This window comes from Pseudomonas sp. H1_G08, from assembly GCF_054681355.1.
On the sequence record NZ_CP162822.1, the window covers coordinates 1,882,977 to 1,939,714 of the forward strand.

Annotated in this window: 52 protein-coding genes, 1 tRNA gene and 1 pseudogene (1 of these 54 only partly in view); 32 read left to right on the forward strand and 22 right to left on the reverse strand. The window is 58.3% G+C overall.

What is annotated here, in order from left to right:
* Positions 1–176 precede the first annotated feature (176 nt).
* The gene (locus tag AB4N85_RS08635) at positions 177–1,556 is read right to left on the reverse strand and encodes a UDP-glucose dehydrogenase family protein (RefSeq protein WP_252867602.1); all 1,380 of its coding nucleotides are present in this window, start codon (positions 1,554–1,556) and stop codon (positions 177–179) included.
* Positions 1,557–1,797: 241 nt separating this feature from the next.
* Here AB4N85_RS08635 and AB4N85_RS08640 point away from each other — a divergent pair, with 241 nt between their 5' ends.
* The gene (locus AB4N85_RS08640) at positions 1,798–2,736 is read left to right on the forward strand and encodes a site-specific integrase (RefSeq protein ID WP_305965242.1); all 939 of its coding nucleotides are present in this window, start codon (positions 1,798–1,800) and stop codon (positions 2,734–2,736) included.
* 6 nt (positions 2,737–2,742) lie between these two features.
* Here AB4N85_RS08640 and AB4N85_RS08645 read toward each other — a convergent pair whose 3' ends face one another.
* From AB4N85_RS08645 to AB4N85_RS08665, 5 genes are all read right to left on the reverse strand, one after another.
* Entirely contained in the window at positions 2,743–3,291 is a 549-nt protein-coding gene (locus AB4N85_RS08645) for a PqiC family protein (RefSeq protein ID WP_095180019.1), read from the reverse strand.
* Positions 3,292–3,308: 17 nt separating this feature from the next.
* Complete coding sequence (locus AB4N85_RS08650; RefSeq protein ID WP_252876296.1) at positions 3,309–4,964, reverse strand: PqiB family protein; 1,656 nt, start codon at positions 4,962–4,964, stop codon at positions 3,309–3,311.
* A 244-nt stretch (positions 4,965–5,208) separates the two neighbouring features.
* Positions 5,209–6,510, reverse strand: coding sequence for an NAD(P)/FAD-dependent oxidoreductase (locus AB4N85_RS08655; RefSeq protein ID WP_252867603.1), 1,302 nt, complete (start codon positions 6,508–6,510; stop codon positions 5,209–5,211).
* Positions 6,507–7,595 carry a polyamine ABC transporter substrate-binding protein gene (locus tag AB4N85_RS08660; RefSeq protein ID WP_252867604.1) on the reverse strand — a complete coding sequence of 363 codons (1,089 nt, stop codon included), beginning with the start codon at positions 7,593–7,595 and terminating at the stop codon, positions 6,507–6,509. The genes AB4N85_RS08655 and AB4N85_RS08660 overlap by 4 nt, the downstream gene beginning before the upstream one ends.
* A gap of 177 nt (positions 7,596–7,772) precedes the next feature.
* On the reverse strand, positions 7,773–9,131 hold the full coding sequence (locus AB4N85_RS08665) for a glutamine synthetase family protein (protein ID WP_016774729.1): 1,359 nt from the start codon (positions 9,129–9,131) through the stop codon (positions 7,773–7,775).
* A gap of 162 nt (positions 9,132–9,293) precedes the next feature.
* Here AB4N85_RS08665 and AB4N85_RS08670 point away from each other — a divergent pair, with 162 nt between their 5' ends.
* The 5 genes from AB4N85_RS08670 to AB4N85_RS08690 all read left to right on the forward strand — a co-directional run bounded on the left by AB4N85_RS08670 (position 9,294) and on the right by AB4N85_RS08690 (position 14,820).
* Entirely contained in the window at positions 9,294–10,190 is an 897-nt protein-coding gene (locus AB4N85_RS08670) for a helix-turn-helix domain-containing protein (RefSeq protein ID WP_252867605.1), read from the forward strand.
* 81 nt (positions 10,191–10,271) lie between these two features.
* Positions 10,272–10,781 carry a sigma-70 family RNA polymerase sigma factor gene (locus AB4N85_RS08675; RefSeq protein ID WP_056786013.1) on the forward strand — a complete coding sequence of 170 codons (510 nt, stop codon included), beginning with the start codon at positions 10,272–10,274 and terminating at the stop codon, positions 10,779–10,781.
* Entirely contained in the window at positions 10,781–11,731 is a 951-nt protein-coding gene (locus tag AB4N85_RS08680) for a FecR domain-containing protein (RefSeq protein WP_252867606.1), read from the forward strand. The genes AB4N85_RS08675 and AB4N85_RS08680 overlap by 1 nt, the downstream gene beginning before the upstream one ends.
* A gap of 67 nt (positions 11,732–11,798) precedes the next feature.
* A complete protein-coding gene (locus AB4N85_RS08685; protein ID WP_252867607.1) occupies positions 11,799–14,201 on the forward strand; it encodes a TonB-dependent receptor in 2,403 nt (800 codons plus the stop codon).
* Positions 14,202–14,304: 103 nt separating this feature from the next.
* Entirely contained in the window at positions 14,305–14,820 is a 516-nt protein-coding gene (locus AB4N85_RS08690; protein WP_252867608.1) for a cupin domain-containing protein, read from the forward strand.
* 191 nt (positions 14,821–15,011) lie between these two features.
* Here AB4N85_RS08690 and AB4N85_RS08695 read toward each other — a convergent pair whose 3' ends face one another.
* From AB4N85_RS08695 to AB4N85_RS08710, 4 genes are all read right to left on the reverse strand, one after another.
* Positions 15,012–17,333, reverse strand: coding sequence for a hypothetical protein (locus AB4N85_RS08695; RefSeq protein ID WP_252867609.1), 2,322 nt, complete (start codon positions 17,331–17,333; stop codon positions 15,012–15,014).
* 25 nt (positions 17,334–17,358) lie between these two features.
* Positions 17,359–17,433: transfer RNA gene (locus AB4N85_RS08700), tRNA-Lys, on the reverse strand.
* A 224-nt stretch (positions 17,434–17,657) separates the two neighbouring features.
* Positions 17,658–18,371 carry a nuclease domain-containing protein gene (locus AB4N85_RS08705; RefSeq protein ID WP_150635243.1) on the reverse strand — a complete coding sequence of 238 codons (714 nt, stop codon included), beginning with the start codon at positions 18,369–18,371 and terminating at the stop codon, positions 17,658–17,660.
* Positions 18,265–18,522: a DUF2357 domain-containing protein gene (locus tag AB4N85_RS08710; protein ID WP_191636956.1), complete on the reverse strand. Its 258-nt coding sequence runs from the start codon at positions 18,520–18,522 to the stop codon at positions 18,265–18,267. Before AB4N85_RS08710 ends, AB4N85_RS08705 begins: the two co-directional genes overlap by 107 nt.
* 221 nt (positions 18,523–18,743) lie before the next feature.
* Here AB4N85_RS08710 and AB4N85_RS08715 point away from each other — a divergent pair, with 221 nt between their 5' ends.
* Positions 18,744–19,085, forward strand: coding sequence for a helix-turn-helix domain-containing protein (locus AB4N85_RS08715; protein ID WP_159894614.1), 342 nt, complete (start codon positions 18,744–18,746; stop codon positions 19,083–19,085).
* A 126-nt stretch (positions 19,086–19,211) separates the two neighbouring features.
* A complete protein-coding gene (locus tag AB4N85_RS08720) occupies positions 19,212–20,324 on the forward strand; it encodes a hypothetical protein (RefSeq protein ID WP_252867610.1) in 1,113 nt (370 codons plus the stop codon).
* A 120-nt stretch (positions 20,325–20,444) separates the two neighbouring features.
* Here AB4N85_RS08720 and AB4N85_RS08725 read toward each other — a convergent pair whose 3' ends face one another.
* Positions 20,445–21,071: a dTMP kinase gene (locus tag AB4N85_RS08725; RefSeq protein ID WP_252867611.1), complete on the reverse strand. Its 627-nt coding sequence runs from the start codon at positions 21,069–21,071 to the stop codon at positions 20,445–20,447.
* 104 nt (positions 21,072–21,175) lie between these two features.
* Between AB4N85_RS08725 and AB4N85_RS08730 the strand changes: the two genes are divergently transcribed.
* The 10 genes from AB4N85_RS08730 (at position 21,176) to AB4N85_RS08775 (ending at position 29,026) form a co-directional block, all read left to right on the forward strand.
* A complete protein-coding gene (locus AB4N85_RS08730; protein WP_252867612.1) occupies positions 21,176–22,237 on the forward strand; it encodes an SDR family oxidoreductase in 1,062 nt (353 codons plus the stop codon).
* Between the two features lie 373 nt (positions 22,238–22,610).
* Entirely contained in the window at positions 22,611–23,126 is a 516-nt protein-coding gene (locus AB4N85_RS08735) for an HvfX family Cu-binding RiPP maturation protein (protein WP_024012969.1), read from the forward strand.
* Positions 23,127–23,187: 61 nt separating this feature from the next.
* Complete coding sequence (locus AB4N85_RS08740; RefSeq protein ID WP_252867614.1) at positions 23,188–23,607, forward strand: organic hydroperoxide resistance protein; 420 nt, start codon at positions 23,188–23,190, stop codon at positions 23,605–23,607.
* A gap of 111 nt (positions 23,608–23,718) precedes the next feature.
* Positions 23,719–24,603, forward strand: coding sequence for an HvfB family MNIO-type RiPP peptide maturase (locus tag AB4N85_RS08745; RefSeq protein WP_252867615.1), 885 nt, complete (start codon positions 23,719–23,721; stop codon positions 24,601–24,603).
* Positions 24,596–25,387, forward strand: coding sequence for an HvfC family RiPP maturation protein (locus AB4N85_RS08750; RefSeq protein ID WP_460067740.1), 792 nt, complete (start codon positions 24,596–24,598; stop codon positions 25,385–25,387). Before AB4N85_RS08745 ends, AB4N85_RS08750 begins: the two co-directional genes overlap by 8 nt.
* 252 nt (positions 25,388–25,639) lie before the next feature.
* Positions 25,640–26,107: an HvfA family oxazolone/thioamide-modified RiPP metallophore gene (locus AB4N85_RS08755; protein ID WP_041480354.1), complete on the forward strand. Its 468-nt coding sequence runs from the start codon at positions 25,640–25,642 to the stop codon at positions 26,105–26,107.
* 210 nt (positions 26,108–26,317) lie between these two features.
* On the forward strand, positions 26,318–26,533 hold the full coding sequence (locus tag AB4N85_RS08760) for a tautomerase family protein (RefSeq protein ID WP_024012974.1): 216 nt from the start codon (positions 26,318–26,320) through the stop codon (positions 26,531–26,533).
* On the forward strand, positions 26,530–27,186 hold the full coding sequence (locus tag AB4N85_RS08765) for a DsbA family oxidoreductase (RefSeq protein ID WP_150742177.1): 657 nt from the start codon (positions 26,530–26,532) through the stop codon (positions 27,184–27,186). The genes AB4N85_RS08760 and AB4N85_RS08765 overlap by 4 nt, the downstream gene beginning before the upstream one ends.
* 97 nt (positions 27,187–27,283) lie before the next feature.
* Positions 27,284–28,312, forward strand: coding sequence for a D-cysteine desulfhydrase family protein (locus AB4N85_RS08770; protein ID WP_252867617.1), 1,029 nt, complete (start codon positions 27,284–27,286; stop codon positions 28,310–28,312).
* Positions 28,313–28,396: 84 nt separating this feature from the next.
* A complete protein-coding gene (locus AB4N85_RS08775) occupies positions 28,397–29,026 on the forward strand; it encodes a cysteine hydrolase family protein (protein WP_252867618.1) in 630 nt (209 codons plus the stop codon).
* Between the two features lie 81 nt (positions 29,027–29,107).
* On the opposite strand, the gene AB4N85_RS08780 is transcribed toward AB4N85_RS08775, so the two are convergent.
* Positions 29,108–29,929: an outer membrane protein OmpK gene (locus AB4N85_RS08780; protein ID WP_252867619.1), complete on the reverse strand. Its 822-nt coding sequence runs from the start codon at positions 29,927–29,929 to the stop codon at positions 29,108–29,110.
* A gap of 667 nt (positions 29,930–30,596) precedes the next feature.
* Between AB4N85_RS08780 and AB4N85_RS08785 the strand changes: the two genes are divergently transcribed.
* The 5 genes from AB4N85_RS08785 to AB4N85_RS08805 all read left to right on the forward strand — a co-directional run bounded on the left by AB4N85_RS08785 (position 30,597) and on the right by AB4N85_RS08805 (position 35,917).
* On the forward strand, positions 30,597–31,619 hold the full coding sequence (locus AB4N85_RS08785; protein WP_252867620.1) for an ABC transporter substrate-binding protein: 1,023 nt from the start codon (positions 30,597–30,599) through the stop codon (positions 31,617–31,619).
* 75 nt (positions 31,620–31,694) lie between these two features.
* Complete coding sequence (locus tag AB4N85_RS08790) at positions 31,695–32,720, forward strand: aromatic ring-hydroxylating dioxygenase subunit alpha (RefSeq protein ID WP_133337697.1); 1,026 nt, start codon at positions 31,695–31,697, stop codon at positions 32,718–32,720.
* 60 nt (positions 32,721–32,780) lie between these two features.
* Complete coding sequence (locus AB4N85_RS08795) at positions 32,781–33,623, forward strand: ABC transporter ATP-binding protein (RefSeq protein ID WP_252867621.1); 843 nt, start codon at positions 32,781–32,783, stop codon at positions 33,621–33,623.
* 19 nt (positions 33,624–33,642) lie between these two features.
* The gene (locus tag AB4N85_RS08800; protein WP_252867622.1) at positions 33,643–34,446 is read left to right on the forward strand and encodes an ABC transporter permease; all 804 of its coding nucleotides are present in this window, start codon (positions 33,643–33,645) and stop codon (positions 34,444–34,446) included.
* 40 nt (positions 34,447–34,486) lie between these two features.
* Positions 34,487–35,917 carry an amidohydrolase family protein gene (locus AB4N85_RS08805; protein WP_252867623.1) on the forward strand — a complete coding sequence of 477 codons (1,431 nt, stop codon included), beginning with the start codon at positions 34,487–34,489 and terminating at the stop codon, positions 35,915–35,917.
* A gap of 154 nt (positions 35,918–36,071) precedes the next feature.
* Here AB4N85_RS08805 and AB4N85_RS08810 read toward each other — a convergent pair whose 3' ends face one another.
* Positions 36,072–36,953, reverse strand: coding sequence for a LysR family transcriptional regulator (locus tag AB4N85_RS08810; protein ID WP_252867624.1), 882 nt, complete (start codon positions 36,951–36,953; stop codon positions 36,072–36,074).
* A 108-nt stretch (positions 36,954–37,061) separates the two neighbouring features.
* Between AB4N85_RS08810 and AB4N85_RS08815 the strand changes: the two genes are divergently transcribed.
* The gene (locus tag AB4N85_RS08815) at positions 37,062–38,063 is read left to right on the forward strand and encodes a zinc-dependent alcohol dehydrogenase family protein (RefSeq protein WP_460067748.1); all 1,002 of its coding nucleotides are present in this window, start codon (positions 37,062–37,064) and stop codon (positions 38,061–38,063) included.
* 45 nt (positions 38,064–38,108) lie between these two features.
* Positions 38,109–38,249 (forward strand): annotated as a pseudogene (locus tag AB4N85_RS08820) (cysteine hydrolase); the annotation flags it as partial.
* A 46-nt stretch (positions 38,250–38,295) separates the two neighbouring features.
* Here the strand turns inward: AB4N85_RS08820 and AB4N85_RS08825 are convergent.
* The 5 genes from AB4N85_RS08825 to AB4N85_RS08845 form a co-directional block, all read right to left on the reverse strand.
* The gene (locus tag AB4N85_RS08825; protein WP_125916275.1) at positions 38,296–40,296 is read right to left on the reverse strand and encodes an amidohydrolase; all 2,001 of its coding nucleotides are present in this window, start codon (positions 40,294–40,296) and stop codon (positions 38,296–38,298) included.
* Positions 40,297–40,491: 195 nt separating this feature from the next.
* Complete coding sequence (locus AB4N85_RS08830) at positions 40,492–41,184, reverse strand: hydrolase (RefSeq protein ID WP_071172469.1); 693 nt, start codon at positions 41,182–41,184, stop codon at positions 40,492–40,494.
* A gap of 233 nt (positions 41,185–41,417) precedes the next feature.
* Positions 41,418–41,996 carry a nuclear transport factor 2 family protein gene (locus AB4N85_RS08835; protein WP_252867626.1) on the reverse strand — a complete coding sequence of 193 codons (579 nt, stop codon included), beginning with the start codon at positions 41,994–41,996 and terminating at the stop codon, positions 41,418–41,420.
* A gap of 298 nt (positions 41,997–42,294) precedes the next feature.
* Complete coding sequence (locus AB4N85_RS08840; protein ID WP_071172470.1) at positions 42,295–44,007, reverse strand: sigma-54-dependent Fis family transcriptional regulator; 1,713 nt, start codon at positions 44,005–44,007, stop codon at positions 42,295–42,297.
* 380 nt (positions 44,008–44,387) lie between these two features.
* Positions 44,388–45,038: a hydrolase gene (locus AB4N85_RS08845; protein WP_206420272.1), complete on the reverse strand. Its 651-nt coding sequence runs from the start codon at positions 45,036–45,038 to the stop codon at positions 44,388–44,390.
* 503 nt (positions 45,039–45,541) lie between these two features.
* On the opposite strand from AB4N85_RS08845, the gene AB4N85_RS08850 reads away from it, so the two are divergent.
* The 6 genes from AB4N85_RS08850 (at position 45,542) to AB4N85_RS08875 (ending at position 52,694) form a co-directional block, all read left to right on the forward strand.
* A complete protein-coding gene (locus tag AB4N85_RS08850) occupies positions 45,542–46,438 on the forward strand; it encodes a LysR family transcriptional regulator (protein WP_016774759.1) in 897 nt (298 codons plus the stop codon).
* Positions 46,439–46,761: 323 nt separating this feature from the next.
* The gene (locus AB4N85_RS08855; protein ID WP_206422152.1) at positions 46,762–47,502 is read left to right on the forward strand and encodes an SDR family NAD(P)-dependent oxidoreductase; all 741 of its coding nucleotides are present in this window, start codon (positions 46,762–46,764) and stop codon (positions 47,500–47,502) included.
* 95 nt (positions 47,503–47,597) lie between these two features.
* Entirely contained in the window at positions 47,598–48,491 is an 894-nt protein-coding gene (locus AB4N85_RS08860; RefSeq protein WP_122706226.1) for a LysR family transcriptional regulator, read from the forward strand.
* Between the two features lie 205 nt (positions 48,492–48,696).
* Complete coding sequence (locus AB4N85_RS08865; RefSeq protein ID WP_051600722.1) at positions 48,697–49,215, forward strand: sigma-70 family RNA polymerase sigma factor; 519 nt, start codon at positions 48,697–48,699, stop codon at positions 49,213–49,215.
* The gene (locus AB4N85_RS08870) at positions 49,202–50,182 is read left to right on the forward strand and encodes a FecR domain-containing protein (RefSeq protein WP_252867627.1); all 981 of its coding nucleotides are present in this window, start codon (positions 49,202–49,204) and stop codon (positions 50,180–50,182) included. Before AB4N85_RS08865 ends, AB4N85_RS08870 begins: the two co-directional genes overlap by 14 nt.
* Before the next feature lie 121 nt (positions 50,183–50,303).
* Positions 50,304–52,694, forward strand: a complete 2,391-nt coding sequence (locus AB4N85_RS08875; RefSeq protein ID WP_252867628.1) for a TonB-dependent siderophore receptor — start codon at positions 50,304–50,306, stop codon at positions 52,692–52,694.
* A gap of 71 nt (positions 52,695–52,765) precedes the next feature.
* Here AB4N85_RS08875 and AB4N85_RS08880 read toward each other — a convergent pair whose 3' ends face one another.
* Positions 52,766–53,146, reverse strand: a complete 381-nt coding sequence (locus AB4N85_RS08880; RefSeq protein ID WP_122507382.1) for a hypothetical protein — start codon at positions 53,144–53,146, stop codon at positions 52,766–52,768.
* Positions 53,147–53,556: 410 nt separating this feature from the next.
* Here AB4N85_RS08880 and AB4N85_RS08885 point away from each other — a divergent pair, with 410 nt between their 5' ends.
* Positions 53,557–54,042, forward strand: a complete 486-nt coding sequence (locus AB4N85_RS08885; protein ID WP_252867629.1) for a DUF6130 family protein — start codon at positions 53,557–53,559, stop codon at positions 54,040–54,042.
* 58 nt (positions 54,043–54,100) lie between these two features.
* Here AB4N85_RS08885 and AB4N85_RS08890 read toward each other — a convergent pair whose 3' ends face one another.
* From AB4N85_RS08890 to AB4N85_RS08900, 3 genes are all read right to left on the reverse strand, one after another.
* Complete coding sequence (locus AB4N85_RS08890) at positions 54,101–55,555, reverse strand: TrkH family potassium uptake protein (protein ID WP_252867630.1); 1,455 nt, start codon at positions 55,553–55,555, stop codon at positions 54,101–54,103.
* A 284-nt stretch (positions 55,556–55,839) separates the two neighbouring features.
* Positions 55,840–56,130, reverse strand: coding sequence for a hypothetical protein (locus AB4N85_RS08895; RefSeq protein WP_122706234.1), 291 nt, complete (start codon positions 56,128–56,130; stop codon positions 55,840–55,842).
* On the reverse strand, positions 56,127–56,738 hold the 3' portion of the coding sequence (locus tag AB4N85_RS08900) for an NAD(P)H-dependent oxidoreductase (protein WP_252867631.1). 207 nt of this gene lie beyond the right edge of the window; the window shows 612 of its 819 coding nt (coding positions 208–819); its start codon lies off the right edge, out of view; it ends in the stop codon at positions 56,127–56,129. Before AB4N85_RS08900 ends, AB4N85_RS08895 begins: the two co-directional genes overlap by 4 nt.

Sequence of the window (56,738 nt, forward strand, 5' to 3'; positions counted from 1 at the left end):
GCCACCGGTCAACCCCCATCGCCCCATGCACATTGTCCCTGTGGGAGCTGGCTTGCCAGCGATTGCGGTGTGTCAGGCAACATTTGAATCGGCTGATATTCCGTCATCGCTGGCAAGCCAGTTCCCACAGGGTCTGTGTGCAGTCCACTGCCATCACTGGCCACCAGCGAGCCAGTTCAGGCTACATCAGACGCTGCCGGCCACTGCCGCAAGGTGATCGGCAACTTGCAAGACTCACCGCGCCCCATCGGGAAATACTGAAAGCCATTGCGCGCCAGGCGCTCGGCGTCGTACAGGTTGCGGCCGTCAAAGATCACCGGGCTGTTGAGGCGCTGTTTGATCAGCTCGAAATCCGGGGCCTTGAACTGTTGCCATTCGGTGCAGATGATCAACGCATCGGCGCCGGCCAGTACCGATTCCGGCGTGCCCATCAGCATCAGTTTTGATTCGTTTGGATAGAGATTCTGGGTTTCCACCATGGCTTCTGGATCAAACGCGCGCACGCTGGCCCCGGCAGCCCATAAATCTTCTAGCAGAACCCGGCTCGGCGCGTCGCGCATGTCGTCGGTGTTGGGTTTGAACGCCAGGCCCCACAGGGCAAAGGTCTTGCCGCGCAAATCGCCCCGGTAGAACGCGTTGATGCGCTCGAACAGCTTGTGCTTCTGGCGCTGGTTGATCGCCTCCACCGCTTGCAGCAAGTCGCTGGAACAGTGCGCTTGTTCGGCACTGTGAATCAACGCGCGCATGTCTTTGGGAAAACACGAACCGCCGTAGCCGCAACCCGGGTAGATAAAGTGATAGCCAATCCGCGTATCGGCACCGATGCCCTGGCGCACTGATTCGATGTCCGCGCCGAGGTGCTCGGCGAGTTCGGCGATCTGGTTGATGAAGCTGATCTTGGTCGCCAGCATGCAGTTGGCGGCGTATTTGGTCAGCTCGGCACTGCGCAAGTCCATGAACAGGATGCGGTCATGGTTGCGGTTGAACGGCGCGTACAGATCGCGCATCACATCGCGCACTTCAGTGCCTTCGCAACCAATGACGATGCGATCCGGTCGCCGGCAATCAGCAACCGCTGAACCTTCCTTCAGAAATTCCGGGTTGGAGACAATATCGAATTGCAGCAGGCGGCCAATCCTGATCAGGGCCTTTTCGATGTGGCTGCGCAAAGCGTCGCCCGTGCCCACCGGCACCGTGGACTTTTCCACCACGATCAATGGCTGCTCGCGATGCCGGGCAATCGCGTCGCCAACCGACAGGACGTAGCGCAGATCCGCCGAACCATCCTCGCGTGACGGCGTGCCCACCGCGATGAACGCCACACGCCCATGCAACACCGCGAGTCGCTCATCAGTGGTGAATTGCAGGCGTTTCGAATCCAGGCCTTCACGCACCAGACTGGCCAGCCCCGGCTCGTAAATACTGACGTGCCCCTGGCCCAACTGCTCGATCTTCTGCGCGTCGACATCCATGCACACGACCTCGTGACCGACCTCGGCCAGCACCGCCGTCTGCACCAGACCGACATAACCACTGCCAAACACCGTGATCTTCATGCCGCACTCCTGCTCGCAGTTCCCTGCACTGAACATAAGAGCGCGATGTTTCAGTTCGCCTACTGCTGAAGAACCAGCAAACAGACCGTTCGGGGAATGCCCGATTGACTTTTACCGCCTCGAACGGCAGGTTGTCGGCCTTTCGCGGTAACCCTTGTCATCGAGTCATGCCGTTTTTTGCGTTTCATTTCATGCATTTATTGTTTTTGTTGAATCGTTTTTTATTTCAAGGCCGTTTCGTTTGAGTGATTTGTCGAGTACCCAACCTGCACCGTCCAACAACAATCCGCTGACCGTTTACCTGGCGCGACTGGCACCTTCCAGCCAGTTGACCATGCGTTATGTGCTGCAAGACGCCGCTGACCGCCTCGGTTTCGAGGACGTCGATATCGAAGAAATCCCCTGGCACGGCCTGCAACCGGAAGACGTGGTGGCGCTGGTCGCCGCTTTGCGTGCCGATGGTTATGCACCGAACACCTCGTCGCTGTACGTGAACGCCGTACGCGGGGTGATGAACGAGGCGTGGCGCATGAGCCTGATCAGCCAGGATCACCTGTTGAAGATGCGGTCGGTCAAGGGTATAGCCGGCACACGGCTGTCCCAGGGGCGCAACCTCAAGCGCACGCTGATTCATGAACTGATGGAAGTCTGCGCTGCCGACCCGCGCCCGCAGGGCCTGCGTGATGCGGCGGTGATTGCGCTGCTGTACGGCACCGGCATGCGCAAGTCGGAATCGGTGGATCTGGATCTGAGCCAGGTCGACTTTCACGAACGCAGCCTGACGGTGACCGGCAAGGGCAACAAACAGTTGATCAAGTACGCGCCGGCCTGGGCCTTTGCCAAGCTCGACGCCTGGCTGGAACTGCGTCGTTCACAGCTCAAGGAAGGCGAGAGCGACGATGCGTTTCTGTTCAACCGTATTCGCCGGGGCAGCCACATCACCCGCGAGCGCATCACCAAACACGCGATTTACTACATTGCCCGCCAGCGCGGTACGCAGGTCGGGGTGAAAATCATGCCCCATGACTTCCGTCGTTCATTCATCACCCGGGTGATCGAAGAGCACGACCTGTCGATCGCACAGAAACTGGCGCATCACAGCAATATCCAGACGACTGCCAACTACGATGTGCGCGATGACAACGAGCGGCGGCGGGCGGTGGATCGCTTCGATTTGTAAACGGTGTCAGGTCTGCGGCGGGCAGCGCGAGCCGCTGGCACCCTGCGCGATGTGCGCAGCGAGGCGTTTGATGTTGTTCTGTTGCGCGGTTACCAGTTCGTCGATGCTCGGCCCTGAAGGCGTCTGCAACACCGAGCGACAGCTCAGCAGGGCCGCGTCCGCCGCACCTAATGGGCGCACTCGCCATTTCACGTCGATCAAGGCGTACTGACCGGGAATCGAATCGAAGCGCTGCACGTCGATTCGCACGGAAGCGCGCTGCTGGCCGACGCCGCCGCTCAATTGATCGACCAGCGCACCGCGCAACTCATCGGCAAGGGTGGCGCTCCACCAATCGGTATCCAGGATGGCCACGCCGCTGTTGCCTTGGCGAATCACGATCTGCGCGCGATCGACCTGCGGCGGCACACTGATGCTTTCGATGGCGATGTCGGCGCCGTTGCGGCTGGCACCCGGTTGCGCCGGGGTCAGCGTATGGAAGCTGATCGGGTCGCTACGGCACGCGGCCAGCAGCACGAGCGCAGCGAGCAGGGAGATCTTCAACGGTAAAACCATGGATGCAGCTCCTGTGCTCAATTGCGTGGCGGTCCTTTGAGGTCCAGCGGCGCGGCGTTGTCGGGGCGTCCGCGAATCAGCGACTCAGGGTGGCGACCGAGGTAATCCGACAGCTCTCGCAACGAGCGCGACATGCGCCCGAGTTCGTCGAGGGTTTCGGTCAACTGCTCACGTTGCGGTGAATCCTCGGCCAGGGTCGAATTGGCGGACTGCAAGGTCTTGCTGACGTCGGCGAGGGTGCTCTGTACACCCGGCAGAGTCCTGGCGTTGAACTGCTTCAGGCCCTTGCGCAGCTCGACCAGATTGCCGTCGAGGTTGCTGGCGATGCGTTCAACCGGCAATGCGTTGATCTTGTTGACCATCGCCTCGAGTTTTTCCTGCAATTGCTCGAGGCTGCCAGGGACGGTCGGAATGGTCACCGGCCGTGCCGTAGGGTCAAAAGCGACTTTCGGCGCTTTGGGGTAGAAATCCAGGGAGATATACAACTGACCGGTGAGCAGGTTGCCGTTGCGGGCCTGGGCGCGAAGGCCGTTTTCGATGAACGTGCCGATCAGGCGCGCGCCGGTGGCCTCATCGTTTTCGTCGCCATGGTAAGCCTTGAGCATTTTCGTGTGAGCGCGGCCCAGACGCTGCGGATAGATGACGATGCCGACATTCACCGGGAAGGTGCGCTTGACCTCGTCGAAGTCGAGATTGACTGCCACCACCCGGCCGATTTCAACTCCGAGGAACTCCACCGGCGCGTCAACCTTGAGCCCGCGCAAGGCTTGATCGAAGCGCAGCGCCAGATATTGTGCCTTGCCGTTTGGCGGGGCGAGGGCGGTGGCCTGGTCGGCGAACAGTTCGAAACCCTTGTCTTCACTGGCTGGCGAATCGTTGGGACTGTAATCCGGAGCGCGGAAAGCGATGCCGCCCACCAGCAGGGTCGACAGCGACTCGGTTTTCACCGCAAAGCCGTTGGCACCGACATTGATGTCGATGCCGCTGGCGTTCCAGAAACGGGTGTTTTCGGTGACGTAGGCGTCATTTGGCGAATGCACGAAGACTTCGATGTTGACCCCTTTGCCGTCCTGGTCCAAGGCATAGGACACCACTTGGCCAACCGGGATCTTGCGGTAATAGACGGGGGAGCCGATGTCCAGCGAGCCGAGGTCGGCGGTGTGCAGGGTGAAGCGCTTGCCCGGTTCGCCGTAGGTGATCGGCGGCGGGTTCTCCAGACCCTTGAAGTTTTTTGAGCGGGTATTGGCCTGGCCAATGTCGGCACCGATGTAGTCGCCCGACAGCAATGTGTCGATGCCCGATACCCCGCCGGCGCCGATGCGCGGACGTACCACCCAGAATTGCGAGTCCTCGCGGGTGAAGGCTTCGGCCTGCTTGGCGAGTTTGATCGTGGCGTTGACGTGTTTATGGTCGTTGGCCAGTTCAACATCGGAGACATGGCCGATGACTACGTTGCGGTACCTGACTTCGGTCTTGTTGGCGGTCAGGCCATCGCCGGTCTTGAAGGTGACGGTGATCGTCGGGCCTTCCTGGAGGATGTTGTGAATCACCAGCGAAATGCCCACCAGCACCGCCACGATCGGCACGATCCATACCAGCGAGATACCGAATCGGCGGGTTTTGATCGGCGCCTGACCGGGTGCTCGCGGCTCGTCGCTGGCTGACGACTTCATCCATGTCCTCCTCAATTAATCGGGCACTGAGCGTCAGGAACGCAAAAGCACTTCATCAATATAGAAGTGCTTGGCGATAGAGCAAATGTGTATAGCTGGCGTGGGACGCGATTGCAGTCCAGGAGCTGCCGAAGGTTGCGACCTGATCGTTCCCATGCTCTGCGTGGGAATGCAGCCCGGGACGCTCTGCGTCCCAAGATCGCAGCCTTCGGCAGCTCCTACAGGGGCCAGAGTCGTGGCGGGCTCAGCCGAGCATTTCGCGCAGGCGATACCAGAACATGCCCAGCGCCAACAACGGCGAACGCAACGCCGGGCCGCCGGGGAAGGTCATGTGCGGCACGCTGCTGAACACGTCCATGCCCTGGCTATGCCCGGCGTGAATGGCTTCGCCCAGCAATTTCGCGCACCAATGGGTGACGTTGAGGCCATGGCCGGAATAGCCCTGCGCGTAAAACACGTTCGGGTGCTGTTTGAGCCGGCCAACCTGGGGGAAACGATTGGCGGTAATACCGATCTTCCCGCCCCATTGGTAGTCGATGCGCACGTCGGCCAGTTGCGGGAACACCTTGAGCATTTTCGGTCGCATGTAGGCGGCGATATCCGCCGGATCGCGCCCGGAGTAATGACAAGCACCGCCGAACAGCAGACGTCGATCCGCCGAGAGACGGTAATAATCGAGCCCGACTTTCTGATCGCACAGCGCCAGGTTCTGCGGGATCAACTGCGCGGCGCGAGTTTCGCCCAGCGGCTCGGTGGCGATGATGTAACTGCCGGCGGGCAGCACTTTGCCGCTGAGTTTCGGCTCGAGGTCATCCAGATGCGCGTTGCAGCCAAGCACCAGGCTGCCGGCGCGTACTGAACCGGTGGCGCAGCGCACCTCGACGGTCGGGCCATGGAGGATTTCCAGGACCGGACTCTGCTCGAAGATCCGCACGCCCAGCGACGCGGCGAGACGCGCTTCGCCCTGAACCAGATCAAGCGGATGCAAATGGCCCGAACCCATGTCGATCAATCCGCCGGCGTACACACCGGCGTCGACCACTTGCTGCCGGATCTGTTCCGGCCCGACCAGCCTGGTTTCGTGGGCATAGTCGAGTTCGGCGAGGCTGTCCTGTTCCTGCTTGAACGCGGCGAATTGCGCGGCGGTGTTGGCCAGTTCGCAAAAGCCCCAGCGCAGATCACAGGCGATGGCGTTTTCAGTGATGCGCTGGCGCACCAGCTCCACCGAATCGATGCCGGCGCGCTGCAGATAGCGCACGCCGTCCTGGCCAACGTAGCGAGCGAACCCCTCGACTTCATGGCCGATACCGCGAATCAGCTGACCGCCATTGCGCCCGCTGGCGCCCCAGCCGATACGTCGCGCCTCGAGCAACACCACCGACAGACCGCGCTGCGCGAGCTCAATCGCGGTATTGACGCCAGTGAAGCCGCCACCGATTACGCAGACATCAGCAAGCAAATCACCATCCAGCGCAGGGTAGGGCGTGCTCGCCCGCGCAGAAGCGGCGTAATAAGAGCCGGTGTGTTGTGCGCTGTGCTGATTCATTTGTTCGACTTCACTTTGCTCCACGACCGGGTCATCAGACGCATGATCGCCTGGGGCGGGGTCGAGGAAATGTAGAGTTTGTCGAGCACCGACTGCGGCGGGTAAACCTCAGGATTGTTGACCAAGTCCTGATCCATGAACGGCTTGGCCGCAGGGTTCGGGTTGGCGTAGCCGACGGTGGCGCTGACCTTGGCGATTACTTGCGGATCGAGCAGGTAATTGATGAAGGCGTGCGCCTCTTTGGCGTTGCTCGCGTCGGCCGGAATCGCCAGCAGATCAAACCACAGGTTGGCGCCTTCCTTGGGGATGGCGTAAGCGATATTCACACCGTTCTTGGCTTCCTTGGCGCGGTTGGCCGCCTGGAAGACATCGCCGGAGTAACCGAACGCGACGCAGATGTCGCCATTGGCCAGGTCCGACACGTACTTGGAAGAATGGAAATAGGTGATGTACGGGCGGATGCTCAGGAGCTTGGCTTCAGCCTTTTTGTAGTCTTCAGGGTTTTCACTGCGCGGGTCCATGCCCATGTAGTTGAGGATGGCGGGGAAGACTTCGTCGGCGGAATCCATCATCGACACACCGCACTGGCTCAGCTTCTTCAGATTCTCCGGTTCAAACAACACGGCCCAGGAATCGATGTGGTCGATGCCGAGCACTTGCTTGACCTTGTCGACGTTGTAACCGATGCCGTTGGTGCCCCACAGGTAAGGCACCGAGTGCGCATTTCCGGGATCATTTTTCTCTAGCAATTCAAGCAGTTTCGGGTCCAAGTTCTTCCAGTTTGGTAACTGTGAACGGTCGAGCTTCATAAACGCGCCGGCCTTTACCTGACGGGCGAGGAAGTGGTTGGACGGCACCACCACGTCGTATCCGGTGCGACCGGCGAGGAGTTTGCCTTCAAGGGTTTCGTTGGAGTCGAAGACGTCGTAGATCACCTTGATCCCGGTCTTGCTCTGGAAGTCGGCGAGGGTGGTTTCGCCGATGTAGTCGGTCCAGTTGTAGACACTGACTTGGGGCTCGGCGTGGGCTGCTGCACTGAACAGCACGCTCAGTGCGACCGGGAATACGGATTTCAATAGACGCATATCGACACCTCTTCTTGTAATGATCGTTCCCACGATCTGCGTGGGGATGCCGCAACGGACGCTCCGCGTTCGGCTTTGGATGGGACGCAGAGCGTCCCGGGATGCATTCCCACGCGGGAGCGTGGGAACGATCAAATTCTCAGGCGCTGCACAACTCCCACAGGGACAGCTGCGCGTTCAGACGCTGAGCAGCAGGAACTCACGCTCCCAGGAGCTGATCACGCGCTTGAAGTTTTCATGCTCGGCGCGTTTGACCGCGACATAACCGCGGACGAACTTGCTGCCCAGGTACTCGGCGACCTTCGGGCACTCTTCCATCTGCGTCAGGGCTTCTTCGATGGTGATGGGCAGGCGCAGATTGCGCCGTTCGTAGGCCCGGCCTTCGACCGCCGCGCTCGGCTCGATCTTCTCGACCATGCCGATGTAGCCGCACAGCAGGCTTGCGGCAATCGCCAGATACGGGTTGGCGTCGGCGCCGGGCAAGCGGTTTTCCACGCGCATCGATTCCGGCCCCGATGTCGGCACTCGCAGGCCGACCGTGCGGTTCTCTTCGCCCCATTCGACGTTGACCGGCGCCGAGGTGTCCGGCAGGAAGCGGCGGAACGAATTGACGTTCGGTGCGAACATCGGCAGGACTTTCGGGATGTATTTCTGCAAGCCACCGATGTGATGACGGAACAGCTCGCTCATGTTGCCCTCGGCATCGGCGAAGATCGGCTGGCCCGTCGCGATCTCGACCACGCTCTGGTGCAGGTGCATGGCGCTGCCAGGCTCGTCGCCGATCGGCTTGGCCATGAACGTCGCAGTGACATTGTGCTTGAGCGCCGCCTCGCGCAGGGTGCGCTTGAACACGGTGATCTGGTCGGCCAGATCCAGCGCATCGCCATGACGGAAGTTGATTTCCATCTGCGCCGGGCCGTCTTCGTGGATAAGCGTGTCGAGATCCAGGCCTTGCAGTTCGCACCAGTCGTAGACGTCTTCGAACAACGGATCGAATTCGTTGGCGGCATCGATCGAGAATGACTGGCGACCGCTTTCCGCACGGCCCGACCGGCCAAGCGGTGCCTTGAGCGGCAGGTCCGGATCTTCACAACGCTGGGTCAGGTAGAACTCCATTTCCGGCGCGACAATCGGCTTCCAGCCCTTGTCGGTGTAGAGCTGCAGGACTTTCTTCAGCACGTTGCGCGGCGACAGTTCGATCGGATTGCCAAACTTGTCGAAGGTGTCGTGGATGACGATGGCGGTCGGCTCGATGGCCCACGGAATGACATACACGGCATCGGAAACCGGCTTGCAGACCATGTCGATGTCGGCCGGATCGAGCAGGTCGTAGTAGATGTCGTCGTCGACAAAATCCCCGGTTACCGTTTGCAGCAGCACGCTCTCCGGCAGGCGCATGCCGCGCTCATGCAGGAACTTGTTGGTCGGTGCAATCTTGCCGCGGGCGATGCCGGTCAGGTCGCTGACCACGCATTCGACTTCGGTAATCTTGTGATCTTTCAGCCAGGTGAACAGCTGATCGAAAGGGGCGTTCATAAAGACCTCGTTATTGGTTTTGTAGACGCCGGGGAGGGCGGGTTTCATCTTCCGCCCCTTCCCCTGTGGCGCGTTGGGGACTATCTTGGGCGCGGCTTGCGATTCCATCTATCCACTTTCAGCAGCACCAAAGCGCACCAAAAGAGTGCGCAGGGTCACCCCATGACAACGTGCAATCCGCTTCAGGTTCAAGCGTTCAATACCGCCGATGTGGCCGAGCAAATCCGCGCTACACCGGGCTGGGTCCAGCATTACCAGCAGATGTCGCCGGGGCATTTCGCCGGGCAGATTCGCTATCTGGATCTGCAGGGCGTCGAGGTTTACGAAGAACAGATGAACACCCGGGTCGAGCAGAATTTCAGTGCGCCATCCGGGGCTCTGGCGTTCTGTTTCGATCGCAGCGACAACGCGCTGTATCTGCTCAACGAAGAGAGCCGCAACATCTGGATCACCCCGGAGAACTACCGGGAAATCGCTGTGGTGTTCGGTCCGGATTTTGTCCGCGAGCACGGTTTGCAAGTGGCAAAGCTCGAAGGTTTGTTCATGGCGCCGCTGAACTGCGGACAGAACGCTTTGTTCAGCGGCTGGCTAAGCTCGATTCTCACGAAGTTGTCGCAAGCTGCTGATCCACTTGATAAAGATCGCCTGACTCGGCAACTGCTCGAGGACTGCCTGTTCATCCTCGACAACGCTCAAACCCGTCTTGATCGTGGAGGATTGCAACAGCGCAACAACGAACGCCAAATCATGAAGCGAGTAGGGGAGTGGGCGGCTGATTCGCCGGAAGACACGGTCAATCTGCTCGAACTTTCCCACGTTGCCGGCGTACCCCTGCGCCAGTTGCAGCAAGCTTTCAAGGCCTACACCGGGATGACCCCGAGCCACTGGTTACGCCTGAGGCGGCTGAACAGTGCGCACCGTGAATTGCTCAAGCGCAGGCCCACGGAAACCACCGTTGCCGAAGTGGCGATGCGCTGGTCGTTCTGGCATCTGGGGCGGTTTTCCAGCAGTTACCGCGCGCTTTTCAAGGAGCTGCCGAGCGAAACGCTCAAGCGCTGAGCAGAAAAAGGCTTTGTGTCCTCGCAGAAGTTAAATAGAATCAGTCTCATTTGAATCTACCTTCGCGCAGGGTCTCTTGAGATGATTGAAGCCACGTCACCGTCGGAGCAAAGCCTGCAGCAGTTGTACCGCGAGCATCGCGGCTGGCTGGAAACATGGCTGCGCCGGCGCATGGGCAATGCGTGGGATGCGGCGGACCTCAGTCAAGACACCTTTGTCCGCGTCCTGTGCAACGCGCCGCCACTGGCTGAATTGCGCGAGCCGCGCGCTTATCTGCTCACCGTCGGCAAACGGCTACTGAGCAATTTCTACACGCGGCGCCATCTGGAAAAAGCCTACCTCGATGCCCTGGCGCAATTGCCGGAAGCGTGCGCACCGTCGCCGGAGCAGCGCTGGTTGCTGCTGGAAACCTTGCAGGCGCTGGATGAATTGCTCGATGGCTTGCCGCGCCCCGTGCGCCGGGCATTTCTTTGGAGTCAACTCGAGGGCCTCGGCTACCGCGAGATTGCCGAGCGCTTGCAGGTTTCCGAGCGCACGGTGAAACGTTACATGGCCCAGGCGTACGAGCATTGTTTGCTGGTGGATCTCTGATGCGCGTTGCACCCAATGATGAAATGCGGGAAGTGGCGCGGGCAGCGGCGCACTGGCTGGCACTGCTCGAGTCCGGTGGTGCCAGCGAGGAAGATCACGCCCGATTGCAGCATTGGCGCGCCAGTGACAGTCGCCACGAGAACGCGTGGCAGAAAATCCAGCAGCTTCGCCAGCGTTTCGCAGGTTTGCCGCCGACGCTGGCCATGGCCACGCTGGATCGGCCGGATCCGGCGCGGCGCGCTGCTCTCAAGCGTGCCTTGGGCGTGGCGGCGCTGGTGCCGGCGGCGTGGTTGATCAGTCGGGAGCTGCCGCTGGAGGTCTGGCGCGCCGACCTGCACACCAGCACTGGCGAGCGGCGCAAAGTGCAGTTGGCCCAGGATTATTCATTGCAACTCAACACCGACAGCGCGGTTAATGTCGATCTGGCGGCACGTCAGTTGACGCTGATTCGTGGCGAGATGGCGCTCAACGTCGCGGGCGATTCAGCCTTTATCGTCAACGCGCCTTATGGGCGGATGATCGTCAATCACAGCGACATCTCGGTGCGCCTCAATGCCCGCGATTGCCAGGTCTGCGTGCTCCGTGGTTCGGTGCAATTGCAGCCGCTGCACGGCCCGGCGCTGGTATTGCAGCAGGGCCAGCAAGTCAGCCTGCAAGCTTCGGGCGCCGGGGCGGTGACGGCGTTCGATGCGTTGATGCCCGGGTGGCGCGACGGTGTGGTGATGGCGCAAAACCAGCCGCTGGGTGATTTCCTCCGCGAGCTGAGTCGCTACCGCTCGGGTGTTCTGCGCTGGGATCCGGCGCTGGAATCGCTGCGCGTCACTGGCAGCTTTCGCCTCGACGATACCGATCAAGTGCTGGCACTGCTGGCAGCCAGTTTGCCCGTCGATGTGCATACGCGAACGCGATTTTGGGTGTCACTGGTACCGCGTGCAGAAAAAACTGGCTGAAGCCTGTCCCTTTTTTTCGCCTCACTGGTCATTCCAGGCAAGTGAACAAAATCGAGAGCTTCTTCCAATGCCCGCAGTATTTCCAGGTCGTTTGCGTCCGTTGTTGCAGTTGAGCCTTTTGCTGAGCCTGAGTGCCAGCCCCATGTTGATCCAATCGAGCTGGGCCGACGATGGCAGTCGCCGCAGTTATCAGGTGCCGGCCGGTAGTCTGAGTACAGCGCTGACGCGCTTCGCCGGTCTCGCCGGCGTCAATCTTTCGGTGGATCCGGCACTGGTCAGCGGCCGCAACAGCAATGGTTTGTCCGGTGAATATGGCGTGGAGGAGGGGTTCAGCCGGTTGTTGCTGGGTTCCGGTTTGCAGCTGCAACCGGTCGGCGATCAGGCTTATACGCTGGTGCCCGCAGCGCAAGGCAGCACCTTGCAACTTGCGCCGACATCGATTCTCGGCGCGAGCGGTTCAGCCGATGCCGACGTGTTTGCTGGCGGTCAGGTCGCGCGGCGTGGCTCGCAAGGGTTGTTGGGTTCCAGGGATTTCATGGAAACCCCGTTCAGCATGACCACCTACACCAGCGAAACGGTGAAAAACCAACAGGCGCGCACGCTCGGCGATCTGATCAGTACCGACCCTTCGGTACGCGCCACCAACCCTGCCGGTGGCCGCTATGAGCAATTCACCATTCGTGGTTTCAGCCTGTTCAACAGTGATGTTGCCTACAACGGCCTCTACGGAATCTTGCCGACTTACACGATTGATATGGAAATGGCCGATCGCGTCGACATCCTCAAAGGCCCGAGCCAATTGATCAACGGGATTTCGCCACGGGGCAGTGTAGGAGGGGGGATCAACGTCGTGCCGAAACGCGCGACCGACAAGCCGATCACCTCGCTGACAGCCAATTACGCCTCGAACAATCAAGTCGGCGGCGCGGTGGATGTCGGACGGCGTTTTGGCGAAGACAATCAATTCGGGGTGCGCTTCAACGGGGTCAAACAGTCCGGCGATACCGAATGGGATCATCAGAGCGTCGATCGCGACATGGCAGTACTCGGTCTGGATTTCCGTGGTGAACGCTTGCGACTTTCCACCGATATCGGCCACACCGAACGCGACACCGACGCACCGCAGGAACGCGTGCAAGTCGCGACCAACGCCAAGGTGCCGAACGCCAATGATGTGCGCGACAACTATGCGCAACCCTGGAGCCGGGCGCGAACCAAAGACACTTTCGGCACGCTCAACGGCGAGTTCGATGTCAGCGATTCGGTCATGCTGTATGGCGGCGTCGGCGCACGCAAAAGCAATCACGACTTCTTGCGCCACGCGGTTTCGGTGACCAATGACGCCGGCGACTTCAGCGTCCAGCCGCGCGACTTCACTCGCGACGAAAACGTTCGCACGGCTACCGCTGGGGTGCGTAACTGGTTCCAGACCGGACCTGTCAGCCATGAAGTGAACCTGGCGGCCAACTACTTTTATATGGACTTCGAAAACGGCGGCGCCCGTTACGCGGCCGGGCGCAGCAATCTCTACGACCCGGTGGAAATAGCCAGACCCGGCACGCCGACCCGCAATGACGCCAAGGTCTACACCGAAAATCGCTTCAGCGGCGTGGCCTTGTCCGACACGCTCGGTTTCTTCGATGATCGACTGCTGCTGACTCTGGGTGCGCGCTGGCAGCGGGTCAAAGTCGATGACTGGAGCGACGGCATCAAGGGCGACACAGCTTACGATGAAGAAAAGGTCTCGCCGTCGGGCGGGATTCTGTTCAAGGCAACCGACAAACTTTCGCTGTACGCCAACTATATGGAAGGCCTCAGCCAAGGCAAAGTCGCGCCATCGACGTCGATCAACGAAGACGAAATCTTCCCTCCATTCATCAGCCGCCAGGTCGAAGTCGGCGCCAAGTACGACGCGGGTGCATACGCGCTGACGGCAGCGGTGTTCCGCATCAAACAACCTGCCTACGAAACCAATGCGACCACACGAGTCTTCGGCCCGAACGGCAAACGCGAAAACAACGGCGTAGAACTGAGCGTGTTTGGCGAACCGCTGAAGGGCTTCCGATTGCTCGGCGGGGTGATGTACATCGATAGCGAACTGACCGATACCACCAACGGTACATTCGACGGCAACCGCGCACCGGCAACACCGAAATACAACGTCAACCTTGGTGCAGAGTGGGACGTGCCGACTGTGCAAGGTTTGGCACTGACCAGTCGTGGAATCTATTCGAGTTCGCAGTATCTGGACCAGGCAAACGGCAAGGAAATCGACTCTTGGGAACGGTTCGATGTAGGCACACGCTATGCTTTCAGGCTGGACGAGAAGACGATCACCTTGCGCGCAAATGTCGAAAACGTGCTGGATAAACGCTATTGGAGCTCGGCGGGTGCATCGGATGATAGTGAGCCGGGGTTGACGCTTTCGACGCCGCGAACGTATCTGCTGTCGGCGACGGTAGACTTCTAATGGAGCAGGGCAAATGCATCGATCGTCGTCGAAAATACGTTAACTACACTAAATGACCGTTTAGTTGAGCTAACAAAAAACCGTACCTGCAACGGAGAAGGCCATGATTCAGCGCAAGCTGAATGCTACAGATGTGATTGCTGCGCTGAATCTACAGCCTCATGTCGAGGGCGGTTATTACCGCAGAACCTATCAAGCCGATCATCGTGACTACCTCGAAACGCAGCGAGGCCCGCGATATCTGCTGACCTCGATCTACTATCTGCTTACTGAGCAATCGCCAGTGGGCCAGTTTCATTTCAACCAGTCCGACATCCTGCATTATTTCCAGTTGGGCGACGCCATCGAATACAACCTGATCCACGCCGACGGCTCATTGCAAACGGTGGTAATGGGCAGCGATGTTTTGGCTGGTCAGCAACTGCAGTTGCACGTACCGGGTGGAATTTGGAAAGCCTCTCGATTACTGGAAGGCTCAAATGGCTTTGGCTTGATCAGCGAAGCGGTTTCGCCAGGATTTGATTTTGCCGATATGGAAATAGGTGATCGAGCAAAATTGACCGCACAGTATCCGCAGCATGGAGCGCTGATTGAAATGCTTACGCGCGGTGAAGATTGAGAGTTGTAGATTGGGACAAATGCAGTTTGCAGGGAAAGCTGGTTTTGAAGCGACCGCGCAGATTCAGATCTCTCGGGCAACCACGCTAACCCTGTAACATCTTGTTACGTGTAATGTATATTATGTTAAATCATGTATGCGAATGGCCTCAGGCTTTAGATATCAGATCTCACCACTCCCAACCTCTCAGTCTAAGCAACGCCATTCGTTTGCTGCTTCAACAACCAATGTCTCTCGGTAGTCCATCCGATAAAAACCTGAGCACCTTCGCTTGCTTGGCGAGCCTCGGTCAACGGTGCGCCAGAAGCCGCTACTCGCAATCCTCTAATCGCCGGCAGAAACCTTTCACGAAATGCACTAGGCTGAATCGCGAAATGAGCTTCGATACGTTCAATCGCGAAACGCATTTCTGCCTCATCTAGCATCGCTAGATAAAAGACCATTTGCCGCCAGGCATAAGCCGTATTTTTGATCACCACCAGGCTGGAGTGATAAAACCGCAACTTCATCTGCTGGCGTACGCATATCCATCTGAAGCATTCCTCGGCCATCGAAGCCAGGCGATACTGCAACAGCGCCTTCAACCCGAGCTCACCAAACAACAGCGCAACGTTTTGCGTCGTCAGGATCTGTTGTTGCTCGATGATTTTCCCGTTAGTCGCCGGTCGCCATGTCCCCAGGCCCGCATCAGCCCGCTGGGAGCACAATCTGGCCAATGCGTCCCTGGAACTAGCGTCAGGTCTGGAGAACCTTTTCCGCCTGGATTTCGGTTGATCAGGAAGCATCGCCAATTGGCTTGCATCAATGTCGTAGTAATTGGCGTATAGCGTGCCACCTGTCAAAGATGCCGCCTGCCTGGCAGCTCTTATGTACTTGTTCGAGAAAGCGCCCATGAAAATGTCCGAGGCGACTTCTTCAACAAAAGGCAGATCCAGCTTGGCCATCGCACCAAGCGCAGCAAATTCCTGAATGAGTTTGTTGGGCAGGATCGCTTGAGGAAAAGCGCAAAGAGTCATCGCTGCGCATTCGATCAGGACCTGTCTGGCTGCGTCAGCGACCACCGCGTCCGTTTCTCGCTGGTCCTCAACAGCCGCCACCCACGGCAATTCATTCATCCTGACCTGACTTTGCAGATCCAACAGCAACAATGAGCGGCGTTGTCGAAAGGCGCGATAGGTTGCTACAGAGAGCATCCGCAGCGACATATCGCGAAATCCTGCACTGCAGATCTCAGCCGTTATCGCTGGCAGCAGCCGCGCTACGGTATCCCCGGATGTAATCAATCCCTTATCGATCAGCTCGGCAATTGTGCCCGTTCGACACCGCTCGACGCGTCGACGAATATCAGTAGGAATGCCGATACCTGTTAACAGCGAATATGCGGTCGCTTCTTCGCAGGTAACGGGTTGCAGCAGAGATGAAAAGTCGGAAACTCCGTCCGAACCGGGATACCTGCTCAGACGTGCGGCAACCGCTTTAGCAAATAGATGGTGCCCGGGTGAGGACACGTGACTGCGTTGAGACTCTCTGTGCTTTTGATGAGATTCGGATTCGGGATGACCATGCTTGCGTACGAAATCGTCGACGATCCTGCGAATTCGTCCGACTTGCCGTCCCGTAAGCGACGCCGCATCGCTAGCGCAACTCCCCAGCAATGCAAACAACTCCCCTGCCCGATCCCTTGAGCTTTCAGCTTCACCTGAAGCGCTGGGGCAAGAAGCATCGAACTGCCGCTTCAGAATATTCGCCTGCTCAAACCAGCCCTCGGGGTACCGGCGACAAGGCCAATCATCCTGATACGTCAAAAGGAAAAGCGACACCGCCGCATCGTAGAGCGGCAAGCGAGTCTCGACGACATGTTTTTGCGCTGCCAGACGCGTCTGTGCTGGGCGGTTTGAAAGCACGGTTCTGACATCACCGACAGTAAAAACCTGCACTTGCCCTGCTGAAAGCGGCGAACCGTCAGAAGCCATCGGAAAGAATCGCAGCTGTTCAAAGAAAGGCGCTATCGCTTCAACCAGGTCCCATGCGTTCTCTGTACGTTGTTGGCCCAGCAACCAGGCCACCGTCAGCAGTGCAGCTTCTTCTGGCACCTCGATTCGATAATCCCCGCTCGCCAGCTTCGTTTGCAGTACCTCAATCCCCTCCTCCGTAAGGTGCCAAGTGTTGAGATCGAGTCGCTCGAAGCCAGGACGGATACCAGGAATCGAAGCAGCCAAATGTCGCTCGTACTCGGTCAGTGCGCCACCGGCCATGTACTGCCCAGTGGCGAAACCTCCCGTGACGACTTCCAGCGTGACCCACTCAGGCACATCCGCGAATGGAGTTCGTGAGCCATACGACGCAGATCCCTGCAATATGTGCTCGATTACATTGCGCCAGCGCTCGATGCGCTTGCTCGTCTGTCCGTTATCGTCGAGGCCCGATGCAGCGAGTGCCCGAGACAGTTGAAAGGCTGCATAGCCGGCACCTATGCCGGCATTCGCATTCGATTCCCTATCGTCCCTGAGCATGAGTCCTTCCGAGCCTGCGATGTTGTGGGTCCGGGGGCTGGATTCGAACCAGCGCCCACCCGGTTAAGAGCCGAGTGTTCTACCGCTGAACTACCCCGGAACAGAGCGCGGATTGTCCACCAGCGCTGAACGATTGTGAAGATCGAAAACATTGCCGCTTGTGAACCTGAACGTAATCAGGTGATCTCGGGAAGAGTCGTCAAGACCAGCGCAGTTCGATCGAGTCCTTTGCACCGGCGTCGCGAACCAATACGCCTGGAGCCCGACGCCTTTATTTCGGGTTGCGGGATTGTCAGCGAGTTTAGCGCTACTGTGCGTAATCGATTACTTCGCCGTTCCAATAGCAATTGTACGGGCTGGAGCGGCCGCGATTGGTATTGCACTCAGAATTCGTTTGAGTTCGATCCCCAGTGCCTCCCCTTCTGATTCTGCACTGATTTGCCAGGCTCCGACCCCATAGTCCGCATGATAGGTCGGGCTGATAAGCGCCGTTACTTTGTCTGCCCTAGGTATCAGCAGCAATGAAACGTCAGGCTTGATGCCCTTCCACTGGAGACTGTCGTGATAAATGTGCGCTGACTCCATTGCATCCAGGAGGCTGGCGCGGGCGCTGCGATACTTCGCATCGAAAACCAAGAAGCGCTTCGTCGAAGGCGAGTCCAACGTCACGACGATGTCCGGATATCGCTCTCGCGATAAGCTTTGAAAACCGCGATGCGCAGGTTGATCAATCGCTGGGCATCGGACTTGGTAACATGCCTCAACGGTCACATCAGCCGCTATTCCCCGCCACACGATTTCTTTTAAACCCATCGATCGATATTCACGACTCCAGACGAGTTCAGGAAACTGACGTTGCAGCTGTGAGACTACAGTTACAAAGCACCACCGCTCATAAACCTCCCATGTTGGGCTGACCCACAGCGTCTCATCAGGATCCTTTCCCAACCAACCTGAACGCAACGCGTACCAACCAAACCGATAAGCTCGCGCGTATGCAGACGGATGCGGAGTCCAACCGCTTGACCGTGTGCGCACTCACCGACGTGCGATCACTCTTCAAGGTTGTTAACGGCCGCTGAGATATCTGTTTGAGCGCGCGGTGAAACCGATCCCCATAGCGCCTCAGCCTCGCAAACCAAGTCGTTGGCTGGCGCTCAGGCCATAATCGCTCGAACCAGACAATCACCTTGGCCGGACACCTACCTGAGCTCTCAGTCGGCAAAGTTCATATCACTGCACATGAGTTCGTCTTTAGCATGGCCGAGAGCAATCGTTGGCGCGCTGCCATGTGCCTCTCACCACACTCGATTCGCTCTTGGGGGCTTCACCCGCCTTAAACCCGGAGAGGCTGCGGACTTCTGAAGCTTTCGATGCCTCTCCGAGTAAAGGACGAAGAAAGATATGGAAATGCATGGCATCAAAAGCTACGGCGAGAGACTTCAGTTCGCATATACCCTTCGTGGGTTTCCAAAACTCTACGCGCTGTCACACCGAATCGGTGTGACGGACAGCGCTCTTAGTCGGTGGTTTCGTTCAGAGCCAATCAGTATGGAGAACTTCGCCAAGCTGTGCGTCGAGTTGAACGTCAATGCCGATTGGCTTCTGCTCGGCCGTGGACAGCATACGCTCGGCGCCATGCATGACGCGCCGCATCGCAAAGCGCTCGCGGACGTGATTGAAAGAATGGCCGACAACGACGTTCGTAACCTTGCCAAGTTTCTTGATGAAGTGACCACTCCAGCACCTTGAGCGCCGCGCAATATTTTCAGGGCGATTCGTGAGCCCTGCTCAACCGACTGAGCTTCACGAAGGGTCCGATATTGATAACTTCTAGATGCCCGAGCAATGACGCCTGGGTATGAGCTGGAGATCATCATGTGCACTAAGGAATCTGCAAAAGCTGATGTAGAAGTGAAGTTCGAGTCCCAGAAAACGTTCAGCCTTTTCGGTCGGAACATCTCAACTTGCCAAGCGGCCCTGGGGGCTGGTGCTCACGTGCAAGTCACCAACACAGAAGGCCTGAACTACCATCTGAATGTTTTCGCGAAATGCGAGTGCGACGGGCTTCTGAAGAGGCTCAACGTGGCAATCGATAAGTCCATAGGTAACCCTCCCGAAGGCTTGCGTGACGTCCCTTTCACTATCGACCGCACTTCCCATCCCGACTGGCGCTCTCGTCAAGCCTATCTTCGCGATGGTGTGGGATTTACGAGCAGGATCATCACCTGCGCATGGCCTGCCCTTGCGCCGCCTAAGCTGGGCAGCGTGGTAACCGGTGGAACTACGACGACAATCGACGCCACAGCCATCGACTCGCAGTTGGTTTATGCCATGACCGATGCTACCCCGGAGCAGGTCAGCGCATACTCTCACCTGAACCTCTACGCACAGGGGGCTGCGCGTGCTGTCCTGAAAAGCAAGGGCGTGGACATCACCAATACGGACTATCTGCAGACGAAGCAATGGTTCGATGCTGTGGTTTACCAACTGACCGATCTGGGCTTCACCGTGAAGGCAGCGAGCGGCGGCCAGGTCAGGCAGGATGTCTCTTCTGGTGACGTGGACATCGGTAGTTTGCTGACCACCATCGTTGGCACGTATCTGGGAGCGACGGAACTCGAGAGTTTCAAGCAGCTCGCGACGCTCTTGGCCAAGGATCCCAACGATTCGGGCACCCACGACTTCATGACCTTCTGGTGGAACAAGGCCAGCACTAAGGACGGCCGCACGACTGTCGCCTTTGGCCCCATCAAGAACGACCAGGGCATGGCTTCGGTGACGGTGGTTTACCTCGTGTTGGATGTGGAATTCACAGACTGGCACTCATTGTTTGTCAGCTACCACCATGAAGGTGTAATGATCCGCAGCGCTGCCATTACCCTGGATCTCGACATGGAGGTCTACAGCAACAATGAAAAAGCAATCTTCGACGCCATCTCTGGCGCAGTGGCCAATCACATCAAGACTCAGGAACTGAGTTTCGACTGATAGCCCATAAATACGGGGCTCCAGCACATATTCGCAACGCTGGAGCCCCGTTTTTTTGTGCAATGGCACTTTCCGCGCTGCCTGTCTTAGTCGACCGTGATCTGCCTTGAGGGACTGGCGCTAAGGAACGCGCAGGCGGCTCATCACCCGATTAATCTCCCCTACCACCCGCCCCGTCGCCTCCTCGATCGTTCCCTCATTGCGGCAAATAAACCAACCCTGATCGGCAGCGACTTGTTCAAAAGCCTGGGTACAGTCGACATGCTCCTCCAGACCGCGAAGCACAGTACTGCTCAAGCCACGCCGTCGCGCCCCCGCCCTCGCCCACGAAATCTCCGCCGCCGTGACCACGCCAACATGCAGGTCGGGCACCTGAACGTTGCGATCACGGTTTAATTGCAGGATTTCAGCAAACGGGACTATCCGGCGAAACGCCGCATCGGATGGATACCAGCGATCGATCAGGATGATGCTGTCGGTGGGTTGTCTGGTCAGCACGTTTCGGGAAATCCAGCTGCGGCTATCAGCGAGGCGTTGGCAGACTTCCAGTTCCAGATCCCGGTCAGGATGACGGACGAGTCGGTTCACCAGATGCATTGTCTCGCCCCTGAACGGGTCGCTTTTTTTCTCGCACAGTCGGATCACTTTCTGGTTGTCTGCCCTCAGGACTTCAGTGATGGCCTCCAACAGCGAGGTTTTGCCGACGCCTTTGGGGCCATCCAGAGCGACAAACAGCGGACGAGTCATTTTTCTCACAGGCTTTAACGGGGAGTAGCGCGCACTCTAACGGATTTTCAGGTTGAACCTCTTCTGCTCAGGCGGACTCCCAAACCTGAATTCAGGAGAAACCTATGACCCAGACAGCTCTAGTCGTGGGCGCCAGCGGCATTGTCGGCAGCGCCATCACCCAGTTACTCATCGACAACCAGTGGCAAGTCGCCGCGCTGTCGAGGCATCCGTCGCAAGCGCCAGGCGTGATCCCTGTCGCGGCGGACCTTCAGGATCCTGCTTCTCTGGAACAGGCGCTGAAAGATTTGAAACCCACGCATGTGTTCATTACCACATGGTCGCGGCAAGCCACGGAGGCCGAGAACATTCGCGTCAATGCCGCCATGGTGCGCAACGTGCTCTCGGCCATTCGCCCAGCCAAAAGCGTCAAACACGTAGCACTGGTTACCGGCCTGAAGCACTACCTCGGCCCGTTCGAAGCCTATGGTAAAGGCAGCCTGCCGCAGACACCGTTTCGCGAAGAGCAGGGTCGTCTGGATGTCGAGAATTTCTATTACGCTCAGGAAGACGAACTCTTCGCCGCGGCGGAAAAGGACGGTTTCACTTGGAGCGTTCATCGCCCGCATACCGTCACTGGGGTGGCCGTGGGCAACGCGATGAACATGGCAACCACCCTCGCCGTCTATGCCTCGATTTGCAAACACATCAATCGCCCCTTTGTGTTTCCCGGTTCCAGGGTGCAATGGGACAGTCTCACTGACATGACCGATGCGCGGCAGTTGGCGAAACAACAACTGTGGGCGGCCACCACCCCGGCTGCGGCCAACCAGGCGTTCAACGTCACTAATGGCGATGTATTCCGGTGGAAATGGATGTGGAGCCGAATTGCCGAATACTTCGACCTGCCTGCTGCTGACTATCCCGCGTCACCTTCTCCTCTAGAGAAGCAGATGGCGGACGATCAAGCCGTATGGGCGCAAATAGTCGCCAAGCACGGTTTGAAAGAGTCCGACATTGGACGTCTGATTTCCCCATGGCATACCGATGCCGACCTTGGTCGCCCTATCGAAGTGGTCACGGATATGTCGAAAAGCCGCCTGATGGGCTTCACTGCCTACCAGGCGAGCGATCAGGCATTTTTCGACGTGTTCGACAAACTGCGGGAGATGCGCTTGATCCCTTAGGCGGTTCCAGACAGATAAGGTGGGCACCTGGCGTGCCCCCTCATTCAACAGTCATTTCCACGCCCTCGCCCCCCACATCTGCGACTTTCATTCGCCCTGTGAAATCCTCCTGCCAGTCACCGGCAGAACGCAGCCAATCGTATAGCCCAACTCCAAAATAGCGCCTTCGACAGGCACTGCTCTGTATCCAAGTGTGTACGGACGCAAACACGTTACACAACATTGATCTTCCCGCCCCCTCAGACACAAGCGAGATACACCAACAGGATGAACTGCGCCCACGGCCAGCGCAGTGCTGCTGTGCCTGACACCTGTCATTGGGAGCACCTGAAGGGCTTCCACTTTCTTGACGACAAGTCGGAGGATTAAACCCATGCAAACAAACGCGTTATCGGTCTTGAATCGGCTGCACCTTAATCTCGATCGTGCTGGAGACTGGATCGCACCGTTAAGCCTGCGCGTGTTTCTGGCCTGGGAATTTTTTGAAGCGGGATGGGAAAAGTGGAACGGTGAGAACTGGTTCCCGAGCATTCAAGGGGCCTTTCCTTTTCCCTTCAATCAGCTGCCGGCTACGTTCAATTGGCAGTTATCCATGTGGGCAGAACTGCTCTGTTCCATTGCTTTGCTTGTAGGCCTGGGAACTCGGCTATCGGCGCTCATCCTCATAGTGGTGACCGTCGTGGCAACTGCCGCAGTTCACTGGCCAGCACACTGGTCGACGTTGAGCGAACTGGCTATGGGCTACTCCATCAGCAACAAAGGCTACGGCAATTTCAAGCTGCCGTTGATCTATCTCGTCGCACTTCTGCCACTGGTATTCACAGGCGCCGGCAAGCTAAGCCTGGATGCATTCATCGGTCGGTATCTCAAGCGTTTGAATGCACGCTGAGTGTTATCGCGTCACCGAGGTTATCGCTCTCAACCCCCGCTAGTTAATCAGGAGTTTCACCATGACCCATATTGATAAAGTGCTGTACACCGGCAAAGTCCATACCTCTTCGGGTGGACGCAATGGCACTGCCCTCAGTGACGATGGCCGACTGGATATAAAGCTGTCATCGCCTGGCACCTCTGGCGCCGGTACCAACCCAGAGCAGTTGTTCGCCGCAGGTTGGTCGGCCTGTTTTATCGGCGCGATGGGGCTTGCGGCGAGCAAGCTGAAAGTCACCCTCCCGGTTGACCTTGCCGTTTACGCCGAAGTGGATCTAGGCACAACCGATGGTGCTTATTTCCTCCAGGCTCGCCTCAACGTCTTCCTTCCCGGGCTGGATCGCAACGTCGCTCAAGACCTGATCGATACCGCACACCAGACATGCCCGTACTCCAAAGCGACGCGGAACAACATCAACGTGGTGATCAACCTCGTTTGAGCAGAACCGTGGCGGGTTTCAATCGCCCGATTCACACCCTCGGCTGCCAACGGTGACCGTGGAGGTGCTGTGGATCGGGGGTTTCAGACGTCGAATCGGAGTATTTAGCTCATGCAAACGAACACTTCATCATCAACGCATTTAGATCCACAGCTTCCCCCTGCGGCGACCGTCGGGCTCGGGTTGCGCCGTGCGCTGCTCAACACGCTTCGTGACGCTCCAGTCGGGGATTTCGATTTTCTAGAGGTTGCTCCAGAGAACTGGATCGGCATCGGCGGCGCGCATGGAGCGGCCCTGCAGATGCTAGCTGAACGTTATCCGCTGTCATGCCATGGTCTGTCACTTTCGCTGGGTGGCAGTGCGCCGCTGGACGAGTCTTTTCTTGAGCAAGTCCGCGGGTTTCTCGATCGCTTCAACGTGCCGTTCTATAGCGAACACCTGAGTTACTGCAGTGACGATGGCCATCTCTACGACCTGCTGCCGTTGCCATTCACTGAGGAGGCAGTTCATCACGTTGCGGCGCGCATCCGTCGTGCACAGGACATTCTCGGTCGTCGTCTTGCTGTAGAAAACGTCTCCTACTACGCCGCTGCTCATCAGGACATGGACGAACTTGCTTTTACCAATGCAGTGCTCCGCGAGGCCGATTGCGACCTGTTGCTCGACGTTAACAATGTGTACGTCAACTCAGTCAACCACCGCTTTGATCCAGCGGTTTTCCTCGCCGGCCTGGAACCCGAACGCGTAGTCGCCATGCACGTGGCTGGGCATTACGACGAAGCCGAGGACCTGATCATCGACACCCATGGTGCGTCGGTCAAACCGGTAGTCTGGTCATTGCTGCGGCAGGCTTATGGCCTTTTCGGCGTGAAGCCAACCCTGCTGGAGCGCGATTTCAACTTTCCGTCCTACGACGAACTGGTGGCTGAGTTGAACACCATCAAGCGCTTGCAACGCGACGCGGGTGCTTTGGCGCGGGTGACTGTCGATGGCTGACTCCACTTCAAGTCTGCACAGTCAGCAGCTCGCGCTGACCCGTTACCTGCGTGACCCGGACAGTTATGCGCCGCCTGCGCAGATGAATCCCGCGAGAGCGCAGGTCTACCTCAACCTGGTGTTGAACAATCTGTTGGGGTTGCTGGGTGGAACGTTTCCGGTGCTGATTGCCGTGCTGGGTGATGCCGGTTGGCGTGCGCTGGTACGACGTTTTTTGCGTGACTACCGCGCGCAAACACCACGCTTCGGAGAAATTGCTCGTGAGTTTGTAGACTTCGTAGCAAGCCTGGAAGACTCGCCTGGCTTTGAGCATCCCTGGTACCCGTTCTTGCCTGAATTGGCGCATTACGAGTGGGTGGAGATGGCGCTGCAACAGTTGGACGCTGCGCCTTTAAAGCCCAGTGATGCGGCGCATTTACTCGATCGTCCCCTCAGGCTTTCCCCGCTCGTCTGGCCGTTGGCTTACACCTGGGCCGTACATCGTCTCGGCCCAGGCCACTTGCCTTCTGAACCGCCAGAACAACCGACGTTGCTGCTGATCAGCCGTGTGCCGAGTGGCCAGGTGCAATTCTCCCAGGTCAGCCCTCTCGCGTTCCGTTTGTTGCAGCGGATCGAGCACTTCCCTGACATGGATGGACGAGCGCAGTTGCACGCTTTGGCTGCGGAGGCTGGTGCATCAGACGTGACCAGCTTCGTTGCTGACGCACTGGCTCTGCTGCGCAAGCTGCATGAGCAAGCTGTCGTCGGGGTAGCAGCGACACCCGTTTTAAAGCTGTTGTCCTGACTGACGCGCAAAGGCTGAGGTCAGTTTTTGTATCTCTATGTACCCAAACGCGAAGTCTTGGGATTGGCTTACAAATGCTCCTCTCGCCGATACATCGCCGATACATGACTCCCGCTAAATAGGCCTGCCCGAATAAGGTCGCTCTGTCGAAGTGGAAGACGCTTGCGCCCTTTGCCTTGAGCTTCCTTGAGGGTCTATCCGCCCTGTGGCATGAACCGCGGCCTCGCCGCGCAAAGCATCTGGAGAAGCACTATGTACCGTAAACCAATGTCGAACAAAACCAGTCTCGGCCTGGCCGCAATTGCTTTAGCCGGTGGCATGAGCCTGGCATCGTCTGCCGCTTTTGCTGTTGAGCCATTGCCCCAAGGCTACCAACTGGCATCGGCCGATAAAACCGGCGAAGGCAAGTGTGGCGAAGGCAAATGCGGCGCCAGCGAAGCCAGCGACAAGTCCGCTACTGCCGAAGGCAAGTGCGGTGAAGGCAAATGTGGGGACGACTCTTTCGCCCGCACAGATACCGACCATGATGGCCTCGTCTCTCTTAAAGAGCTGCTGGCTGTGGCACCTCAGGGCGGTGAAGAATTCAAAGCGATGGACACCAACCACGATGGTTTTCTTTCGGAAGGTGAGGTCTACAAGTTCAGAACCAACCAGTACATCTCCAATGGCAAAAAAGTCCCAACCGAGCTATTTACCCGCATGAGCAAAGCGCAGAACTGATTCCTCCCGCCGTAGCATTCGCCCTCCCCGCGCCTGCAGCCAGGGAGGGCGATCTACTTTCTGCAAAGCGCTCAATGTTAAATGCGGATTGATTACACAGCGTTATAAGTGATGTTCTCCGCCCCTGATTTATCCCCTGAACGCAACACTCTAAAGTCGATCCCACTGCTCCCCTTCATATCGATGGGGTGCCTACAGGAGACTTATCCCATGCCTTTCATCAGCGTTCGTATCACTCGCGACGGCGTTACCAAAGAACAGAAATCCCAAGTCATCGCCGAGATCACCAAAACCATGCAAACCGTCCTCAACAAGGACCCGCACCTCACCCATATCGTCATTGAAGAGGTCGACACCGATAACTGGGGCTATGCCGGAATTACCACCACCGAGTACCGCCAACAGCTGGCGGAGTCGAAGAAATGACTTTCCCCGTCCGTATCGACTTTGTGTCGGATGTGGTGTGCCCCTGGTGCGCACTCGGCGCCACAGCGCTGGAACAAGCCATCGCGAACGTTGCCGGCGAGGTTGCCGTAGAACTGACCTTCAAGCCGTTCGAACTGAACCCGGACATGCCGGCCGAGGGCGAGCACGCCATCAAGCACATGATGCGCAAATACGGGCGCAGCGCCGAAGAAGTCGCCTCGCGCAATGAAATGATCGTCGCGCGTGGCAATGCCATCGGTTTTCAGTTCGACCTGGACAAGCGCAGCCATTTCTACAACACCTTCGATGCCCATCGCCTTCTGCTCTGGGCCGTGCAGGAAGGCCGCCAGGTCGCGCTGAAGAAAATCCTGATCGAGGCTTATTTCACCAATGGCGAGAACCCCAGCGACCACGAAACACTGGTGCGCCTGGCCGGTGAAGCTGGACTTTCAACCACCCGCGCCCGCGAGATTTTGACTAGCGAGGCATTCGCTCTCGAGGTCCGTGAACTTGAAGGCTTTTATCTTGAGCGCGGGATTAACTCGGTCCCGGCCATGGTGCTGAACGGTCGTCAGTTGGTGTCCGGATCGCTATCAGTCAAGGAATACGAACAAATCCTCAGGCAAGTCGCACGAGAGTCCGCCACAGCCTGACAAAGCGACTTAACTGCAATCTCAGTTATTAAGCATTTCGCCGGGGCTTGTTGAAGTGACCGCCCCACTTCCTTCCATCAACGTCAAGTGAACCGTCATGCCTCACGACTTGAATCAACTGGAAACTGCGCTGGCTGCTTACCCCCGAGTGGCGCTGCTGGAAGGCCCGACACCGATGCAGAAACTGTCCCGCCTGAGCCGGGCAGCCGAACTGCATGGCTGCAACCTGTACGTCAAACGCGATGATCTGATGGGCCTCGGCGGTGGTGGTAACAAACTACGCAAACTCGAATTCCTGCTTGGCGAAGCATTGGCCGAAGGCGCGGACACACTGGTTACCTGGGGCGGTTTTCAATCCAATCACGCCCGGCTGACCGCCGCCGTCGCCGCCCGCCAAGGTTTGGCCTGCGAGCTGATCCTGACCGCGTCGGCGGTGCGCAGTGATGATGATTTTTGCCATAACGGCAACGTATTGCTCGATGATCTGTTTGGCGCAAAGGTTCATCGACTGCCGCGGGGTTTGACGCCGGACAGCTACGCTGGCGAATTGCTCAAAGCGCTCAAAAGCCAAGGCAAAAAACCCTTCCTCATACCATTGGGCGGCTCCAGCCCCAGGGGCAGTCTGGGCTACGCCGCTTGTGCGGGAGAGATTCTCCGTCAGGCGGACGCGCTCGGCTTTCACTTCGAGCGGATCATCATCCCCAACGGCAGCGCAGGGACCCATTCAGGACTGCAGGCCGGTCTGGCACTGGCTCGATCATCAACCGAAGTGATCGGCTACTCGGTGTTGGCAACTGAGGAGCAGGCCACGGCCGCGACCCTGGAAAAAACTCGGGAAACCTTGCAGCTCCTGGACCCGTCCGCAACCCTTGTGGAAAGCGCAATCACTGTGGATGGCAGTCAACGTGGCGACGCCTATGGCGCCCCCACCGAATCGATGCTCGAAGCGGTCCGGCTGCTGGCCTCCGTTGAGGGCTTGCTGACGGATCCGGTCTACGGTGGCAAGGCCTTCGCCGGGTTGCTCGCTGCCGTGCGCCGGGGTGACTACCCGCCAGGAAGCAATCTACTGTTTGTGATGACCGGCGGCTTGCCTGGCCTCTTTGCCTACCGCAGCGCCTTCAACTGACTTGAGCTTTTTCGTCGTCATAAAAAACTGATGCCCGGGCGAGCCCACGGCATCGGTCACTCAACTTGCGTGGAGTACATCGTCATGTCGAACGCCTCTTACCCGCTGAACCGCACCGCTTATCTGCTGGTCGATCCGTACAACGATTTTCTCTCGGAAAACGGCAAGGTCTTCCCCTTGATCAAGCCGATTGCCGAGCAGGTCGGGCTGCTCGACAACCTGCGAGCCCTCGATCGCGCCGTACGGGCGCAGAACATTCCGGTGGTCATCGTGCCGCACCACCGCTGGGAACATGGCGACTACGACGGCTGGGATCATCCAACACCGACCCAATGCAAAATCATGCACATGCACCACTTCGCACGCGGTGAATGGGGCGGCGAATGGCATCCCGATTTCGCACCGAAGGACGGCGACATTGTCGTGCAGGAGCACTGGGGCTCCAGCGGCTTTGCCAATACCGACCTTGATTTTCGTTTGAAGCAGAAAGGTATCACCCACGTCATCATCGTCGGCCTGCTCGCCAACACCTGCATCGAAGCGACCGCCCGCTACGCCTCGGAACTGGGCTACCACGTCACGCTGGTGCGCGATGCGACCGCCGCTTTCCGTACGGAAATGATGCACGCCGCCCATGAGTTGAACGGGCCGACTTTCGCTCACTCAATCGTCACCACCCAGGAATTGATTGAGGCGCTGGCAGCGCAGGTGTAATGGCGAGGAACCTCACCGATTTCGCCAGTTGGCCGAGGTGGTGCGTCAAGGCCGCTTTCTGCAATGGGCGATCGGCCCCCGTCAAAAATGCACCTTGAGCAAGAGACTCAACGCGTTCTGGTCGGTAGGGAATCCGCTCGTGTCTTCAATCCCGTATTTATTCGACCAGTAATCCCACTCAAGTCCCGCATAAAAACGTTTTTGCTGTTGCCCCAGCGCCTTGCCCACGTCGTATTTGACTTGTGGGTTGAAGTGAAAGCTCCTGGCCACATAGTTGGAGGTGCCTTTGTTGCCGACGTCGTTGACGTACCACTCCAGATAGCCGTCGAAAAGAATGTCGGAGCGACCCACCGGGAGGGTCATGGACCAGGTCGGGTTGATCTGCCATTGACCTGAGGCCTTACCGGTGATGCCGTCGGGTTTGCGGTAGTAGGTATTCAGGGAAAAGCGATCGAAGCCTGGAAGCATGAGGTCGACAGCAGGACCCAGCAGGTATTTGCGATTGCGGTTTTCACCGCGCTCGTAGGTGGCGGCGATGAGGACGTCCTTGACGATGCCATAGCTCAGGGAGCGGTCACTGATTTTGCCCAGCGACAGCCGTGGGGAGAATTCACCGTAGTAGGAATGGCCGTCGGCACCCGAGAGTCCGCTGGACCATTTGTTGTCGACGAACATGAAGATATCGCCCCACGTCCAGCCGCTGGCGTGCTCGAAGCTCAGCGTTTGCTGAGTATCGTCGCCTGTGCCGTCGACTTTGAAATGCTGGCCGTAGAGGTAGCTCAAGCTGTTGTCGTTCCACAACAGAGGGCCAGCTTCGGCGCCGGCGCTGGCCAGCGCAAACAGCGGAGGCAGGCTGCGACGCAGCAGCGAAGGTGCAAGTAATGGAATACGCGATGCTTTCATGGGCTGCCCTTTTCAGGTGATTGGCGGATATCACCGGCAAGGCATGGCCGAGCTGCGGATCAAGCAGCTGCTCTGGCCCTCAAATTAACGAGGGGCGACCCTTGCCGGGTACGCGGCGTAATGCCGCCAGAGCAATGCCCTGCACCTCGGGTCCTGTTGAGAGCCCACTGTGCTGACCGCTTCTACTCGATTCCGGACTAAGCAGAGGTTGTGCCAACTGAGCGAATACAATCTTCAACCCTCATTCAGCACAATCGATGCGTAAAACTGAATACTTTGCAGCCATCGGTTGTGCACCAGATTGAGGCGCGCCCACTTGAATTCGCACCGTTGCGATTCGCCTACCCACCTCCTGCTGATTGCCTCGCCCGCCGGATCCCGTGAGGGCGGGCCTGCGACGGCTTGGCACACTTTTGGCTATTACCACTTTCGAGTAGAAGCGGTCAGTGCCAGCAATGGCACCGGGCATTGCTCTTGCGCCCTTCCCTGTGGGCGTACGTCCGATTGGATGCTTGAACGCGGCGCCAGCGCCCCGGGCAAGAGAGAAGTGTCAGCCGTGTAACTACGCATACGCGCCCTCTCTCCTCCCCTTGTTCTCTCCAATCGGTCCCGCGCTGGCGTGCCGATTGGCGCGCGGCGGTTTTCGAATCGTTGTGGAGAACACATCATGAAAATTCGCTTTGCCTTGGGTCAACCGCTTCGCTCGCTACTGGCCACGGCGCTTGTGCCCGCCGCCCTGATCGCGTCTCCACTGGCTTCGGCCAATGACAAGGTGGTGCTGCTCACTTCCTGGTATGCCCAAGCCGAACAGGGTGGTTTCTACCAGGCCCTGGCGGATGGACTGTATGAAAAAGAAGGCCTGGACGTGACCATCCGCATGGGTGGCCCGCAGGTCAATGGCATGCAGCTGCTGCTCAACAAGCAGGCCGATTTCATCGTCAACTACGACTTGCAGATTCTCAAAAGTGTGGAGCAAGGCATGCCGGTGGTGGCCGTGGCCGCGCCCTTTCAAGGTGACCCTCAGGGTCTGCTGACCCATGCCGATGTGAGCGGCCTGGATGCCTTGCAGAACAAGCAGGTGCTGGTTTCCACCTCCGGCCAGCAAACCTGGTGGCCGTGGCTCAAGGGCAAATATCAGCTCAAGGACAGCCAGGCCCGTCCCTACACCTTCAACCTGCAACCCTTCCTCGCGGACGCCAACACCACGCAGCAGGCCTATGCCAGCTCCGAGTTGTTCCAGGCGTTGAAGGCCGGGGAGAAAGCCAACTTCTTCCTGTTTGCCGACGCCGGTTACCCGCCCTACGGCTCGACCCTGGCCACTCGCCAGGACGTGATCGATCAGCATCCTGAGCGAGTCCAGCGCTTTGTTCGCGCCTCGATGGAGGGCTGGAAGCGCTACCTCGACAACCCGAGCGCCAACCACCTGATCAAGGCCGACAACCCGAACATGAGCGATGAATTGCTCGCCTGGGGCTTGTCGACGCTCAAGCAATATCGCCTGGTCACCGGCGGTGATGCAGCCACCCAAGGCATCGGCGTGATGAGCGATGCGCGCTGGCAGGCCACGCGCAATTTCATGGTCGAAGCCGGCCTGCTCGGTGCCGATGCGCCTTGGCAGAAGGCCTACACCACGCGCTTCGTCGAGGACTTGAAGGTACTGCCTGGCGCCGAACAGTCCGCCAGCCGCTGAGCCTGATTGCAAGACTGTTGAACCCAGAGCCCGAGCCCAAGAGCCGGCTGAACGAATACCGTGAGGACACTTGTTATGTTGGTCACCAAACAACCTGTATTGCGCCGTTTCTGGTATGCCCTGCTGCCCATGACCGCGCTGGATGCCGGCCCGCAGCCCTTCACTTTACTCGGTGAGGCGCTGGTGCTGTGGAAGCGCCCCGACGGCACCCCGGTGGCCATGCGCGACCGTTGCTGCCACCGCACCGCCAGGCTATCGAAAGGTTTTGTCAGCGAGGACGGTAACATCGCCTGCGGCTATCACGGCTGGGAATATGATTGCACCGGCACCTGCGTGAAGATCCCGCAAAACCCCGCTGGCATGATTCCGCCGGGCGCCTCCGTCCAGGCCTTTCACTGCCAGGAAAAATACGGCTACGCCTGGGTCGCCCTCGACGATCCTCTGCAACCAATCCCTGAGTTTCCCGAGGATGGCGCCCCGGGCTACCGGCGCATCTTCCAGTTTTATGAAGAGTGGAAAACCAGCCCGCTGCGGGTCATGGAAAACTCCTTTGACAACTCGCATTTTTCCTTCGTCCACAAAGCCAATTTCGGCCTTTTCGACCAGCCCGCGCCGGCCGGCTACGAGTTTCGCGAAACCGACTATGGCTTCGAGGCGGAGACGCGGGTGCCGATCCGCAATCCTGAGGAAAGCTATCGCATCACCGGGACCCGCGAGCCGATCACCCAGCGCCACCTGATCAATCGCTATTACCTGCCCTTCTCCCGGCGCTTTGGCTGCATGTACCCGGACAGCGGCATACACCACATCATCTACAACTGCGCGACACCCATGGAAGACGGGCGCCTGATGCTGGTCCAGTGGTTGTATCGCAATGACAGCGAAGAGCAATGCTCGACCCAGGAACTGATCGACTGGGACGCAGCGATCACCGCCGAAGACCGCGACATCCTCGAAGCCACCGATTACGACGCCTGTGTCGATACTCGCCGGCGAGTGGAACTGCACATGCCGTCGGACAAGCCTGGCCTGGTGATTCGCCGGCAATTGCTGGGCCTGCTCGAAGCCCACGGTGAAAGTGAAGTGTTCCTCAGCCATTGAAGTCAGCGCCCCGGTGTGCCGGGGCTTTACCGGACGCTCATGACCCAAGGGGAGAGCGCTATGTTGATGCAAACCATAACTGGGGCCAACGCCCTGCCACAGGCGTTGCCACGGGGCGACAGCGTCGGCGTGCAAACGCCACTGTTCGCCAATCAGGTGGAAAAAACCTACAGCAACGGCACCCAGGCCTTGAGCCGGGTGAAGCTGGCCATTCAGCGCGGCGAGTTCGTTTCATTGCTCGGCCCGTCGGGCTGCGGCAAGAGCACCCTGCTGAAAATGTTCGCCGGCCTCGAAAAGCCCTCCGCCGGCCACGTGCGCTGGTGGGGCAAAGACAGCCCGGCCAGCCCGACCCAAGGGCAAAGCCTGGCGATGGTTTTCCAGGAGGCGACCCTGATGCCTTGGGCGAAGGTCAGCGACAACGTGCGCCTGCCGCTGGATCTGGCCAATGTGCCCAAAACCCAGAGCCAGCCAAAAGTCGACGCTGCCCTTGCTCTTGTCGGCTTGGACCGCTTCAGCCAGGTGTACCCGCGAGAACTGTCCGGCGGCATGCAAATGCGCGCGTCCATTGCCCGGGCCTTGGCCACCGAGCCCAATCTGCTGTTGATGGACGAGCCCTTCGGCGCCCTGGATGAGTTCACCCGCAACAAGCTCGACAGCGACCTGCGTCAGCTGTGGGCTAGCCGCGACCTGACCGTGGTGTTCGTCACCCACAGCATTTTCGAGGCCGTCTACCTGTCATCGCGGGTGGTGGTGATGGGTGCGCGCCCGGGCCGAGTAATCGCCGACATCGAAATCGACGGCCCGTTGGAACGAGACGAGGCCTACCGCACCTCTGCGGCCTTTATCGCGCAGTGCGCACGTCTGTCCCAGCTCCTGGCCCAGGCCAATGGCGATCCTTGCTGACTTTATTGAGAGCCCGCTCATGAACCCGTCCTTTACTCCCTGGTTACGTCATCCCGCGGTGTTGCGCATCGTCTCGCCGCTGCTGCTCGGCGCGGTATTGCTGGGTCTGTGGCAATTGGCATGTGTGGCCTGGAAGGTGCCGGTGTATCTGGTGCCCTCCCCGGTCGATATCGGCCGAACGCTGATCAGCGATGGCCCGATGCTGTTCGGTGCATTGTGGATGACCTTGAAGATCACTTTTTTCTCGTTTGCCCTGGCGGTGCTTATCGGCACCCTGGCGGCGTTTGTGTTTGTGCAGAGCCGCGTGCTGGAAGCCAGCCTGTTTCCCTACGCCATCCTGTTGCAGGTGACGCCGGTGGTGGCCGTGGCACCGCTGATCATCATCTGGTGCAGCAACACCACGCTGGCGTTGATTATTTGCGCGACCCTGGTGGCGATTTTCCCGATCATCGCCAACACCGTACTCGGCTTGCGCAGCGTCAACCCCGGCCTGCTCAATCTGTTCCGCCTGAACCGCGCCAGCCGCTGGCAGGTGCTGTTGCGCCTGCGCATTCCCAGCGCCCTGCCGTGTTTTTTTGCCGGGCTGCGCATTGCCAGCGGGCTGGCGTTGATCGGCGCGGTGGTGGCGGAGTTCGTCGCCGGCACCGGGGGCACCGGTGCAGGGCTGGCGTATCAGATCCTCCAGGCCGGCTTTCAACTGAATATTCCAAGGCTGTTCGCTGCCCTGCTGCTGATCGCCTTGACCGGTGTCGCGTTATTCAGCCTGATGGCCGTGCTGGCCCGGTTGAGCCTGCGCAACTGGCACGAAAGCGAACTCGGCTGAACCTTTTAATCCGCCGCAGGCGCGGCGCATGGAGCCTCACATGAAGCTTGAAAATAGCTGGCTGGTACGTAACGCCAGCGCCATCCTCACCGGTTTGTCCGGTGCGGCGGCGCGCCATGCCGGGCCTGATATCCGTATCGTCGACGGCCGCATCAGCGCCATCGGCGCCCTGCAACCCCAGCCCGGCGAGCGAGTGCTGGATGCCACCGATTGCGTGGTCTACCCGGCGTGGGTCAATACCCACCATCACCTGTTTCAATCGCTGCTCAAAGGCATTCCCGCAGGTATCGACCAGAGTCTGGGAGCCTGGCTGGGTGCCGTGCCCTATCGCTATCGCGGCGCGTTTGACGAGCAAAGCTTTCGCCTCGCCGCGCGCATTGGCCTGGTCGAATTGGCACGATCCGGCTGCGCCACCGTCGCAGACCATCATTACCTGTACTTGCCGGGCATGGACTTTGACAGTGCCGAGGTGCTGTTCGAGGAAGCCGAACGGCTGGGGCTGCGGTTTGTTCTCTGCCGTGGCGGAGCCACGCAAGCACGACAAGCCGAAGGCAAGTCCGTGGCCGGGCCGGAGACCCTGGAGCAATACCTGGACGACGTCGAGCGTCTGGTGCGGCGCTACCACGACCCGGCCGCTGATGCCTGGCGGCGGGTGGTGATGGCGCCCACCAGCCCGCCCTACTCCATGCCTGCCGAACACCTGCGCGAAACCGCCCGGGTCGCCCGGCGACTGGGCATTCGCCTGCACAGCCATCTGAGCGAAACCGTCGAATATCAAAATGAGGTGCAGCAACGCCACGGCATGTCGCCAGTGGCGTTCTGTGCCGAACACGAGTGGCTCGGCCCGGACGTGTGGTTCGCGCATTTAGTGAAACTCGACGCCGAGGAAATCCGCATGCTCGGGGCCAGCGGTACGGGCATTGCGCATTGCCCGCAAAGCAATGGCCGCCTGGGCAGTGGCATTGCCGATGTGGTGGCCATGGAGGCTGCGGGAATGCCGGTGTCGATTGGCGTGGATGGCGCCGCCTCCAACGAGGCCTGCGACATGATCAGCGAAACCCACGCCGCCTGGCTGATGCAACGGGCCAGACTTGGCGATCGGGCCCGCCCGCGTTATGCCGGCGGTGACGAGGAAGGCGGTGCCAGCGCGGCCACGGTGGAAGACGTGGTGCGCTGGGGTACGTCTGGCGGGGCTCGGGTGCTGGGGCTGGACGCCGTGGGCAGCGTGCAAGTGGGCATGGCGGCCGACCTGGCGATCTACCGCCTGGACCAGCCGCGATACTTCGGCCTGCATGACCCGGCGATCGGGCCGGTGGTGGGCGGAGGACGCCCGACGTTGCGCGCCTTGCTGGTCGCTGGGCGGTTGACCGTACACGACGACCAGTTGCCTGACTTCGACCTGGCCGAACTCGGCGCCCAGGCCCGGGACGCGGTGCGGCGGTTGCAGCAGGCCGCAGGCGTACGCTCATGAGCTGGTCTCCCCGGCACGTGCTGCCGTGCCAATACTCGGCCGCATCAAATGTCTGGTAGATGGAAAAATACGGCAGTAATCGACTTGGGACTGTCATCAGATAGTTTGATGGTCCCGGAGAAGAAAGCAGCGGACGGCGTATGACAAGGCGCTGCTACAACAATTGCTCGCGTAGAAAATCGATGAACGCCATTGTCCGCGCTGAACGTCGTCGCTCGCGGCTGAGTACGGCGCTGACCGGCAGCGCGCTGGTCTGATAGTTGTCGAGTACGGTACTCACCCTGCCCTGCTCAACGTCAGCTGTGAACAGCCATTGCGGTGAGAGGGAAATGCCCAGGCCGGAGAGCACCATTTCGCGGATGGCCTCGCTGCTGTTGCTGGTGACGTTGCCCTGGATACCTACATCGAACGCTTGGCCGAGGTGCGTAAAGGTCCAACGGTCGTAATGCTCCAGCAACGTGAAGGCGATGCAGTTGTGACCTGACAGTTCGCTGGGCTCACGTGGCACGCCGTGCAGAGCCAGGTAACCGGGCGCGGCATAGACACGCCGTGGGCTATCGCCCAGTGGCAGTGCCACCAATCCCTCGCTCTTCACCGCGCCAATGCGGATAGCCAGATCGATGTTTTCCTTGAGCAGGTCTTCATTATGGTCACTCAGCCGCAGGTCAATCCGCACACCTGGATGGCGTTGCAGGAAAATCCCTATGAGCGGTGCGATGCATAACCTTCCATAACTGACCGGGGCGGCGACTCGTAAAGGGCCGGCGATCTGCTCCTGGCCACTGGTGAAGCTTCGCGTGGCAGTTTCGACGTGGCCGAGAATTTCCTGGCAGTGGTCGTAGAAGCGTTGACCTTGGTCGGTCAGGGCCAGGTGCCGAGTGCTGCGTGCGAACAATGGCCCACCCAGGTACTGCTCCAGCGCGCGCACTTGCTTACTCACTGCTGGCTGCCCCATGTTCAGTTCACGGGCGACCGCCGAGAAAGACCCGCGCTCCACGACGCGAACAAAGACATGCATGCTGTCGAACAGATCCATCGACGATTGGTTCTCTTTGGGGAATAAGTCATATGCAAATTGGGTTTCTTATCGGAATGATTAAAGCGCGGCAATCTGTAAGCGTCCATCCCAACACAGGTTCCCGTCATGAAACATTCCATGCTTGCCGCCATCGCCGAGTCCGCTCAATCCCCTCTGGCCATCCGTCACATCGACCGCCCTGTTCCCGGTAAGGGGCAAGTACTGGTCAAGGTTCACGCCGCAGGGGTCAATCCGCTCGATACCAAAATTGCCGCCGGCGCAGGGGCCCACGCCCGCCAAACGCTGCCGGCGGTGCTCGGCCTTGATCTTGCCGGTACGGTGGTCGAAGTGGGCGAAGCGGTCGAGGGGTTCACCCCGGGCCAGGAAGTCTTCGGCATGCCCGGCGGGATCGGCGGTGCCCAAGGCACCATGGCCGAGTATATTGCCGTGGATGCCCGCCTGATCGCGGTCAAGCCACACACCCTCAGCATGCGTGAGGCGGCTGCATTGCCTTTGGTATTCATCACCGCGTGGGAAGGTCTGGTCGATCACGCCAATGTCCGCTCTGGTCAGCGTGTCCTGATTCATGGGGGCGCGGGTGGGGTCGGCCAAGTGGCTGTGCAACTGGCCAAGGCACGCGGTGCCGATGTCTACGCCACCGGCTCGGCGGGCAGTCTCGACTTCATACGCTCGCTGGGGGCCACGGCGATCGACTATCAGGCTCAGAGCGTTGAGGATTATGTCGAGCACTACACCGCCGGCGAAGGGTTCGACATTGTCTACGACACCGTCGGCGGCAGCACGCTGGATGCATCATTCAAAGCCGTGAAAGCCTATACCGGGCACGTGCTGAGCTGCCTGGGTTGGGGCCAGCACAGCCTGGCACCGTTATCGTTCAAAAGTGCCTCCTACTCGGGCGTCTTCACCCTGGCACCACTGCTCACCGGCAAAGGACGCGAACACCACGGCGCTATCCTGCGCGAGGCTGCTGCGCTGGCCAATGCGAGTCAACTGACGATCCGCGTGGATCAACAGCACTTTGCGCCGCAGGACGTCAACGAGGCATTTCGCCAAGTCGCCGAAGGCCGCGGCAAGGGCAAGACGGTGATCGAGTTTGTGGCTGCCTAGTTCCTTGTAATCTCTTTAGAGCGCACTCGGCCAAACGCGTGCGCAATGGTCCGCAACGTCCTCGCCGCCATTCTCCCAGCCAAAAGCGTCAAACACGTAGCACCCCACGAGTTGAACGGGCCGACCTTCGCTCATTCAATCGTGACCACCCAAGAATTGATTGACGCGCTGGCAGTGCAGGAGTAATGGCCGATGACCCTCATAGGATAGCTGATCGATCACCGGCCCATTTCTACACGGCCCAACAGGAGCAGCCCAAGGCACCAAAAAAACTTCGGGGGTCCGATACTGGAGCATTGGATCCCCATGCACCGGCATGATCGTGACCGTGCAGGCCGCAAAAGCTTGCGCAGCCGCACGAGGCCGCGACTTGGGCGCGCAGCGGAGCCAGCGAGTTTCTGCCTGCTCCGTCTGGGTCTCCCCAGGCGCCATAACCTTTAAAGGTACGCGTCGGCGACCAGTCAGGCATGGCGGGCGGTAGCGGGTTGTCGTCAAACCTGGCGAATTGGCCGGCCCCGTAAACCACGCGCCCGCCAACCACGGTCATATCGGCGGTAAGAAATGAAATCTCCTCTTCAGGCACAGAGAAGTAGTCCTTACTTGGCACAATCAGGTCAGCAAAGTGACCGGTCTGGATGCGACCACGTTTGCCCTCTTCGTTAGAAAACCAGGCGACATTCTCTGTCCACATCCGCAACGCCGCTTCGCGATCAAGCAGGTTTCGTTGAGGGTACAGATTCAGACCGCCCACCGTTTTACCGGTTACCATCCAGGATAGCGAAACCCAGGGGTTGTAGGAGGCAACCCGGGTGGCATCGGTGCCTGCAGACACTTTCACCCCTTTTTCCAGTATGCGCGCTACGGGCGGGGTCGCTTGCGCCGCACGGGCGCCGTAGCGCTCGACGAAGTACTCCCCCTGATAAGCCATACGATGTTGTACAGCGATGCCACCGCCGAGCGCGGCGATACGGTCGATTGATTTGTCCGAGATGGTTTCGGCATGATCAAAGAACCAATTGATGCCAGCGAGGGGGATGTCCTCGTTGACCTTCTCAAATACATCCAGCGCTCGGGTAATGGTTTCGTCGTAGGTGGCATGCAACCGCCACGGCCATCGGTTCTCTGCGAGGATGCGCACAACTTCCTCCAGTTCTCCCTCCATCTCGGGCTGCAGGTCCGGTCGCGGCTGGCGAAAATCTTCGAAGTCGGCAGCGGAAAACACCAACATTTCGCCCGCGCCGTTGTGACGGAAGTAGTCGTTTCCTTGCTTGTACTTAACGCTGGAGGTCCACTTGAGGAAATCCTCCTTCTCTTCCTTGGGTTTCTGAGTGAACAGGTTGTAAGCCAACCTGACCGTCATTTGCCCATCGTTGTCCAACTTCTGGATCACTGCGTAATCGTCGGGATAGTTTTGGAAACCGCCGCCCGCATCAATAACCCCTGTCACACCCAAGCGATTGAGCTCGCGCATGAAATGGCGAGTGGAGTTGACCTGATAGTCGAAGGGCAACTTCGGTCCCTTGGCCAACGTGGCGTAAAGGATCGTCGCGTTGGGCGTGGCCAACAGCAGGCCCGTAGGCGCACCATTGGCATCGCGGTAAATTTTCCCGCCTGGTGGCTCGGGGGTATCTCGGGTGTAGCCGACCGCGCGCAAGGCCGCACCATTGAGCAAGGCCCGGTCATAGAGATGCAGAAGAAATACAGGTGTATCGGGCGCGATCGCATTGATCTCGGCTATGGTTGGCAAACGCTTTTCAGCGAACTGGTGTTCAGTGAAGCCACCTACCACGCGAACCCACTGCGGTGCTGGTGTGTTAGCCACTTGGCGCTTGAGCATGTCCATGGCGTCAGCCAGTGAACGCACACCGTCCCAGCGCAATTCCAGATTGTAGTTAAGGCCGCCGCGGACCATGTGGGTATGGTTATCGACTAAGCCAGGGAGCACACAACGGCGCTTGAGGTCGACAACTTTTGTGGCTGAGCCAGCCAGCGCCAGGACTTCCTGGTCTGACCCTACAGCCAGAAACTTGCCGTCTTTGATTGCAACGGCGTGGGCGACTGGGTTGGCGCGATCCAGTGTAGTGATCTCGCCATTGTGGAAAATGATGTCCGGAATGGAATCGGTCATATTCGGCCCTTCCCTACTTAGAGTTTCGGAAAAAGCGCTGCGTCCAAAGACACCCCCTAACGCTAAGGTGGAGGCGGCCTGGAGAAGTTTTCGGCGCGATGTCATAGGTAGAGGCCTCACAGATATAAAGCCCGTTTCCAGGGCCTTCAGGGAATAGCGAACCTCGAGAACCGGTTACTCACGTCTGACTGGACGTTTTAGACTGCATACATCCTCATGCTCCACCTCGTGTTTTGGACAATAACGCCGATGGGTGGAGCTATCGCGTCAGCGCTGCGCGACAGCTCTTGCATAACGGATTTATTTAGCAGGGTTTGGACCGATGTGCTCGCCGTGTTGCACCCGCTCAGGCGCCTTATGCACCATGGTGTAGGCATAATCCACACCCATCCCGTAGGCGCCGGAATGTTCCTGCACGATCCCCATGACGGCTTCATAGGTCTCCTTGCGCGCCCAATCCCGCTGCCATTCGAGCAGCACCTGCTGCCAGGTAACCGGTACGATACCGGCCTGAATCATGCGGTCCATGGCGTAGTTGTGCGCGTCGATCGAGGTGCCACCCGAGGCGTCGGCAACCATATAGATTTCATAGTCTGTATCGCGCAGGCAGGACAGTGCGAAGGTCGTGTTGCAGACCTCGGTCCACAGGCCGGATACGACGATCTTCTTACGGCCGGCAATGGCGGACTCTGCCAGGGCATCACGAACGTTTTGGTCATCCCAGGAGTTCATTGAAGTACGTTCGAGGATTTTGTTCTGCGGATATACCGCTAGCAACTCAGGGTATGTATTGCCAGAGAAACCCTCGGTTTCCACAGTCGTGATGGTGGTAGGTATGCCGAACGCTTTGGCAGCCTTGGCCAACCCCACGACATTATTTTTCAGCACCTGCCGATCTATCGACTGCACACCAAAGGCCATTTGGGGCTGGTGGTCGATGAAAATCACTTGGCTGTTTTGCGGGGTCAGTATTTCTAAGTACTTGTTGGACATGGCGGATTTCCTTTGGTAAGTAGAGCAATACGAAAGCGGCGTTATGCGTGGCTGCGCAAGCAGAACGCTACCCGTCCTGGTAGGGCTAAAAGCCACTTTCCGGACGAGTTCAGGGGTGCCGAAAAGCCCCTTGAATTTACGAATGCAGCATTGTTCAGCCGCGTTCGCGGGGTTCAGTTAAATGCCCGAAAAACGCTTGCCAAGCTGCTTTTGCAAGTGCACATCATCTGCGGCTAATTCGCTCCCACCTTGAAGGGAAGTGCATCTTTGGATGTCTTCACGGTCCATGAACCGGACTGCCGGAACGAACTGGCAGACGCGTAGGTATCTTCCATGAACTGGAAATAGGTCATCTTTCCATCCTGAACTTTCGCATGGATGGAAAACGGTGATGTGAACAGATGTCCGACCGCCACGGAGCGGTAGGTGAACTTACCGAAAATCGCGACATCTTCGCCGGAAGCGATTTTGGTAGTAATCGTAAAGTCTTCGATTTTCCAGTAGTTTGAGACCTGCAAAAACAAAGTGCTAAAGGCTTTGGGACCTTTGTTTGTGCCGGTCCACGGCATGATTTTTCTGAGTTCTGGATTGTCAAAGTTTAGAGAAACATAGGTGGCGTCTGGAGCTGCCAACCTCATTGCCGCGGCTTCGACTTTATCGGGTGCGGTATTGGCCAGGAATTCCACGACAACCGCTAGTGAAGCAGCAGATTGCGCTTCAGTAGCTGACTGCGCCGACGCTGGAGTGATTGTTACTAACCATGAGGCGAGCGCCATTGCTGCAGTGATCAATTTGATGCTTCGAGTATTCATGAACTCTCCATTTATGAGTACGATTTTGCGATTCGCGGTCATCCAACCCATGTTGCAAATTGCTACGCGTCGAAAAGCGACAATTGGTACTGGAGCAAGGGCTATGCCAATTTTATAAAACTTATATAAATCGATATTTATCAATGACATATAACTTAATGTGATGTCGCGAGTATCGGGCTCGGAGTTTATCGAAGGGCTTGTTTGATCATTTGATGAAGTCTCGGCGAGGTTTTGTTGATTTGATCAATCCAGCTCAAGCGTGGTCCACGGTGAACCGCCAGGCGGCCACGCAAAGTCACTCAAGACTCTCGTCATGCAACAAGCCGCTTTTCTTCAGGCGATAGGCCAGTGCCGGCCGGGTCAAGCCGAGCATGCGAGCGGCTTGCGAGACGTTTTGGTGTGAAAGCTCCATGGCGCGGCGCATCAGCCGTTCTTCCACAGCATCCAGGCTGATGTTTTTATCAAAGATCTGCGTAACCCAATCGGGACAAGGTTCTTCACCGCCAGCCTGAACTAACGCGCCATCAGAGTTGAGACGATCACCGTGCGAATCGTCTGTTTTTGGGAAGACTGCAAAGAGTGCATCCTGGCCTATGGTCTCGTTGCTGTCGGTCAGGATGACGCCACGCTCAATCGTATTTTCCAATTCGCGAATATTCCCCGGCCAGGCGTAGCGGCGACACAATTCAAGAGCTTTGTCTGATAAACCCAGCGTTCGCTTGTGATATTGCAAGTGAAATTTGCTTATAAAGTGCTCGGCCAGCAGTGGCAGATCTTCAAGTCGCTCGCGCAGTGGGGGAATCTGCACCGGAAACACATTCAAGCGGTAATAAAGATCGGCGCGAAACCGGCCCGCTTCGACGGCGTCGGCGAGGCTTTCATTGGTAGCAGCGATGACTCGCACGTTGATCTTGCGGGTTCGGGAATCGCCTACCCGTTCCAGTTCACCCTCTTGCAGTACCCGAAGTAATGTCGCCTGCGCTCTGGGCGTCAGCTCCACCACCTCGTCTAGAAAAATCGTCCCTCCGTTGGCCCGTTCAAAGCGTCCTGGGCGGGTTTGATTGGCGCCGGTAAAAGCGCCTTTCTCAACACCAAACAATTCGGCTTCAATCAGGTCCTGAGGAATGGCAGCGCAGTTCACTGCGACAAACGCTTGCTCGGCGCGATCACTGCGCAGATGCACGCTCCGTGCGATGACCTCCTTGCCGACGCCAGTTTCTCCGAGCAGTAGGACGGAAATTTTTCCTTTGGCAGCCTTGTCGATCATCTTGCATACCTTCAAATAGGCAGGCGAGCGCCCTACTCCATAGAATTGAGCTTCCTGCTTCTCCAGGCTTCTACGCAGAGAGCTGATCTGTGATTGCAGTTCATACAGCTCCTCGATGATTGGGTCGGCTTGAAAGTACTGTCTGAATTCTGCGGCGTTCTCCCATTCCTCGGCAGGTTTACCAATAATGATGCAGCGCTCATCCCCGCATCCGCGACAGGTCGTTTCTTGGATGATGATTTCGCGTTTCATGAATGAAGAACTGTACGCACAGGCGTAGCCCAACAAAGACCAACAGACTGGTTCCTCCATCAGGCCGACTTCAGTCAGGCAAGTCTCGACCTCAAAGGAGTCAATCCATTCGAGCTCGCAATAAAAATGGCCGCTCTCCTGATCCAGCTCTAACTGAATGGGTTTCGCATTGACCATACCTTTGAGGGAATGCAGTTGCGGGCCGACCAGAAACATCTGCAACTGCGGACTGTCTGGTCTGAGCTTGCGGGCCATTTCCGCATCCTTGAGTCCAGACTGGTAGCCAAGGCGCAAGAAGAACCCCTTGGCGCGGTCGACGCCGAGGCTATTGATGAGTTCACGGCGAAAATTAGCCATCGCCGATACCTGCATCAACAACATGCGCTGCTCGCCAAACCAGATCTTGCCTTCCGTGCTTTGAAAACGAACCTGGTCGCTCAGGTCGTGAAAGCCGGAATAGTGGAGCTCAGGGTTGTAACTGACAGCCATTGAGAGAGACCTCGATTATTGTTTTGAGCGGTCTTGATCAAGCTGTGGCGCCGAGTGAAAGCACCGAAACAATCGATCGCGATATGAAGGGATTTTAGTGCATTGCTACGCAGAGCCAGCGGGCCTCCCGATGCAAAGACATGACGGTGCACGGGCTTCGCGGGCAGATGAAGGCAGTTACCAAGCGCCAAAGTCAGCCAGGCTTAATGTTGGTGATCTGGCCCGAGCCGGCCATGTGCTGTGTTGGACTAGGTATTGGTCATTCGCAATATCCCAGCAGATTGCGAATGCACGCCTTCAGTATCGGCCGTCGATGAACGCGGGAATGGGGCGCCTCCCTGGCAAAGCGGTACTTCACTGGCCCCTCACTCCCGTGCTGATCAACCTTCAGCGGGTACCGGCGTGTCGAGCAATTGCTGCTCCCACAGATAAGCAATGCCGCTACCTGCAGCATGCTGGAGAAGCACATCGGTTACAGCGCCTGCCGTATCGAGGCGTGCCCAGTCGCGTTGCCATTCAGCCATGACTGCCAACCAGGTCATGACATTTGCCCCGGCGCCGACCATGCGTTGGATGGCGACTTGATGGGCTTCGACCGAAACGCCACCGCACGCGTCGGTGACCACGGTAACGTCCCAGCCCTCGCCTAGTGCTTGAATCGCTGGCATGGCGACGCAGACCTCAGTCCACAGGCCAGCCAGGACCAATTGCTTGCGGCCTGTTGCCTTGACCGCGTCCACTACTTTCTTGTCTTCCCAAGTATTGATGAGCGTTCGGTCAATCACCTTTTGACCGGGGAAAACGTCGGTGATTTGCGGAAAGATCCAACCGCCACGCTCGGCAATCACACTGGTCAGAATGGTCGGGACGTTAAACGCCTTCGCAGCCTTCGCCAATGCTGTCGCACAGTTGACCGCTGCGTGCGGATCGTGGCTATTGAGATTGGTGAGTTGAAAAGGCTGGTGGTCGATCAACACAAGTACGGAGTCTTCTGGACGAAGAAGCGAAGCAAGACCGTTACGAAAAGCCATTAATCCATCCTCTTGTTGCCGTGGGTTGGCACGTTTATTTGCGGGATCAGTTTCCGTGCAGCGCGCCTTATGAGCGGCGATGCCTCATGCACTGTGCAGCGCCCTCAAACCTTCGGGTAGTAGCAGCGAATGACTAACTGTGTCGCGGAATGAGGAACGCCACGGTTTTTGCTGCCATTCTCTGGCGATGGCTTCACGGCTTCATGACGACGCGCCCCAGCGGTTTGCTTCGCTCCGCGAAGTCATGCGCAGCAGCCTGCGATAGGGTAAAGGCCCGTTCAACGACAACCCGTATACGCCCCCGCAATACATCCTGTAGCAGCTTGTCGACACTCGCACGCACTGCCGGCCGCTCGAAAAGTGGCCCCATGTACGCACAGATCAGGACGTCCCCGGGAACCGCTATTGGCGCCAAGGCGCGAACTCCGTAATGTGCAGTTCAGATGTACGTTCTGGTAGTCGCATTCCGTGCGTAGCTGCGTGACAAAAAAAGGAACGTGGAAATGGATATAGAAGAGCTTGAAACCTTTGTAGAAGTGGCCGATGCCGGCGGCATTTCCCGTGCGGCAACGCGCCTGGGCACGTCGAAATCTATCGTCAGTCGCCGGCTTGCCCGCCTGGAAGCAGAGCTGGGCGTGCAACTGATGGCGCGTACCACCCGCGGTGCGGCCCTTACCGAAGCTGGGGCGACCTTCCGCGACTACGCCGCCAGAATATGCGCTGAGGCCGAGTCGGCACGCGATGCGATCTTGCCTTCCGGCGAGCTTTGTGGCCGCCTGCGGATCGCCGCGCCCCTGACTTTGGGGCCAATACATTTCGCGCCGATCCTCGCGGAAATGGCCAGGCGTCACCCACAGCTTCATGTGCAAACGAACTACACCGATCGTTTCGTTGACCTCATCGCCGAGGGGTATGACTGCGCGATACGGGTGGGCTACCTGCCCGATTCCAACATGATCGCCCGGTGTATCGGACCGATCTTTGGCCAATTGGTGGCAAGCCCCGTCTATATCAAGGCGCATGGAGCGCCCGAAACACCCGACGAAGTCGTCAGCCACCAAGCACTGATGCAAGGCAATGAATCGTGGTCATTCATGGATGGTGACACGATGGTTACGGTGCGCCCGCAGGGAACGTTCAAAGCCGACAATGGCACCGCATTGCTGGCCGCAGCTTTGGCCGGCATCGGCATTGCCTGGTTACCTGACTGGGTCACGCATGAGCATTTGGCGAGCGGCGCACTTGTAGCGATCATGACGGATTATCCGCCGCCTCCAGCAGGCGCTTATGTAGTTCGACCGCCAGGCCAGCACCCTGCGCGAAAGATAAGGGTGCTCACCGAATTGCTGCTTGAATACTGCGACCAGGCGGCACATATTCCTGAGTCGCCACAGAGCTGAAAGACCCGATTGCAAGCTCCCTTAGAGTGAGTCCTGAAAGCAAAGTATGGATACCAGGCTTACTTATTGATCCATCAGAGCTATCGCGGCTAATACGTCCAGTCCTGATCAGCGCACCCGAATATTTCTCCAAAGTTTCATTCCTCACTCGCGAATAACGCCAACACCCGGTTGGATGTTCCGATTTGTGCGACACAGTAATACAACCCACGAGACTACAAACCAAGGAACTGGATCCCTAATATCCGCCCCCGTATCGGCACGCTTGCACCATCCTTGGTGAATGCGCGCGGCCAAATAACTGCATGCCAGACAGGTGAGTAATGATCGATTTGGAAGGAAAACGTGCGTTGGTGACGGGAGGAGCTCGCGGGATCGGCGCCGCTATCGCAGTGGCACTGGCAGAGAATGGCGCCGATGTTGCGTTCACCTACCAGCAGTCGACGGAAAAAGCTGAGGCAGTGGCCAAATTCATCGCTGATAAAGGGCGTCGTGCTATCGCGATTCAAGCCGACAGTGCCAACCCGCAAGCCATTGAATGCGCAGTCGCGCAGGCCATCTCGACGCTGGGCGGCCTCGATATTCTCGTCAATAGCGCGGCTATCGGCTTGAGCGGAATGATCGCCGACATTGATGTAGACGACTATCAAGCACTGATGGATATCAACGTGCGAGGCCCCGTCCTGTTCGCAAAGGCGGTCATCCCGCATCTGCCCGCTGGCGGAAGAATCATCACAATTGGCTCGGGACTGGCAGAGCGGGTGCCCTTTGCGGGTGTAACAGCCTATGCAATGTCCAAGTCGGCGTTGCTCGCATTCACCCGGGGTTTGTCACGTGAACTCGGCCCCACCGGCATAACCGTTAATCTTGTTCAGCCGGGATCGGTCGACACCGACGCAAATCCAGCCTTCGGCCCCGCCGGCGACTTTCAGCGGAGCCTGTCGTCCTTGGGACGTTTTGGCGAGCCTCGCGAGGTTGCGAGTGCGGTGGTCTATCTGGCCAGTCCTGCCGCGAGCCTGATCACTGGCGCCATCCTGACCGTGGACGGCGGTGCGATCGCTTGACTAACGCTCAGGCAGCTGTCCGCAGTGGACGGCAGCCATGGACTGTTGGTCAGGGGTTGAAACGCACTAATGGCCATTTGCAGAGGCAGGAAGCATTGGATATTGATGATCTTCGAACCTTCGTCGAGGTAGCCGACGCGGGCGGTGTTTCGTCGGCGGCCCGGCGACTGGGTGTTGCGAAATCGATAATAAGCCGCAGGCTTCTGAAGCTGGAAACCCAACTGGGTGTGCAGCTATTGGCCAGGACAACCCGTGGTGCTGCTGTCACCGAAGCGGGAGCCGCCTTGCGAGAGTATGCGGCGCGGATCGTCGCTGAGTTTGACGCGGCCAGGGACGCCATTGTTCCAGATGGAGACCTTCGAGGTCGCTTCCGGATCGCAGCACCGATCTCGTACGGCCCGACACATATTGCCCCCGTGCTTGCTGAAATGGGGCGACGCCACCCTCTCCTGCACATTCATGCAAGTTACAGCGATCGTATCGTCGATCTGATTGGCGAGGGCTTCGATTGTGCTATTCGGGTCGGCCATTTACAGAGCTCCAATTTCATCGCAAAGCGTGTGGGCAGCATTCACGGCAAACTCGTGGCAAGCCCAGGCTATGTGAGTACACATGGAGCGCCAGAGGCTCCCCACGAGATTCTTGCGCATGAATCTCTTATGCAAGGTGCGGAAACCTGGCGGTTTATGGATGGCCAAAAGTCCATCATGGTTAATCCCCAAGGGCGCTTCAAGGCTGACAATCCTGTCGCGCTCGCCGCGGCAGCCGTTGCAGGTCTGGGTCTAGGGTACCTTTCTGACAGCGTCATCGACGAGCACATCAAATCTGGCGCATTGGTGTCCGTCATGCACAGATATCCCCCTGTTCCGGCGGGTATTTACATTGTTCGCCCCCAAAGCCAGCACCCTGCGCGAAAGATACGGGTGCTGACGGACATGCTGGTCGATTGGTTCGCAGATGTGAGCCCGGGCAACGTCCTCTCCCTTTAGAAGGCAAGCCACTCGGGTAGAAGGCAAGCCACTCGGGACGGCGAGCGTTCAATCTATCCAATTGCCGGACGCATCTTCCACTCGTAGTTCCTGCACAACCATGCCATTCGCCTGCATGCAGGCGCTGAGCTGCGCATGTTTGCCTAAGATCAATCGCCTGAGTAGAATGCGATTCATTATCAATCATGTATGTCCCGGGATGCCGATGCGTAGCGACGAAACACTAGGTACTGCAGATCCAGGGCTGCTCTATCGCACCCACTTCTCGTGGTTACAGGGCTGGCTGATTCGGCGCATCGGCTGTCGCGACAACGCCGCAGATCTGGCGCAGGACACCTTTGTGCGAGTGCTCAAGCACCGCCATCAGTCCGGCGCCCTGCGCGAGCCACGCGCCTATTTGAGCAGCATTGCCCGCGGGTTGATGATTGATCAGTATCGTCGTCGCGAACTGGAACGTGCCTACCTGGAAAGCATCACCTTGCTGCCGCAACACGAGGTTCCCTCGGAAGAAAGCCGGTTGATGATTCTTGATGCCCTCGAGCGCATAGACCGTCTGCTCGACTCGCTTAAACCAAGAGTTCGCCAGGCGTTTTTATTTGCCCGACTCGACGGTCTGACCTGCGCACAAATCGCCGAAAAGCTCGGTGTTTCCCGCGCGACGGTGGAGCGCGACCTGGCCACGGCCCTGCAACACTGCTATCGCTTGCGTTATGTCGAGGCCTGAGCCCGAGGCGCTGGATCCGGCCATTGTCGAGCAGGCAATCCAATGGCTGGTGCGCCTTCGCTTCAATCAAGCCGATGAACAGACACAGCGCACGTTCGAGCAATGGCTGCAGCAGCGCCCGGAGCATGGATTGGCGTGGCAGCGTGTGGAAACGCTTGGCGATGAATTTGAAGGCGTGCCAGCTCAGCTGGCTCGACAAACCCTTAAGGGCGCCCAACATGGAATGCGCCGGCGGGAAAGCCTGAAGCTGCTGGGCGTATTGGCGACGGTCGGCACGGCAGCCTGGCTCGGCCGTGACTACACCCCCCTGCCCTCCATGCTTGCACAACAGCGCAGCAGCACCGGCGAGCAACGACGTTTCCAACTCGATGATGGCAGCCTAATCCAGCTCAATAGCGACAGCGCCGTCGACAGCGATTTCGACGCCCAGCGACGCCTGATCATCCTGCGCCGTGGTGAAATCATCGTGAATGTCGGTGCGGATCAACACTCGCCGCAAGCGCGGCCGTTGTGGGTGCAATCACGCGACGGGATCATGCGAGCCCACAGCTCGCGCTTTCTGGTCCGCGAGCGTGACGACGGCACACTGGTCGCAGCTCAGGAAGGATCAGTCACGGTTTTCCCCGGTTCCGGCCAAGCGTCTGCGAGCCACAACGTCCTGGCAGGAAACCAACTGCTGTTCACCTCAAGTGACGCCCGAACGTTCAGGGACAACGGCCTTGATCTATGGGGTTGGGGTGACGGAGTGATCAGTGCGAACCATATGCGCCTTGGAGACTTCATCGCAGAGTTGTCGCGTTATCGCCCAGGAGTCCTGCGCTGCGCCGAAGAGGTCGCTGATCGTCGCGTTTCCGGCACTTTCCAGCTCGCCGACAACGATCGGGTCCTGGCATTGATCGCGCAGTCACTGCGCCTGCACATTGATTACCGAACCCGTTATTGGGTCACCGTAACCGCTGCCACCTGACTCCACCCGAATATTTTTTCGCTACCTGAAAAATAATGAGGTGGTTTCTCATTCTCGTTCGACCTGTAAGGAAGGCCGGAATACAGGCCAGTCTGCCGATGTCCTTTCTTGGAGCGAGAAAATGAGTTCGTCCCCGGTTTCACAGCGCCATCCATTAAGTCGTGCCATGCACGGTGCGATCCTGGGTTTGATCGTGAGCAGCTACGCATTGCCATCGCTGGCGCAAACCTCGGGCGCTGATCACAGCAATCAAGTCAAACAGTGGAATATCGCCCCCGGCCCACTGGCGCCAGCGCTTGACCGTTTTGCGCGCGAAGCTGGCATCAGCCTCTCTTTCGACGCGTCGAGTGTGGCGAACCGCACCACGGCTGGCGTGAATGGCACGCTCGATACATCGGCAGCGCTGTCATCCTTGCTCCAGGGCAGCGAATTGCAGATCGAACAGCAAGGTCCAAATGCTTACCTGCTGACCCCTCAAGCAAAAACCGCCGGCCCGCTGGAGCTCGACGCAACGGCCGTCGAGGATTACCGCCTCGCCCCGCTCATCATCAATGCCAAGGTTCGGGTCAGTGCCGACGACGACGCCAACTCGGTGGTTGCCAAGGAACTCTGGGTGGGCGGCAAGGTGGCAACCAGCATTCTCAATACACCGGCATCGGTGTCGGTGGTGACCAACAAGGAAATGCAGCAGCGCAGCGTCAGCACCACGGAAGAAGCGCTGCAATATACGCCGGGCGTGGTCAGTGACTTTTATGGTACGGATGATCGCAACGACTATTTCCAGATCCGCGGCTTCCAGGCCACCACCTACCGTGACGGCTTGACCCTCAGCTCAATGCGCGGCGTACGCGAAGACCCATTCGCCTATGAGCGCATCGAGATTCTGCGGGGCGCCAACTCCACCCTGTTTGGCCCTGCGGACCCGGGCGGTTCGGTAAATTTCGTGACCAAACAGCCGCGCTTCGAGAAGTTTGGCCAAGGCTATGTGACCTACGGTTCGTTTGACCATGTCGAGACCGGCATCGATGTCGGCGATGCGCTGAACGACGAAAAAACCCTGGCCGGCCGCTTTACTGCCAAAGGCCAGAACAGCGACCGCGAGTACGATCATTCGCAGGACGACAACCAGTTGTTTATGGGTGGCCTCACCTGGGCACCGACGGATTACACGTCGGCTACGATGATTCTGGATTACCTGAAAACCGAAAGTTCGCCCAACAGCGGCGGCTATCCGCTGGATCGGGAATACGACCGCAGCAAGTTTTATGGCGAGCCCAGCTACAACTTCCACGATGTCGAGCGCACCAGCCTCAGCGGTAACGTCACCCATGATTTCGACAACGGTTTCGTGCTGCGCAGCAATCTGCGTTACAGCAAGTTGACCGATGATTTCGGCTACGTGTACCTCAGCGACAGCGCCGCGCGTGTCGGTACCACCGTTGATCGATACCTGTTTGGCACCGACACCGAAGCTGACCAGTTCAACGGCAATCTGATGCTGCAATACGATGCCCGCTTCGAGAACATCGACAGCAGCAGCCTGGTGGGCGTGGAGTATCTCGATTCGACCACCAAGGAAAGCTCGGTCTACGCCCTGACAACCCCGATCGATATTGCCAACCCTGTGTTTACTGGCGTTCCACGCTCAATCGCGCCGTATGCCGTCAACAAGCGAGAGGCGACCACCAAGGCCGTCTTCCTTCAGCAGAACCTGTCGTTCTACGAGCGTTTCATCGTCACCGGAGGCGTGCGCAACGACTCGATGGACCTGACCAGCAAAGGCTTGCAATCCACTGAAAAAGACAACTTCTCCGAAACCTCCTACCGAGGTGCGTTGACCTATATCGTCAACGATGAGGTGTCCACCTACGTGAGCATGGTCGAATCCGTCTCGCCGCCGCAGGTTGGCGTGACACCGCAGACAGGCAGGCAGTACGAAGTGGGCGTGAAGTATGCGCCGATGGGAATGGATGCACTGTTCTCCGCCGCCGTGTATGACCTGACCCAGGAAAACGTCACCATCGCCGTGGTGCTGCCGAGCGGCATCATCGAGCAGCAGACAGTGGGCGAATCGCGGGCGCGTGGCCTCGACCTGGAGGCCAAGGCGCAGGTGACGCAAAACCTGAGCCTGATCGGTGGTTATTCCTACATGGAGTCCGAGGTACTGCGCGGTTCGTTGTACGACGGCAGCTCGCTGAAGGGTAACGAATTCGCCACGGCACCCAAGCATTCAGCTTCGCTGTGGAGTTACTACGACGTACCCGCCACTGATGTCAGCGTGGGCCTGGGTGCGCGCTACGTCGGCGCTTATTACTTCGATGCAGCCAACTCCGGCAAAAGCGATGGCACTACCCTGTTCGACGCCGCCTTCAACTACAAGATCGCCAAGGGCACCGACCTGGCGGTGAACGTCAGCAACCTGCTGGATGAGCAGCACGTGGTCGGCTCCGGCACCGCGAACTTCTACAACCCGGGCCGCGAGATTACCGCCAAGCTGAGCTACAACTGGTAAGCAGACGGGTCAGCGTTTTCCCCACACAGAAAACGGTGCCCGCGTTACCGCGGGCACCTTCGACTTGGTTGTTAGCCGCCGACCTCACGCAAAATTCTCTCAAGCTCAGGACGGGTCCACCTCTCCCAAGGGAATACCTCCCGGTCATCGCCGCTGTGCCAATACTCGCCCGCATCAAATGCCTGATAGATCGAAAATGCCGGCTCGGGCATCTCTGCGTACAAGGACAGATCGACGATATCGCTGATGACAATATTCATCACCTCATCACAGTAGTGAAAATCGCGGCCGCCGGTGATAAACAGTCTTGCCACTGAGATCGCCAACTGATTGAGAAGATCGCGGCTGTCGATCTGCAGGTGCTCACACATAACATTTAATTCGGTGTTTGGGGCTTTCTCAATCATCCCCAGTACGTAATCAAGCTCGGCATCACTAAGACCTGTGGCCATATGATCAAAGTACTCGTGAGTTCGGTTTTGCGATGGATTCAGGACAAGCCTGTTAGAAAACATGTTGGCAGATTTGCTGTTAAGCGACAGCTATGGTTCGAAAGCAGCTTCTGATTGGGTGGTCCCGTTTTCCCCCGGGGCTTATTCGGCAGAGGTCGACTTGGACTGTCATCAGATAAACGTGACAAAGCGGGTATCGAGACCCGCGCTCACTGGCGCTAGCGAATTGAGATAGTACACAAACACAAGGGTGGCCGCTTTTGGGTATTTGGCGATCCGTGACACGGAGATCGGCCAGAAGCGGCCAGTCAGTATCGATGAGATACGTTGGATGATTCCATTTTCAAATGAGCCGCGGGCAATACCCAGGTTGATCTACGCTTGAATGAAATCACGCGGAGAAACCGATCATGTCCCTCGCTCCCGGAAGTCTATTGGCCCTGGCTTTGGGTGTCTGCTTTTGCCCATCCGTGCTCGGACAAGGGGCAGCAGACAGCGATTCTCCGCTGGCGATACTGCCCTTGGCATCCGAGAGTGCGCCGAGACTCATTGCCTACCCGCCGCTTGCCGAGCCGCTCGCCCGTGGAGTGGTCATCATCCAGTTTCGAACAGAGCACGCCAGGATCATGCCGGTATTTGGCAAGGTGGCTGCGCAGGTATCACCACGCTTAGGTCACCTTCACGTGACCGTCGATGACTGGAAAGGTACGTGGGCGCACACCAGTGAAGACCCGATTATCCTGGTCGGGCTAACGCCCGGTCCTCACAAGGTTCTCTTGGAAGTGGCCGACCCGACGCACCAGATCATCACCAGTACGACAGTGAGTTTTACAGTACCGGAGAATAAACCGACGGACGCTCCCCGTACTGACGATCATCACGCGGTAAAACCATGACCGCCGTGCTATCACCGTAACAGGCAACAATCGGCGTCTCTGCCAGCGATTGACTGGCTCAATATCTCCAGAAGACCGGGGTCACGAGCACCAACACCGTCAGGATTTCCAACCTGCCTAGCAGCATGCCAACGGTGAGTAGCCATTTGGCCGCATCCGGCAGTGACGAGAAATTACCTGCCGGCCCGATGATTGTGCCCAGGCCGGGGCCGACGTTACACACCGCCGTAGCGGCACCGCTCAGAGCGGTAATCCAATCAAGCCCGATCAGTGCCAGGCCCAAAGCGATGGCGGCAATCGTGATGGTGAAAAAAAACGAGAAGGTCAGCAGCGAACGGACGATCTCCTCGTCGATGGGATGGCCGTTGTATTTTTTCTGAATCACGGCCCGAGGGTGAATCAACTGCTTCAAGCTGCTGACCAGAAGCGCGGCAGCCACCTGAAAACGGAAGATTTTCAGCCCGCCTGCCGTTGAGCCGGAGCAGCCACCGACGAAGGTCAGATAGAAAAACAGCAACACAGCGAAGCTGCCCCACAAGGTGTAGTCGCCAACCGCAATTCCGGTGGTCGTGACGACCGAGGTCACATTGACCGCCACGATACGAAACGCGTCCCACCATCCGTAGTCGCTGTGAAAATACAGCCAGGTACCTACTGCCAACGATGTGACGAGCAGGAATCCAATAAACCCGCGTACCTGGTGGTCCCTGATCAGCGCACGCCGATTGCCCCGACAGGTTGCGACGTACAAGGTGAATGGCAGGCTGCCCAGGATCATGATGACTACCGCCACCCAGTGGATTGCTGGCTGCTCCCAGTGCCCGAGGGAGGAGTCCGACGTCGAGAACCCGCCGGTAGAGATCAACGACATTGCGTGGTTGATCGCTTCGAATGGGGTCATTCCTGCGAGCCAGAGCGCCAAAGTGCCGATACCCGTCAGGCCCAGATAGAGCAAAAGAATGTACTTGGCTGCGACATGAGAACGTGGTGTCACTTTCTCCGACCAGTCCGAGGACTCTGTCTGAAAAAGACGCATGCCGCCGACTCGCAAGAGCGGAAGAATCGCGACAGCCATTCCGATAAAACCGATGCCGCCTAACCAGTGCAGCATGGAACGCCAGATCAACAAGCCGGGAGAGGCGATATCCAGACCGGTGAGTACCGTCGAGCCAGTGGTGGTGATGCCCGACATCGTTTCAAAGAACGCATCGGTGTAGCTGATATCACTGATGAAAACCATGGGTAACGCTGCGAAGGCGCACACAACAACCCAGCTAGCGGTAGTCAACAGGTACATGTCCCTGGGCCGAAGATTGCCAGTCTCCGGACGCCCTCGCACGATCAACAGCAGACCACAGATGAAGGTAATCAGACTCGACCAGAGAAAGGCCGACAGTTCGTCGCTATGCTCATAGATCACCAGCGTCATCATGGGTATAGCCATGCTTACCGCCAGGGTGATCAAAAAAATACCCAAAATGAAGCCGATAAGCCGAATTGCTGCGAGGGACATCACGATACCGTTCCAAATTAGCGCCGCGCAGTATCGGATGCCCTCAATAAAGACTGCGTAAATTCTCCGTAAAATTTTGACCTGCAATCAGTCAGGCTGCGGGAGTCAAAGCGTGGCTATGAGTCAATTACAGGCCTTCGCAACAGGCCGGAAACGGCAGAAGCCGCCAGTGCCAGCCCTCTTCGCATCAAACGAGTCCCGGCCTGACGCTGCATGTTGCGCGTAAAATCTGGCTGCAGCATGCAGCGCCGTGCAAACGGGAGTTGATCTGCGCTGATCGCTCATCAGGAGGAAACGAGTTTCTCGTAATCAGAGAAGGGCTTGAGCGCGCAGTACTGCACGTGTAGCAGATTCCCTTTGACGTAAGGCAGCGCCTCGATGTAATCACGCGCCTCTTCGAAGGTGACGGACTCCAGTTCAAACGCGGCACCGGGACCATCGGCCAGCCCATGAACTGCGCGCACGATACCGCCAGCGAAGCCTTGCCAAACGTGCACTACCTCCGGTTTCGCCAGCCGCTTGAAGTCTTCTGCCGCTCCATCAGCACGGCGAGTCAGAATCACGAAGGTTTTCATGTCACCTCCTCCGTTTTCAGCTGCTTGCGCTGGATTGTTTCACCATAAGCAACGTGCGCCATTATGCCGCTCTGGCCCACGGCCACATTCGGTTTAAGCTCATTGCGGGGAGTGTAGTCCCCACCGTTTTGGGGCCGGAAGGGTATTGGCGCATCTGTGAACAAATCCTCGAGTCGGGTGCGCCAAGCCTCTTTAGCTGCGACGGCATCTGCGGCGGTCAAGTTGCCAGTGCCGTATATGGCGAACGTCGGCAGCACATCGAACCCAGGAAAGTAGAGCGAGCCGTGCGTGATCGGAAACAGCAATTGCTCGAGTGGTCCGTTGATGCCGCGCGGCGAGTAGTCTTCTGCGGGGCCGCCGACAGCGACTGACAACATGGCCCGCTTGCCTTTGAAAGCGCCGTCACCATAGCGGTAGGCGTTGCCAGCGTCCTTGTAGCCGTGGGCGAGTCCGGCTGCCCAGACGCGATCTATCCATCCCTTCATGATGGCAGGCATGCCGTACCACCAGAGCGGAAACTGGAAGATGACTACGTCTGCCGCTAGAACCTTGTCTTGCTCCGCCGCCACGTCAGGGCTTTGGCTGCGATGACGATAGGCGTGGGCGGA

Excerpts from the sequence above, each read along its gene's own strand:
- AB4N85_RS08635 (WP_252867602.1), bottom strand. The coding sequence starts at position 1,556 with ATGAAGATCACGGTGTTTGGCAGTGGTTATGTCGGTCTGGTGCAGACG.
- AB4N85_RS08645 (WP_095180019.1), bottom strand. The coding sequence starts at position 3,291 with ATGGTTTTACCGTTGAAGATCTCCCTGCTCGCTGCGCTCGTGCTGCTG.
- AB4N85_RS08650 (WP_252876296.1), bottom strand. The coding sequence starts at position 4,964 with ATGAAGTCGTCAGCCAGCGACGAGCCGCGAGCACCCGGTCAGGCGCCG.
- AB4N85_RS08655 (WP_252867603.1), bottom strand. The coding sequence starts at position 6,510 with ATGAATCAGCACAGCGCACAACACACCGGCTCTTATTACGCCGCTTCT.
- AB4N85_RS08660 (WP_252867604.1), bottom strand. The coding sequence starts at position 7,595 with ATGCGTCTATTGAAATCCGTATTCCCGGTCGCACTGAGCGTGCTGTTC.
- AB4N85_RS08665 (WP_016774729.1), bottom strand. The coding sequence starts at position 9,131 with ATGAACGCCCCTTTCGATCAGCTGTTCACCTGGCTGAAAGATCACAAG.
- AB4N85_RS08670 (WP_252867605.1), top strand. The coding sequence starts at position 9,294 with ATGACAACGTGCAATCCGCTTCAGGTTCAAGCGTTCAATACCGCCGAT.
- AB4N85_RS08675 (WP_056786013.1), top strand. The coding sequence starts at position 10,272 with ATGATTGAAGCCACGTCACCGTCGGAGCAAAGCCTGCAGCAGTTGTAC.
- AB4N85_RS08680 (WP_252867606.1), top strand. The coding sequence starts at position 10,781 with ATGCGCGTTGCACCCAATGATGAAATGCGGGAAGTGGCGCGGGCAGCG.
- AB4N85_RS08685 (WP_252867607.1), top strand. The coding sequence starts at position 11,799 with ATGCCCGCAGTATTTCCAGGTCGTTTGCGTCCGTTGTTGCAGTTGAGC.
- AB4N85_RS08690 (WP_252867608.1), top strand. The coding sequence starts at position 14,305 with ATGATTCAGCGCAAGCTGAATGCTACAGATGTGATTGCTGCGCTGAAT.
- AB4N85_RS08695 (WP_252867609.1), bottom strand. The coding sequence starts at position 17,333 with ATGCTCAGGGACGATAGGGAATCGAATGCGAATGCCGGCATAGGTGCC.
- AB4N85_RS08715 (WP_159894614.1), top strand. The coding sequence starts at position 18,744 with ATGCATGGCATCAAAAGCTACGGCGAGAGACTTCAGTTCGCATATACC.
- AB4N85_RS08720 (WP_252867610.1), top strand. The coding sequence starts at position 19,212 with ATGTGCACTAAGGAATCTGCAAAAGCTGATGTAGAAGTGAAGTTCGAG.
- AB4N85_RS08725 (WP_252867611.1), bottom strand. The coding sequence starts at position 21,071 with ATGACTCGTCCGCTGTTTGTCGCTCTGGATGGCCCCAAAGGCGTCGGC.
- AB4N85_RS08730 (WP_252867612.1), top strand. The coding sequence starts at position 21,176 with ATGACCCAGACAGCTCTAGTCGTGGGCGCCAGCGGCATTGTCGGCAGC.
- AB4N85_RS08735 (WP_024012969.1), top strand. The coding sequence starts at position 22,611 with ATGCAAACAAACGCGTTATCGGTCTTGAATCGGCTGCACCTTAATCTC.
- AB4N85_RS08740 (WP_252867614.1), top strand. The coding sequence starts at position 23,188 with ATGACCCATATTGATAAAGTGCTGTACACCGGCAAAGTCCATACCTCT.
- AB4N85_RS08745 (WP_252867615.1), top strand. The coding sequence starts at position 23,719 with ATGCAAACGAACACTTCATCATCAACGCATTTAGATCCACAGCTTCCC.
- AB4N85_RS08750 (WP_460067740.1), top strand. The coding sequence starts at position 24,596 with ATGGCTGACTCCACTTCAAGTCTGCACAGTCAGCAGCTCGCGCTGACC.
- AB4N85_RS08755 (WP_041480354.1), top strand. The coding sequence starts at position 25,640 with ATGTACCGTAAACCAATGTCGAACAAAACCAGTCTCGGCCTGGCCGCA.
- AB4N85_RS08760 (WP_024012974.1), top strand. The coding sequence starts at position 26,318 with ATGCCTTTCATCAGCGTTCGTATCACTCGCGACGGCGTTACCAAAGAA.
- AB4N85_RS08765 (WP_150742177.1), top strand. The coding sequence starts at position 26,530 with ATGACTTTCCCCGTCCGTATCGACTTTGTGTCGGATGTGGTGTGCCCC.
- AB4N85_RS08770 (WP_252867617.1), top strand. The coding sequence starts at position 27,284 with ATGCCTCACGACTTGAATCAACTGGAAACTGCGCTGGCTGCTTACCCC.
- AB4N85_RS08775 (WP_252867618.1), top strand. The coding sequence starts at position 28,397 with ATGTCGAACGCCTCTTACCCGCTGAACCGCACCGCTTATCTGCTGGTC.
- AB4N85_RS08780 (WP_252867619.1), bottom strand. The coding sequence starts at position 29,929 with ATGAAAGCATCGCGTATTCCATTACTTGCACCTTCGCTGCTGCGTCGC.
- AB4N85_RS08785 (WP_252867620.1), top strand. The coding sequence starts at position 30,597 with ATGAAAATTCGCTTTGCCTTGGGTCAACCGCTTCGCTCGCTACTGGCC.
- AB4N85_RS08790 (WP_133337697.1), top strand. The coding sequence starts at position 31,695 with ATGTTGGTCACCAAACAACCTGTATTGCGCCGTTTCTGGTATGCCCTG.
- AB4N85_RS08795 (WP_252867621.1), top strand. The coding sequence starts at position 32,781 with ATGTTGATGCAAACCATAACTGGGGCCAACGCCCTGCCACAGGCGTTG.
- AB4N85_RS08800 (WP_252867622.1), top strand. The coding sequence starts at position 33,643 with ATGAACCCGTCCTTTACTCCCTGGTTACGTCATCCCGCGGTGTTGCGC.
- AB4N85_RS08805 (WP_252867623.1), top strand. The coding sequence starts at position 34,487 with ATGAAGCTTGAAAATAGCTGGCTGGTACGTAACGCCAGCGCCATCCTC.
- AB4N85_RS08810 (WP_252867624.1), bottom strand. The coding sequence starts at position 36,953 with ATGGATCTGTTCGACAGCATGCATGTCTTTGTTCGCGTCGTGGAGCGC.
- AB4N85_RS08815 (WP_460067748.1), top strand. The coding sequence starts at position 37,062 with ATGAAACATTCCATGCTTGCCGCCATCGCCGAGTCCGCTCAATCCCCT.
- AB4N85_RS08825 (WP_125916275.1), bottom strand. The coding sequence starts at position 40,296 with ATGACATCGCGCCGAAAACTTCTCCAGGCCGCCTCCACCTTAGCGTTA.
- AB4N85_RS08830 (WP_071172469.1), bottom strand. The coding sequence starts at position 41,184 with ATGTCCAACAAGTACTTAGAAATACTGACCCCGCAAAACAGCCAAGTG.
- AB4N85_RS08835 (WP_252867626.1), bottom strand. The coding sequence starts at position 41,996 with ATGAATACTCGAAGCATCAAATTGATCACTGCAGCAATGGCGCTCGCC.
- AB4N85_RS08840 (WP_071172470.1), bottom strand. The coding sequence starts at position 44,007 with ATGGCTGTCAGTTACAACCCTGAGCTCCACTATTCCGGCTTTCACGAC.
- AB4N85_RS08845 (WP_206420272.1), bottom strand. The coding sequence starts at position 45,038 with ATGGCTTTTCGTAACGGTCTTGCTTCGCTTCTTCGTCCAGAAGACTCC.
- AB4N85_RS08850 (WP_016774759.1), top strand. The coding sequence starts at position 45,542 with ATGGATATAGAAGAGCTTGAAACCTTTGTAGAAGTGGCCGATGCCGGC.
- AB4N85_RS08855 (WP_206422152.1), top strand. The coding sequence starts at position 46,762 with ATGATCGATTTGGAAGGAAAACGTGCGTTGGTGACGGGAGGAGCTCGC.
- AB4N85_RS08865 (WP_051600722.1), top strand. The coding sequence starts at position 48,697 with ATGCGTAGCGACGAAACACTAGGTACTGCAGATCCAGGGCTGCTCTAT.
- AB4N85_RS08870 (WP_252867627.1), top strand. The coding sequence starts at position 49,202 with ATGTCGAGGCCTGAGCCCGAGGCGCTGGATCCGGCCATTGTCGAGCAG.
- AB4N85_RS08875 (WP_252867628.1), top strand. The coding sequence starts at position 50,304 with ATGAGTTCGTCCCCGGTTTCACAGCGCCATCCATTAAGTCGTGCCATG.
- AB4N85_RS08880 (WP_122507382.1), bottom strand. The coding sequence starts at position 53,146 with ATGGCCACAGGTCTTAGTGATGCCGAGCTTGATTACGTACTGGGGATG.
- AB4N85_RS08885 (WP_252867629.1), top strand. The coding sequence starts at position 53,557 with ATGTCCCTCGCTCCCGGAAGTCTATTGGCCCTGGCTTTGGGTGTCTGC.
- AB4N85_RS08890 (WP_252867630.1), bottom strand. The coding sequence starts at position 55,555 with ATGTCCCTCGCAGCAATTCGGCTTATCGGCTTCATTTTGGGTATTTTT.
- AB4N85_RS08895 (WP_122706234.1), bottom strand. The coding sequence starts at position 56,130 with ATGAAAACCTTCGTGATTCTGACTCGCCGTGCTGATGGAGCGGCAGAA.